Genomic DNA, 57,509 nt, shown 5'->3' on the forward strand with positions numbered 1-57,509 from the left:
GCAATGACTTCACCCTTGACGGTGCGCTGCATGTCCGTGACTTCTTCGGGCCGTTCGTCAACCAGCACCATCATGAGGTGGACCTCAGGGTTGTTGGTGGTGATCGCGTTGGCGATGGACTGCAGGATGAGCGTCTTGCCGGCCTTGGGCGGGGAGACGATCAGGCCACGCTGGCCCTTGCCGATCGGGGCGACGAGGTCGATGACGCGGGGGCCGATCTTCTTGGGATCGGTCTCGAGGCGCAGGCGCTCCGACGGGTACAGCGGAACCAGCTTGGCGAATTCGACGCGGTCCTTGAGTTCTTCCGGCGTCTTGCCGTTGACGGACGTGACGCGGACCAGGGCGTTGAACTTCTGGCGGTTGGACTGCTGGCTGCGGTCTTCGCCTTCGCGCGGTGCACGGATTGCGCCTACCACGGCGTCACCCTTGCGCAGGTTGTACTTCTTGACCTGGGCCAGGGAGACGTAGACGTCGTTGGGGCCCGGCAGGTAGCCGGAGGTGCGGATGAACGCGTAGTTCTCCAGGACGTCGAGGATGCCGGCGACCGGCAGCAGCACGTCGTCGTCGGTGACCTCGACGTCGTCTACGTCCGGGCCCTGGTTGCGGCCGCGGCGGCGGTCGTTGCGGTCGCGGAAGCGGTCATTGCGCGAGTTGTCCCGGTCCTGGCCGCCGGAACGGTCGTTGCGGTCATTCCGGTCGCGGCGGTTACGGCGGTTGCGGCGGCTTCCGCCGTCGGCGTCGTCGTTGTCGCGGTTGTCCCGGCCGCCATCGCGCTGGCCGGCTTCGCGGCTGCCGGCATTGTCGCGGCCGCCATCGGAATCGCGGGTGTTGTCACGGCCGCGGGTGCGGCCGCCGTCACGGCGTTCGGTGCGCTGGCCGGCGTCCCCTGCTTCTGCGGGGGTTTCGGTGCGCTGTTCACCTGCCCGCTGTTCGCCTGCACGCTGTTCCGCGGCCGGCTGCTCTGCCAGGGTTTCCACCGGGGCTTCCTGGACGGAGGCGGCAGCGGCTTCGCCGCGGCGGCGGTTGCGGGTGCGCGGCTGGCGGCGCTCGGGGGCGCCTTCCGTTGCCTCGGTGGTTTCCGCGGGGGCGGCCGACGGCGCCTCGACGGCTGCAGCGGCAGGTGCGGCAGCGGTTTCCACGACGGGAGCTTCGGTTGCCGGGGCAACCACGCCGTCACTGACAGCGCGGCGGCTGCGGCCGCGTCCGCGGGCACGGGTGCCCTCAGCGGCAGGAGCTTCCGCGGCAGCGGCCTCCGGAGCGGCTGCGCCAGGAGCCACGCTGCTTTCCGGAGCCTTTTCCGTTGCCTTCGCAGGAGTCTTGACGGTCAGGGTCCCTGCGCGGTGGGCGGAGATGGCCGAAACCAGGTCCCCCTTGCGCATGCGGGAGCCGCCGGAGATGCCGAGCTGGCTGGCGAGGGCCTGCAGCTGGGCGAGCTTCAGGCCGGCGAGGCCACTGCTCTTGGCGGGTGCGGCCGATGATTCGGCAGCAGAAGTTGTGTGTTCCACAGCTGGCGACAGCTCAGTGGTTTCGGTCACGAAGGATCCTTCCCCCTCGACGGCGTCCAGACTGGGAGCTGGACGCGATGATTTGATCTGGGCTGCAGTTCAGATCTGCAGCCGGATTTCAGCCTTGCCGGTTGGATTTCGGCCAGCAGGGCCGGATACTGATTCACCTTGCGCTGCGCCCACGGCGCAACGCCTGACTGACGCTTCAGGGGCAGTTGGATGCTGCAGATTCCTGCGACAGACCAAGCAGGTGGCACCGGAATACATTCACAGTGGTAGATCAAACAGCAACTGAATGCAGGAGCAGATCAGATAGGCGGAATTACCGCCGGTGCACGTCCACCTTAGCACCTTCAACGTCCACTGCGAGCTTCAGAACGCGCCAGCCAATGTCCGGCGTGTTCTCCGATGTAAAGGCCTCAATGAAGGCCAGTGCATCACTGGCCTGCGCTTCGCCGTTGGCCAGCACCAGGACGGTTGGCCCGGCGCCGGAAACCACTGCTGCGTAGCCTGCTTTACGGAGGGCGCCGATGAGCGCCGCACTGGGCCGCATGGCTTCCGCCCGGTAGCTCTGGTGCAGGTAGTCCTCGGTGCCCGGCAGGAGAAACTCAGGCTTTTGCGTCAATGCATGGATCAGCAGCGCCGCACGGCCCGAATTCATGGCCGCCGCATGGTGTCCCACTGATGCGGGCAGCAGGGCGCGGGCGGCTTCGGTGGACAGTTCGAAGTCGGGTACCGCCACGATGGGGATGATCGAACCGGTCACGGTGGCAGTGGTGCTGCTGTACTGCTCACTGTCCTGCCATGACAGCGCCAGTCCGCCGAAAATCGCGGGTGCGACGTTGTCCGGGTGGCCTTCCATTTCGCTGGTGAGCTGCAGGATCCAGTCGCGGCCGCGCTGGTTTTCCCCTGGAACCATGGCATTGGCGGCAGACACAGCCGCCACGACCGCCGAGGCGGACGAGCCCAGTCCCCTGCCGTGCGGGTTGACGTTTTCGGCAGTCACCTTCAGGCCGCCGTGGCGGAATCCCAGCCGTTCAAAGGCCGCATCCATGGCCCGGATCACCAGGTGGCTGGCATCCCGGGGAAGGGTTTCCGCCCCTTCGCCGCGCAGGTCAAAGACGAGTTCGTCCGTGTCCAGGCTTTCCACGGTCAGGGTGTCGTGCAGGGCCAGGGCAAGCCCCAGGCTGTCGTAGCCGGGACCAAGGTTGGCCGTGGTGGCGGGGACGCGGACGGTGACACGCTGGCCCGGCTCAATCAGTTGCAGTCCGACGGCGGCCTGCGAGGTGGTGTCCAAGGTTATTTTTCTTCCAGTCCCAGCTCAGCGGCTACGGTGACGACGTCGTTGGGGACCTTGACCGGCTGGACATCGCTGCCGTCCTCGGTGCGCAGGGCCCACTGGGGATCCTTGAGTCCGTGGCCTGTGACGGTGATGACGATGGTTTTTCCGCTGGGGACCTCGCCGGCGGCGTGCTTCTTGAGCAGTCCGGCCACGCCTGCGGCGGAACCGGGCTCCACGAAGACGCCTTCCTTGGACGACAGCCAGCGGTGGGCGTTCAGGATCTCCTCATCGGTGACGGCCTCGATGAGCCCGCCGGATTCGTCACGGGCGCCGACGGCACCGTCCCAGGACGCCGGGTTTCCAATGCGGATGGCGGTGGCGATGGTGTCCGGTTCCGTGATGGGGTGGCCTGCGACGAAGGGGGCGGCACCGGCGGCCTGGAAGCCCCACATGGCAGGTGTCCTGGTGGATACGGCGGGAAGGGTGCCGGCCGTCTCCGATTCGAAGGGAGCGGAGTACTCTTTGTAGCCCTTCCAGTAGGCCGTGATGTTGCCGGCGTTGCCCACGGGCAGAACGTGGATGTCCGGTGCGTCGCCCAGGGAATCGACCACTTCGAAGGCGCCGGTCTTCTGGCCCTGGATGCGGGCGGGATTTACCGAGTTCACCAGGAAGACGGGGTAGGACTCCCCCAGCTTGCGGGCGATGTCCAGGCAGTTGTCGAAGTTGCCGTCGACCTGGAGCAGGGTGGCCCCGTGGGCGATCGCCTGGCTGAGCTTGCCCATGGAGATCTTGCCTTCGGGCACCAGCACCGCGCACTTGAGGCCGGCGGCCGTGGCGTAGGCAGCAGCAGAGGCGGACGTGTTGCCGGTGGAAGCGCACACAACGGCCTTCGCGCCGGAGGCAACTGCTGCCGTCATCGCCATGGTCATGCCACGGTCCTTGAAGGAGCCGGTGGGGTTCATGCCTTCCACCTTGAGGTAGACCTCGGAACCGGTGAGTTCGGAGAGCTTCTGTGCGTGCACCAGCGGGGTGCCGCCCTCGCCCAGGGTGATGACCCTGGTGGACTCCGTCACGGGCAGACGGTCAGCGTATTCGCGGATGACACCGCGCCATTGGTGAGCCACTTAGACTCCTTCTACCCGCAAAACGGATGTAACTGAATTGATGACGTCCAGGCTCTTCACGGCCTCGACGGTGGCTGCAAGGGCAGCCTCTGACGCACGGTGGGTGACGATCCGCAGTTCGGCCGACTCCACGTTGGAAGCTGAATCGCGGTGGATGGTCTGCCGCATGATTTCGATGGAGACGCCGTGCTCGGCGAAGAGCTGGGCGATCTTTGCCAGGACGCCGGGCTGGTCGGCGACGTCCAGGCCAATGTAGTAACTCGTGGTGGCCGCGTCGATGGGCAGCGCGGGAACGTGGCCCGTGGTGGTTTCGGTGCGGCCGGGACCGCCCAGGACCAGGCGCCTGGCTGCTGACACGAGGTCGCCCAGGACAGCGGATGCCGTCGGGGTGCCCCCGGCGCCCTGGCCGTAGAACATCAGCTCACCGGCGTTTTCGGCCTCGATGAATACCGCGTTGAAGGCACCGCGGACGGCGGCCAGCGGGTGTTCGCGCGGCAGCAGGGTGGGGTGCACGCGGACGGACACGCCTTCCTTGCCGTCGGCGTCGGTCAGTTTCTCCGCGATGGCCAGCAGCTTGATGACGAAGCCGGCGTCCTTTGCGGCGGCGATGTCCGAAGCACTGACGGACGTGATTCCCTCGCAGTGGACATCGTCCAGCGCAAAGCGGGTGTGGAAGGACAGTGACGCGAGGATGGCGGCTTTCGCCGCGGCGTCGTGGCCTTCGACGTCGGCGGTGGGGTCCGCTTCGGCGTAGCCAAGGCGCTGGGCTTCGGCGAGGGCGTCGGCGAACTGGGCGCCGGTGGTGTCCATCTGGTCAAGGATGAAGTTGGTGGTGCCGTTGACGATGCCCAGCACCCGGGTGATGCGGTCGCCCGAGAGGCTGTCGCGGATGGGGCGCAGGATCGGGATGGCGCCGGCCACCGCGGCCTCGTAGGAGAGCTGGACGCCGGCTTTGTCCGCTTCTTCGTAGAGCGTTGGGCCGTCCTGGGCCAGGAGTGCCTTGTTGCCGGTGACAACGCAGGCGCCGTTGCGCAGCGCGGAGAGGATCAGGGTGCGGGCAGGCTCGATGCCGCCCATCAGTTCGATCACCAGGTCCGCGTCCTTGACGAGGGTTTCGGCGTCGGTGGTGAAGAGCTCCTGCGGCAGGTCCACGTCGCGGGCGGCGTTGACGTTGCGCACGGCGATGCCGCTGAGCTGCAGGCGGGCACCGGTGCGGGCAGCGAGGGCGTCGGCGTCCTCAATGAGGATCCGCGCAACCTGGGCTCCAACGTTGCCACAGCCCAGCAGGGCTACTTTCAGCGTTCGCATTTCCGTCATTCAGGCTCCCATGTCGCGGTTCAGCAGATCTTCTTCGGTTTCCCCGCGGACAATCAGCCGGGAAGATCCGTCGCGCACCGCGACAACGCCCGGCCGGGCCAGATAGTTGTAGTTGCTCGAGAGGGCCCAGCAGTAGGCGCCGGTTCCCGGTACAGCAAGCAGATCACCGGCTGCCACGTCCTCGGGCAGATATACATCTCTAACAACTATGTCGCCGCTCTCGCAATGTTTGCCCACTACGCGGGACAGCTGCGGGGCGGCGCTGGAGGTGCGGGAGGCCAGGACTGCCGAATAATCCGCGTCGTACAGCACCGGGCGGGCGTTGTCGCTCATGCCGCCGTCCACCGAAACATACCGGCGGGGATACGTAACGTTGTTGCCCGCGTCACCGTCACCGGACGTACCGGGTGCGTCCACGCGGACCGTCTTCAGCGTGCCCACTTCATACAGGGTGAAGGTAGTGCTGCCAACGATCGCGCGTCCCGGTTCAATGGAGATGCGCGGCGCGTCGATGCCCAGTTCGGCGCAGGTGGAACGCACAACGGCGGCCATCGCGTTGGCGATCTCCGCGGCAGGGCGCGGGGTGTCCACCGGCGTGTAGGCGATCCCGTAGCCGCCGCCAAGGTCCAGTTCCGGCAGGATGATGGAGTACTTTTCCTGCATGGCGGCCAGGAAGCGCAGCAGCTTCTCGGCGGCCAGCGCAAAGCCGTCCGGCTCGAAGATCTGGGAGCCAATGTGGCAGTGCAGGCCGAGCAACTCGATACCGGGATGCGCTGATGCAGCGGCCACCGCTTCCTCGGCAGCGGAGATCCCCGCTTCATCGGTGGTGTCGGCGGCCATGGACAGGCCGAACTTCTGGTCCTCGTGGGCGGTGGCAATGAATTCGTGCGTGTGGGCATGCACGCCGGGGGTGAGCCGCAGCATGACCTTCGCCTGCTCCCCGCGCCCCTGCGCGATCGCACCGACGCGCACGAGCTCATCGAGGCTGTCCACCACGATCCGCCCCAGGCCCATGTCAAGCGCCCTGTGGATCTCGCCGTCGGACTTGTTGTTGCCGTGCAGGGCGACGTCCGCCCCGGGAATTCCGGCCCGGTAGGCCACGGCGAGTTCCCCGCCCGAGGCCGTGTCCAGCCGCAGCCCCTCTTCCTCCACCCAGCGGACCACTGCGGTGCAGAGGAACGACTTGCCGGCGTAGTAGACGTCCACTCCCCCGCAGATATCCGCGAAGGCGTTGTTGAACGCGTCGCTGAATGCCCTGGCCCGGGCACGGAAGTCGTTCTCGCTCATCACGAAAAGCGGGGTCCCGTATTGCCGCTGCAACTCGCTGACGGGGATGCCGCCAATGGCGAGTTCACCGTCGGCGTTGCGCGCTGCGTCGCCGGCCCACATTGGTTCGTGGAGGGCATTGAGGTCATCCGGAACGGCAAGCCACTCCGGGGCAAGCGGAGAGCCCTGTGCTGCTGTGTGCGTCATGGGTCCTACATCCGTTCCGGCGCGGAAACGCCCAGCAGGTCAAGGCCGTTCGCCAGCACCTGGCTGGTGGCGTCATTAAGCCAGAGCCGGGTGCGGTTGAGGTCCGTGACGGGTTCTTCACCCATGGGGGCAATACGGCAGGCGTCGTACCAGCGGTGGTACGCCCCTGCGATGGCCTCCAGGTGGCGCGCCACGCGGTGCGGTTCGCGCAGTTCGGCAGCCTTGGCCACGATGGACGGGTAGCTGCCCAGGTAGGACAGCAGCTCGTTTTCCGTGGCGTGGTCCAGGAGCGACGCATCGAAGCTGTCCTGGCCGTCCACCTGGCGTTCGACGCCGGCCGCCACGGCGTTGCGCGCGGCGCCCCGGGAGCGGGCGTGGGCGTACTGGACGTAGAACACCGGGTTCTCGTTGCTGTGCTTCTTCAGCAGTTCCGGATCAAGGGTCAGCGGCGAGTCGGCGGGGAACCGTGCCAGGGAGTAGCGGACTGCGTCCTTGCCCAGCCAGTCGATCAGGTCCTTGAGTTCGATGATGTTGCCGGCGCGCTTGGACAGCTTGGCGCCGTTGACGGACACCAGCTGGCCGATCAGGACTTCGATGTTCACCTCGGGATCGTCACCGGCAGCGGCGGCGATCGCCTTGAGCCGGTTGATGTAGCCGTGGTGGTCGGCGCCCAGGAGGTAGATCTTCTCCGTGAAGCCGCGGTCCTTCTTGGACAGGTAGTAGGCAGCGTCCGCGGCGAAGTACGTGGGCTCGCCGTTGGCGCGGATCATGACGCGGTCCTTGTCGTCGCCAAAGTCCGTGGTCCGCAGCCACACCGCACCACCGTCGTCGAACACGTGGCCCTGCTCGCGAAGGCGCGCCACGGCACTCTCAATGGCGCCGGCGTCGTGCAGCTCCTGCTCGGAGAAGAAGACGTCGAACTCGACGCCGAAGTCCGCCAGGGTGGCCTTGATGTCCTTCATCTGGGCCTCGTAGGCGGCGGCCCGGATGACCGGCAGGGCGGCCACTTCGGTGAGCTCACGGATGTCCGGGTGCGCGGTGAGGACTTCATGGCCAAGCTCGGCGATGTACTGCCCGGGGTAGCCGCCGTCCGGCACCGGAAGGCCGTGCAGGCGGGAGTAGACGGAGTTGGCGAAGGTGTTCATCTGCGAGCCGGCGTCGTTGATGTAGTACTCCGCGGTGACATCAGCGCCCGAAGCGCGCAGCACGCGGGCGATCGAGTCGCCCAGGGCGGCCCAGCGGGTGTGCCCGATGTGCAGCGGCCCGGTGGGGTTGGCGGAGACGAACTCCATGTTGACGGTGCGCCCGGCGAGCGCAGTGTTGGTGCCGTAGTCCTTGCCGGCCTCGACGATGGCCTTGGCCAGGGCACCGGCGGCTGCGGCGTCCACGGTGATGTTCAGGAATCCGGGCCCGGCGATATCCACGGCGGAGACGCCGTCGATGGACTTGAGCCGGCTGCTGAGGACGGCGGCGAATTCGCGCGGATTGGTGCCCGCCTGCTTGGCGAGCTGGAGGGCGATGTTGGTGGCCCAGTCGCCGTGGTCCCGGTTCTTGGGTCGCTCCACGCGCACCTCAGCCGGAATGGCTGATGCCGCAAGGTCGATATCGCCGGCGGCGACGGCGTCCTTGAGGCAGGCGGATATGGCGAGGGAAAGTTCTTCGGGAGTCACCCCTCTAGCGTACCGGGGGCCAGAGACAGCAAAGAATTTGGGCTGTGCGTGCCCCCGGCGGAGTGCAAAAGAAATCTTCCGGGCCGGTTCCGTGAACCATTCGGGCGGATCCGGCGTTGACTAAACCGTAGCCACTGCCGCACGGCGCCGCCCCACAGCAGGTGGCAGCTCCACGGAAGTGAACAGCCCACAGAGAAACGAGCGCGTTCATGAGACCCTCCATCCCTAAAAGCCCCGTCACTCCCGGGAGTACTTTTGCCTTAAAGGGCCCTTCTGTTTCCACAGTCCTGCTCCGGAGAAGCCTCTTCGCCGGTATCGCAGGGCTGTCCCTGGCGGGAACCGTGGCGGGCTGCGCGCCGTCCACCGCCGACAGCACCCCCGGCACTGCCGCGGCCCCGGGCGCCCCCACTGCCGGATCCTCCGCCCTGGCCGGCAGCGGCGGCACCTACAAAGACGGCACCTACAGTGCGGACGGCAACTACGTCTCGCCCAACGGCACGGAAACGGTGGGTGTGCAGCTGACGCTGGCAGCGGGAAAAGTCACGGACGTCCAGATCACCCAGCACCCGTCCAATCCCAACACCCGCAAATTCCAGGGCCAGTTCGCCGGGGGCATCTCAGCCCAGGTGGTGGGCAGGAACATCGATGAACTCAACGTTTCCAAGGTGTCCGGGTCCTCACTGACCAGCGGAGGGTTCAACCAGGCGTTGGAGAAGATCAAGGCGGAGGCGCACTAGGCGGTGTCCGCGACGGACCGGGAGGACTTTTCGTTCCAGGGGATCGGCACCGGCTGGCACATCACCACTCACCTGCCCTTGCCCGCAGCCGTGCGGACACGGGTCCTGGGCAGGGTGGAAAAGTTCGACGGCGAGTGGTCCCGTTTCCGTGCCGACTCCCGCGTTGCAGCCATGGCCCGACGGCCCGGACGCTACTCCTTCCCGGAGGAGGCCGCGCCACTGGGTGAGCTGTACCGGCAGCTTTACGACCTGACGAACGGCGCCATGACACCCCTCATAGGCGGGAGCCTGGAGCGCCTGGGGTATGACGCAGCGTACTCCCTCCGGGCAGCGGGGCCGCCGCTCCCGGCACCGGACTGGGAATCGGTCCTCACGTGGTCCGGAACGGTCCTGACTGCCGGCGCCCCGGTGGTCCTGGACATTGGCGCCGCCGGCAAGGGCCTGCTGGTGGACCTGCTGGCGCAGGAGCTGGCGGCCGCCGGTGTGGGCGGGTTCGTCATTGATGCCGGCGGGGACCTGCTGGCCCGCGGAACCGTACCCGTCAGCGTGGCGCTTGAACACCCCTACAACCCGGCACAGGCGATTGGCGTGGTGGACCTGGAGGGCCGGGCCCTGTGCGCGTCGGCCGCCAACCGGCGCGCCTGGGGCGACGGACTGCACCACGTCCTGGACGGAACCACCGGGCAGCCGGTCCGGACCGCCGTCGCCACCTGGGCACTGGCGGAGACGGCCATGGTTGCCGATGCCCTCGCCACCGCCCTCTTCTTCGTTCCGGGCGCACTGCTCCAGGAGGCGTTCGACTTTTCCTGGCTGACGGTCTTTTCCGACGGCAGCGCAGCCTATTCCGCCGAATTCGAAGGGAAGCTGTTCGCATGAGCCCCGTGGACACACCACAAACCGGCCCGGCCCCCTCCCTGACGGGCCGGATAAGCACCGCCGTGGGCAGGTTCACCATGTACCGGCTCATCCTTGTGGTCCTGGCAGTACTCGCCGCCTACAGCCTGCTGCTGAATGTGCTGGGCTGGCTGACGTTCGGAGTCCCGGAAATGCTGGCACACCTGGCGCTGTGCCTGGGCTTGACCTACGCCGCCAACCGGGCGCTGGCGGCACTCTTCCGGGTCAACCCCCATTCCGAGTCCTCGCTGATCACCGGGCTGCTGCTCTATTTCCTGTTCTGGCCGTCCCTGCAACCGAGGGACCTGGCGGGGGTGGCTCTGGCGTGCGTGCTGGCGTCGGCGTCCAAATACGCACTGGCGTGGCGCGGACGGCACATATTCAATCCCGCCGCGGCCGGCGCGTTTGCCACCGGACTCACCGGGCTGAACATCGCCACGTGGTGGGCCGCGACGCCGGCCATGCTCTGGGTGCTGGTCCCGGGCGTGCTGGTGGTCCTGCACCGGACACGCAAGGTGCTGATGGCATCCGTGTTCACGGGGGCAGCCACCGCGATCATTACCCTTGAACTGCTTCGCTCGGGGATGACGGCCGGGATGGGCGTCTGGCAGGCCCTCGCCCAGCGTCCTGTGCTCTTCTTTGTGGGCTTCATGCTGACCGAGCCCCTGACATTGCCGCCGCGGCGGCCCCAGCAGTTGGCACTTGCAGCTGTGGTTGGGGTGCTCTTCGCGGTGCCGTGGAACCTGGGCATTGTGGCCAACTCCCCGGAGGCGGCGCTGCTGGCGGGCAACCTGCTGGCTTTCCTGGCGGGCCAGCGCGGGGCCGTAAAGCTCCGGTTCGCAGGGAGCCGCCGGCTGACGCCCACCACCGCCGAGTTCTCGTTCGAGCCCGCCCGCCCGGTACGTTTCCTCCCCGGACAGTACATGGAGCTGGACCTGCCGCAGGCCAGGCCGGATGGAAAAGGCCGGCGCCGGGTGTTCAGCCTGACCGGCTCCCCCGGCGAGCGCCTGGTGAAATTTGGCGTCCGGACGGCGGGCCCTCTGTCTGCGGCAAAGGCGGCGCTCCTGGCGCTGCAGCCGGGGGACGAAGTGACAGCCACGGCGGTGGGCGGCGACTTCGTCCTGGCGCGGGATCCCCGCCGGCCGGTTCTGCTCATCGCGGCGGGCATCGGCATCACGCCGTTTGTGTCCCACCTGTCTTCCGGGGCCCTGCGGGAGCGGGACGCTGTGCTCCTGCTCCTGGCCAGGAGCGCTGATGAGGTGGCCTACGCGGAAGAACTCGGGACGTCCGGCATGCGTGTACTGGTGCGGCTGGCGGATGGCTCCGACCCGCCTGCCGGCCTGGCCTCCGCGTCCGCCGGCGCGTCCGGCCGGCTGGATGGAACGGCGCTTGCAGCGCTTGTCCCGGATATCGACCGCCGGGAGGTTTACGTTTCCGGCTCGCCCGCAAGCGTCGCATCCCTCCGCCGCGCGGCCAGGCGGGCCGGGGCGCGGCGGGTCCGGACGGACTCTTTCTCGGGCTACTGAGGCTGCTTCGGCAACCACCCTGGACTGGTCCGGGCGGCGGTTTTCCCTTGCGGGCCACCTTCCTGCTAAGCTCTAGGACGTCCCGCCGGAAACGGCAGGATATCCGGAAATTGCCCTCGTAGCTCAGGGGATAGAGCGTCTGCCTCCGGAGCAGAAGGCCGTAGGTTCGAATCCTACCGAGGGCACATGGAAACCCCCGCCGCTTCTTTAAGCGGCGGGGGTTTTTCGTTCCCGTGCGTCCTGCCCCCTGCCGGTCCGGGCCGCCGGAAGGCGCCGGCTCAGAAACGCAGGGCTGCCTCGTCAAGGGTTGCCAGGGTCAGGACGGCTTCCTCTACCGTTTCGTGGTCCTCCAGCTCACGCTCAATCCGGCGCAGGGCCACCGCCACCTCGTGCTCCGGGTGGTCCCCCTCCAGATCCACCGCCGCCACCAGGTACAGCTTGCGCGGGCCGACGAATTCCAGGTGCAGGTAGGTGAGCCGGGCGATGTCGCGGTGCTCCAGCACCCGCCGGGCCATGGAGCGCTCGATGTCCGGGGTGACGCCCTGGCCCACCAGGAAGCGCCTGTTGCGGTCGATCAGGACAACCGCGACGACGGCGAGCAACACGCCGACGACGATCGAACCGATTGCGTCCGGCAGCGGCGAGCCGGTGACCTGGTGCAGGAATACGCCCACGAACGCCACCACGAGGCCGATCAGCGCGGCGGCATCCTCGGCGAACACGGCGCGCAGGGTGGGATCGGAGCTGATCAGGACCTGTTCAAGGGTGTGCCGTTCCAGCTCGTGGGCCGCCTTCCGGGTCTGGCGGAACGCCTGGACGAAGGAGACTCCCTCGAAGACGAAGGCCACGGCAAGGACGATGTACGCCACGGTGAAGTCCGCCGCCGGTTCAGGGGCAATGATCTCCTGGATGCCGTGCATGATGGACACCACTGCCCCGGCGGTAAAAAGGCCGAACGCGGCGAACATCGACCAGACATAGGCTTCCCGGCCGTATCCCATGGGGTGGCTCTTGTCCCGGGGCCGGGCAGAGCGGCGCTCCGCCAAGAACAGGAACACCTGGTTTCCGGTATCCGCCCAGGAATGCGCTGCCTCCGCGGCCATCGAGGCCGAGCCGGAAAGGACAGCGGCCACTGACTTTGCCGCCGCCACGAGCACATTCGCCACGAAGGCGATGATGACAGTCAGCAGGGTGGAGCTGGATTTTGTTCGCTTTTCGGTTTCAGCCATGCGCCTACCGTACCCAGCCCTGCCCGCTCCAGCGCCCGGCGGCTGCTGAATTCGTGCCGGTGGCGTCCCTGTCATTGTCGGTGGCTCCTCTTAGGCTGATTTCACCTAGTTGAGGGGGTACGCCATGCACGTTCCATTCTGTTCAATCATTCCGCCGTACATGCTGCGGCGGCTGGCGCAGCAGGATGCGCCGGAGTTCTCGTCCGCGGCAAGCGCCGCCAGGAAGGCGCTGGGCCACGTCGAATCGTTCCAGGCTGCGCGTTCGCAGGCTGTTCCGGCCCTTCCGCCGGGCCTGCGGTCGGAAAAGCCAGGACCCGTCAACCGCGCCGTCTACGACGCCGGCGGGGACGAAACCCTCCCGGGCAGGCCTGCCCGCGAAGAAGGCGGACCCGCCACCGGCGATGCCGCTACGGACGAGGCCTATGACGGGCTGGGGAACACGCACAGGCTGTATGCCGACGCCTTCGGGCGGGATTCGGTGGACGGCCGAGGGCTGAAGCTGGACGCCACGGTGCACTTCGGCAAGCTGTACGATAATGCCTTCTGGAACGGCAGCCAGATGGTCTTCGGCGATGGCGACGGCGACGTCTTCGAGCGCTTCACCAAATCCGTCAGCGTCATCGGTCACGAGCTGGCACACGGGGTCACCCAGTACTCGGCGGGGCTTGTGTACCGCAACCAGGCGGGTGCCCTGAACGAATCCATGTCCGACGTCTTCGGCGCGCTCGTTGAGCAGTACGTCAAGAACCAGACCACCGCGCAGGCCAGCTGGCTGATCGGGGAAGGGCTCTTCACGTCCAAGGTCCAGGGGCGGGCCCTGCGGTCCATGAAGGCGCCGGGGACCGCGTACGACGACGACGTGCTGGGCAAGGACCCGCAGCCTGACTCCATGGACTCCTACGTCCGGACCAGCGCGGACAATGGCGGCGTACATATCAACTCCGGCATCCCCAACCGCGCCTTCTACCTGGTGGCGGAGGCACTGGGCGGCTGCGCGTGGGAGGCTCCGGGCCGGATCTGGTACGAGACCCTGACCAACGGTTCCCTGCCGCCCGCCGCCACGTTCACCGTCTTTGCCCGTGCCACGGTCCGCGCTGCCGCCGACCTTTTTGGTCCGGAGTCCCCGGAGCATGACGCCGTGGGGGCGGCGTGGGAAACTGTGAAGGTCAAGGTTTAACCACTGCCCGGCGGCCCACTCACTGGCCCCGGGCCGTATGGAAGCCCAGGGGCCAGGCCATGAAGATCAAGGTGGAGCGCACCGGCGGGATCGCGGCAATCACTCGCGTGTGGACGGTGGACGCCCGGACGGACAGCGACCTCAGCCAGTGGCAGCCCATTGTCGAGGCCTGCCCGTGGGATGCGGTTCCCAGCACTCCACGGGCAGCCGCGGCGGCCTTCGAGGCGCCCCGGCCGGACCGCTTCATCTACTCCATCACGGCCGGGCAGCGCAGGGCTGCCCTGCCCGAGCATGCCCTCACCGGTCCATGGCGCATCCTGGTTGATACCGCGCGGGCCGCCGCGGAGGAAGCCGGCGGACCACTTCCCGGCGCGGACACCGACGGGCCCGGCTGAGGGCGGGCGGCGGCCGGGAAACGACGAAGGGGCGGTTCCCTACGGCAGTAGACTGTCTGCAGCCATGACTTTTCATATCTCCTATCCCGCCGAGCTGCCGGTTTCCGAGCGCCGCGAGGACCTGATGGCCGCCATCGCCGCCAACCAGGTGACCATCATCGCCGGCGAGACCGGCTCCGGAAAGACCACCCAGATCCCCAAAATGTGCCTGGAACTGGGACTGGGCGAGAAAGGCCTCATCGGGCACACCCAGCCCCGCCGGCTGGCAGCGCGGACCGTGGCGGAGCGCATCGCGGAGGAGCTCGGTGTCGAGATCGGGCAGGAAGTAGGCTTCCAGGTCCGGTTCACGGGTGAGGTCAGCAAGGCGACCAAGGTCAAACTCATGACCGACGGCATCCTGCTCGCCGAGATCCAGCGGGACAAACTGCTGCGGAAATACAGCACCATCATCATTGACGAGGCGCACGAACGCAGCCTCAACATCGACTTCATCCTGGGCTACCTCAAGCGGGTCCTCCCCCAGCGGCCGGACCTGAAGGTCATCATCACCTCGGCCACCATTGATCCCGAACGGTTCGCCAAGCACTTCGGCACCCCGGACGACCCTGCCCCCATTGTTGAGGTGTCCGGCCGGACCTACCCGGTGGAAATCCGCTACCGCCCCCTCTCGCAGCCGAAAGCGGACGAAGAAGACGCCTCTGACGACGAACTTGAGGAAGACCGCGATCCGCTGGACGCCGTCTGCGATGCCGTGGACGAACTTGCCGCCGAAGCCCCGGGGGACATCCTGGTGTTCTTCTCCGGCGAGCGCGAAATCCGGGACGCCGCGGAAGCATTGCAGGCCCGCATCCAGTCCAACCGCAGGCTGGCCAACACCGAGATCCTTCCCCTGTTTGCGCGCCTGAGCCTGCAGGAGCAGCACAAGGTGTTCCATCCGGGCAGCAAGCGACGCATCGTGCTGGCCACCAACGTGGCGGAAACGTCACTGACAGTTCCGGGCATCAAATACGTCATCGATACCGGCACCGCCCGCATTTCCCGGTACTCGCACCGCACCAAGGTCCAGCGCCTGCCCATCGAGCGCGTCTCGCAGGCGTCGGCCAACCAGCGCTCGGGCCGCTGCGGCCGCGTGTCCGACGGCATCGCCATCCGGCTGTACTCCGAGGAAGACTTCGAATCCCGGCCCCGGTTCACCGATCCTGAGATCCTGCGGACCAACCTCGCCGCCGTCATCCTCCAGATGACCGCCATGGGCGTGGCAAGGGGGCCCAAGGACGTGGAGGACTTCCCCTTCGTCGAACCGCCGGAAACCCGGGCCATCAACGACGGCGTCACCCTCCTTCGCGAGCTCGGCGCCCTGGCTCCCCCGCGCTCCCAAGGTACCGGGACCAAGGCTGAAGCAGCCGGCGGCAGGGGCGGGCCGCAGGGCGGCGGCCTCACCGCCGTCGGGCAGAAACTTGCCCAGCTGCCCGTGGATCCGCGCCTGGGCCGCATGATCGTGGAAGCGGGAAAGCGCGGCTGCGTCCGCGAGGTCATGGTGCTGGCTGCCGCGCTTACCATCCAGGACCCGCGCGAACGGCCCACCGACAAGCAGCAACTTGCCGCGGAAAAGCACAACCGCTTCCGGGACGAAAACTCTGACTTCACCGGCTACCTCAACCTCTGGAACTACCTGCAGGAGAAGCAGCAGGAGCTCTCGTCATCGGCCTTCCGGCGGCTGTGCCGCGCCGAGTTCATCAACTACCTGCGGGTGCGGGAGTGGCAGGACCTCTTCACCCAGCTGCGCCAGCTTGCCCGTCCGCTGGGGATCACGCTGGACAACAAGCGCCTGGCGGATCCCGTGGGCAACCACGACGGCATCCATATCAGCCTGCTCTCCGGACTCCTTAGCCACATCGGCATCCTGGACGAGCGCAAGCGCGAATACGCCGGCGCCCGGGGCAGCCGCTTCGCGATCTTCCCCGGATCGGCGCTGTTCAAGAAGTCCCCCACGTTTGTCATGGCGGCCGAGCTGGTGGAGACCAGCCGGCTTTGGGCCAGGGTGGCCGCCAAATTCGATCCGGTATGGGCTGAGCAGGTGGCCCCGGACCTGGTGAAGCGCAGCTACAGCGAACCCCATTGGTCCACCAGGCAGGGCGCGGTCATGGCCTACGAAAAGGTCACCCTCTACGGCGTTCCGATCATCGCCCAGCGGCGGATCAACTACGGCCGGGTGGATCCGGTGGTTGCCCGTGAGCTGTTCATCCGGCATGCCCTGGTGGAAGGCGACTGGCGTACCCACCACAAGTTCTTCCACCGCAACCGGGCGCTCCTGCACGAGGTGGAGGAACTCGAGGCCCGCATGCGCCGCCGCGACCTGCTGGTGGATGACGAAACGCTGTTCGAGTTCTACGACGCCAGGATCGGCCCCGACGTGGTGTCCGAGCGGCACTTCGACAAGTGGTGGAAGGATGCCCGCCGGGAGAACCCGGACCTCCTGGATTACGACAAGTCACTGCTCCTCAGCGATGACGCCGACGACCTGGACGTCTCCGCCTACCCGAAGACCTGGCTGCACAAGGGCTTCGAGCTTCCGCTGACGTACGAATTCCATCCGGTGGCACCGGGCTCAGCCCCCGACCCGTCCGACGGCGTCACTGCCGAAGTGCCGGTCCTGTTCCTGAACCAGCTCGACGACGCCCCGTTCCGGTGGCTGATCCCCGGCCAGCGGGTGGAGCTGGTGACCGCCCTGATCAAGTCGTTGCCCAAGCAGATCCGGAAGAACTTCGTCCCCGCCCCCGATGTCGCCCGGCAGGCAGTTGCCGTCCTCGAGTCCGACTTCGATCCCGCCACAGACGATCTGGAGCCCTCGCTGGAGCTTGCGCTGCGGCGGATCCGCGGCGCGGTCATCCCGCCCGGCTCCTGGAACTGGGACGCGGTCCCCCCGCACCTGCGCGTCAGTTTCAAGGTGGTGGACAGCAAGGGCAAAGTCCTGGGCGAGGGCAAGGACCTCGCCGGGCTTCAGGAGCAGCTTGCCCCCGCCACCCGGCGTGCCATCGCCGAATCGCTTGGCGCCACCCCGGCCTCCACTGCGCCCGGAGCCGCCCCTAACGGGCAGCGCCGGAAGGGAAAGGCGTCCGACGGCGGCCCACCGGCCCGTCAGCAGGGCGCCGGGGTGCCGGGAGCCCCGGCCACGGCAGGGTTCGTGGAGCAGGAAGGCCTGACCGAATGGACCTTCGGCACCATCAAACGCCAGGTGAGCAGCATGGTCAAGGGCCACACAGTTACCGGTTATCCGGCGCTGGTGGACCAGGGCAAGACGGTAGCCTTGCGCGTGTTCCAGACGTCAGAAGAACAGCTCGACGCCATGCGCGGCGGGGTGATCCGGCTGCTGGCACTGCGCGTTCCGGCGCCGGACCGCTACGTCCTGGAGCACCTGAGCAACACCGAGAAACTCACGTTCAGCCAGAACCCGCACGGCTCGGTGTCGGCCCTGATCGCGGACTGTGCGCTGGCGGCCATCGACAAGCTCACGCCACCGGAACTGCCCTGGGACCGCCAGGCCTTTGACGCCCTGTATGAGCTGGTGCGCGCTGAACTGATTGACACCGTCTTCACGGTCACGGCCGTCGTCGAGCGCATCCTGGCCAGCACCCGGCGGATCGAAAAGCAGCTCAAGGGCACCACCAGCCTGGCCCTGATCAGTGCGCTGAACGACGTCAGGAGCCAGCTGGAGCAACTGGTGTACCCGGGTTTTGTGGCACGCACGGGCTACGCCCAGCTCAGCCAGCTTCCGCGGTACCTTGCGGCCATCGAGAAGCGGCTGGAGCGCCTGCCCGGGAACGTGCAGCGGGATGCCCTGAACATGGCAGTGGTGCAACGGCTGGAAGACGACTACGACGACGCCGTGTCGGCGCTGCTGCCGGGGCGGCGTGCCGGACGGGAGTTAACCCAGGTGCGCTGGATGATCGAGGAACTCCGGGTGAGCCTGTTCGCCGTCGAGCTCGGAACTGCCTACTCCGTGTCCGAGAAGCGCATCCGAACAGTGCTGAACAAGGCCCTCGCGCCGGCCTGAACACCTTCTGCTGCTCAGCGCGTCCTGCGTGCCCGGCCGGCAAAAGCCGGGCACGCAGGACGATGACGGGACGTCAGGCCGCAGGTACGAAGTCCCCGTAGCCGGCCGTCCGGAGGCCCTCGCGGAGCTTTTCGGCGTTGGCATCCAGTACTGCGGGATCGGGATTCTGGTCCGCTGAGCCGAAGTCGAAGTCGGCCATGCTTTGCGACGGCCACACGTGCACATGCAGGTGGTTGACCTCGTAGCCGGCCACGATCAGCCCGGCCCGCCGGGCGCGGAAGATGTCCACCTGGACCGCACCGATCCGCCGTGCCACTTCCATGACCCTGGCCAGGGTCTCCGGCGTGGCGTCAGTCCACCGGTCCACTTCTTCGGTGGGGACCACCAGTGTGTGGCCGTCGGCAAGCGGTCCGGTGGTAAGGAACGCCGCGACGTCGTCCTCGCGCCAGACGAACCGGCCGGGAATCTCGCCCTTCAGGATCTTTGTGAACAGGGTGCTCATGCGTCTGCCTCCTCGGCTGCTGCCTGCAGCGTGCTGGTGTCCAGCACGAACCGGTACTTTACGTCTCCAGCGACCATCCGGTCGTAGGCTTCATTCAGCTGTCCGGCGGCCACCATCTCGATATCGGCAACCACGCCGTGCTCGGCGCAGAAGTCGAGCATCTCCTGCGTTTCGGCAATGCCGCCGATCAGTGAGCCTGCATAGGCGATCCTGCGACGGATCAGGGCACCCGGATTGACCGGCGGCATGGCTTCGGAGGGCAGCCCCAGCTGGAAGAGCGCGCCGTCCACGCGCAGGGTGCGGAAAAAGGGGTTCAGGTCGTGGGGGGCCGCCACAGTATCGATGATGAGGTCGATGCTGCGGTTCGCGGCGGCCATCGCGGCCTCATCGCGGGACAGGACAACCTCATCCGCGCCCAGTTCCAGGGCGGCCGCAACCTTGGATTCGGATGTAGTGAACACCACCACCTTCGCGCCCATGGCCTTGGCCAGCTTGACCGCCATGTGGCCCAGCCCGCCAAGCCCCACGACGCCCACCACGTCGCCTTCCTCCACGTCGAAGTGGCGCAGCGGCGAAAATGTGGTGACGCCGGCACACAACAGTGGCGCGGCGGCTGCCGGATCCAGCGATTCCGGTACGCGCAGGACGTAGCGGCGGTCCACCACGATGGACGACGCATAACCGCCCTGGGTGATGGCGTCCCCGTTCCGCCGGTCCTTTGCGCCGTAGGTGCCGGTCATCCCCTTTTCGCAGTATTGCTCAAGGCCGTCCAGGCAGCTTTCGCATTCGCGGCAGGAGTCCACCATGCAGCCAACGCCCACGCGGTCGCCCACTGCGAAATCGGTGACGTTCGAACCGGTCCTGCTGACCGTTCCCACGATTTCGTGGCCGGGGACCAGGGGGTATGTCTGGCCGCCCCATTCTCCGCGGGTGGCGTGCACGTCGGAGTGGCAGAGCCCGCAGAACTCGATGGCGATTTCCACATCGTCCGGTTTTGGGGCGCGTCTGGCGACCGTCAGCGGCACCAGCCCGCTGGCTCCGGACACGGCGCCGTACGCTGCGGCGCGCACGCCGGAGTCCGGGGCTGCGACTGCTGGGGTTCCGGCGGCTGCGGGCGCGGCTCCGGCCACGGGCGGAATGGGATGGGCAAGGGGCGGTGGTACGGGACGTCCTGGTGTCATAGTGCGACGCTACCCCCGGCTCCGCCGGAGATTCCACCCGGAGCCGCGCCGTCCCCAGGTTCCGCGCCGGTGGCGACCGGCAGGTCCGGGCGGTTGGACCACTCCGAGAAGGAGCCCGGGTAGAGCGCAGCGGAAAACCCGGCCAGTTCCAGTGCGGCCACCTCATGCGCTGCGGTGACGCCGGAGCCGCAGTAGACGGCCACCGGCCGGCCGTCCTGCACGCCCAGGGATTCGAACCTCCGCCGCAGCTCGGCCGGGGCAAGGAACCGCCCGGCCTGGTCCAGGTTCGCAGCGGTGGGGGCGCTGACTGCTCCGGGAATGTGGCCGGCACGTGGATCCACCGGTTCAATCTCGCCCCGGTACCGCTCCCCCGCCCTCGCGTCGAGCAACAGGCCGCTCTGCGGCCAGGTGGCGGCAGCACCGGCGTCGGCCACGGGCATCTGCCCGGTGCCCAGCTCAACATCGCCGGGGACGGGATGGACCGGGCCCGCCTCACGCGGCAGGCCGGCAGCACGCCAGGCGCCCAAACCGCCGTCGAGCAGGTAGACCTCGCTGACACCGGCGTCGCGCAGCATCCACCACAGCCTGGCCGCCGCCATGTTCCCGCTGTCATCGTAGGCAACCACCACGTCACCGTTCCGCAGGCCCCACCGGCGGGCCGACTCCTGGAAACGGTCGCGGGACGGCAGCGGATGCCGGCCCCGGTCCGGCACGGCCGGATCAGCAAGCTCCGTGGCCAGGTCAACGAACACCGCGCCCGGCAGGTGCTCCGCCAGGTAGTGGTCCTGGCCATGCGGATCGCCCAGCACCCACCGCACGTCCAGCAGTACCGTCCGGGGCCCGGAAGCAAGCCTGGCTTCAAGGCCCGGGACGTCAATCAATGGCTTCATGGTGCTCCTTCTGCGGAATCCGGGCCATGTGCTGGCGCCGGCAACGGTCCAACTGTAGACGGGCAGTCCGGCTGCCGCGGGTAGGCTGGTGCGGTGAAGATCGAGGGCAGCACCGGCACGGGCAGCGGCGGAACGGACCGGGACTGGGCGGACCAGGCCATCCGCACCATCACGGCGGAGAACAACCGTTCGGCAGACACCCACCTCTACTCGGTGGCCCTGCCGGAGCACTGGGGCATCCAGCTGTACCTCAAGGACGAGTCCACCCACCGGTCCGGCAGCCTCAAGCACCGGCTGGCCAGGTCGCTGTTCCTGTTCGGCCTGGTCAACGGCTGGATCCGGGAGGACACCACCATCGTCGAGGCCTCCAGCGGAAGCACCGCTGTTTCGGAGGCGTACTTCGCCCAGCTGCTGGGTCTGCCCTTCGTCGCCGTCATGGCACGCACCACCAGCCCGGAGAAGATCGCGCTGATCGAGAAGTTCGGCGGTTCATGCCTGCTGGTGGAAAACGCCTCTGACGTCTACGCGGCGGCGGAAGAGGTGGCCGCCACCTGCAACGGGCACTATATGGACCAGTTCACCTATGCGGAACGGGCCACGGACTGGCGCGGCAACAACAACATCGCCGAATCGATCTTTGGCCAGCTCAGCCTGGAGCCGCACCCGGTGCCGGACTGGATCGTGGTGGGCGCCGGCACCGGCGGAACCAGCGCCACGATCGGCCGGTACCTGCGGTACCACAGCCATCCCACCAGGCTGCTGGTGGTGGACCCGGAAAACTCCGCGTTCTACCCCGGCTGGCTGGGGGAATCAGCCGCACAGCCCACGGGCCTGCCTTCGCGGATCGAAGGCATTGGCCGGGCGCGGATGGAGCCCAGCTTCATTCCCACGGTGATCGACAGGATGGTCCAGGTCCCCGACGCCGCGTCCGTTGCTGCGATGCGCCACCTGCACTCCTTCGCGGGCCTGCACGCCGGCCCGTCCACCGGCACCAACCTGTGGGGCGTCTGGCAGACAATTGCCGGCATGCTGGCGGAGGGACGCCGGGGCAGCATCGTGTCCTTGATGTGCGACGGCGGCGAACGCTATGCGGGCAACTACTGGAACCAGGACTGGCTGGCCGGCCAGGGACTGGACCCGGCGCCATACGAAGCGGTGATTGCGCGCTTCCTGGACACCGGGGAGTGGACCAACTAGACCTCCACCGACTCGCGCGGTGCCAGATGCCGGTACTCCGTGCCGTACTTGGCCCCGATCCGCTGGACGTGCCCTTCAACGATTCCCAGGCCGTTGTCGTTGAGCAGCCCGTCGTGGATCTGGAACGCACGCGGCGCCCGCACCCCGATCACAAAGTCCACTACCTCGGCGGACTTGCTCCAGGGGGCGTGCAGCGGAACCAGGAGTGTCTGGACCGTGATGCCATCCGGAATGATGAAGGAATCCCCAGGGTGGTACACGTTCTGGTCCACCAGGAAGCCGATGTTGGCCACCATGGGAATCTGGGGGTGGATCAGGGCATGCTGGCCGCCAAAGCTGCGGATGTCGAAGCCCGCCGCCTGGAACGAGGACCCCGGATCCACCGCGTGGATGCGGTCCGCGGCACCCGGAGCCTCCTGGCGCAGCTGCTCCGCCACGCCCGCGGGAGCGTGGAGCTCAAGGTGCTGGCTGCCCTGGAGGGCCTCCACCACGGCCTTGGTGTCCAAATGGTCAGCGTGTTCGTGCGTCACCAGGACGGCGTGGGCCCCGGACAGCGCCTCCGCTGATTCGGAAAAGGATCCGGGATCCAGGACCAGGACCCCGCCTTCCTTCTCGAGCCGGACACAGGCATGGGTGTATTTGGTCAGCTTCATAAGCGCCAGCCTAGGGTCCGTTCCGGAACGCTGTCCACGAACGCCGTCCAGGAAGATCCGGCTGGTAATCTTGATGTTTGCCCCCCACGGAAGCGAGTTCGTCCATGCCTACCGGCGTCAAGGCTGATTCCGCCGCCCCGTCCCCGGCTGGAGGCGGCAAGGAACAGCGCGTTACCAAGCAGCGCAAAGCCGTCAGTGCTGCCCTTGACCGGCTGGACGACTTCGTCAGCACCCAGGAGCTCTACCGGATCCTGCAAAACCAGGGTGTGTCGGTGTCGCTTGCCACCGCCTACCGCATCCTGCAGTCACTCGCCGATGAGGGCCTGGTTGACGTGCTGCGCAACGGCGATGGCGAGGCGGTGTACCGGCGGTGCGCGGTGACCGGCCACCATCACCACCTGTTGTGCAGGAACTGCGGGAAGGCCGTGGAGGTGGAAGCCCCCGCCGTGGAGACGTGGGCCGTGCGCACCGCGTCCGAGCATGGGTTCACCGAGGTGGACCACACGGTGGAAATCTTCGGGCTGTGCCCGGACTGCACCGCCCTTAAGGCTGCCGGGAAGCTGTAAGGACCCGCCCATTGAGGCCACGGGCCTCCCGTACCGAGCCGATGGTACGGCACACCACGTAGATCAGGAACGACAACGTGGTGACATAGGGGCTGATGGGGATCCGGCCGCCCAGGGCCAGCAGTATCCCGCCCACCGTGGCCGTCACGGCGAAGACCACGCTGAGCACCACCGCCGCCACCGGCGATGAGGTAACCCGCAACGCCGCGGCAGCGGGGGTGATCAGCAGGGCGAGGACCAGCAGGGCGCCCACCACCTGGATGGACAGGGCCACGCTGACGCCCAGGACAATCATGAACACGATGCCCAGGCTGCGGACGGGCACTCCCCGCGCCTCAGCGAGTTCCGGATCAACGCTGGCGAAGTTGAGCGGCCGCCAGATGGCCAGCAGCACGAGCATCACGACGACGGCGGTCCCGGCGAGTGCCTGGAGCTGGACTGTGTCCACGGAAACGATCTGCCCGGTCAGCAGCCCGAACTTGTTCGCCGCGCGGCCTTGGTAAAGCGACAGGAACAGGATGCCCAGTCCCAGCCCGAACGGCATGATGACCCCGATGATCGAGTTCTTGTCCCGCGCGCGGACTCCCATCAGGCCCAGCAGCAGTGCGGCCGCCACCGATCCAACCAGCGAGCCGAAGACCACATCCGCCCCGACCAGGAGTGCGAAAGCGGCTCCCGCGAAGGACAGCTCGGAAATACCGTGGACTGCGAAGGCAAGGTCGCGCTTCATGACGAAAGTGCCCACCAGGCCGCCAAGCAGCCCCAGGATGGCACCCGCCCAGATAGAGTTCTGGACCAGGACCAGCAGCTCGCCGTAGTTGTCGAAATTGAAGATGGCGCCCAGGATGCTGTCGGCGTCCATTACAGCACCTCCCCCGCCATCGTGTCCGCGCCGGCGTGGTGGTGGGTGGTGGCGTCGGGAAGGCCTACCACCACGAGCCGGCCGTTGGCGCGGATCACCTCCACATGGCTGCCGTAAAGGTCGGACAGCACGTCGGTGGTCATGACCTCATCGGGCGCTCCGACGCGGAAACGTCCCCCGGCCAGGTAGAGGACCCGGTCCACGTACTCGATGATCGGGTTGATTTCGTGGGTCACAAAGACCACGGCGCTGTTGTGCTCGCGGCTCTGCTTGCTGATCAGGGCGCTCACCGCCTGCTGGTGGTGCAGGTCCAGGGACAACAGAGGCTCGTCGCAGAGCAGGACCTGGGGATCGGTCGCCAGGGCCTGGGCCACCCGAAGCCGCTGCTGTTCGCCGCCGGAGAGCTGCCCCACCGGGACGTTGGCGTAGTCGGATGCACCCACGAGTTCCAGGAGCTGGTCAACCTTCCGGTTTGTCCTGCCCTGCGAGAGCCGGATTCCCCAGCGGTGTCCGTCCACTCCCAGCCCCACCAGGTCGCGGGCACGCATGGGCGTGTCCGGTGCAAAGGACTTCTGCTGGGGTATGTACCCGATCAGGTTGCTGCCGCGTTCCACGGGGCGCCCGCCAAGCATCGCTTCTCCGGCGTGCAGTTTCTGCAGGCCCAGCAGGACCTTCAGGAAACTGGTCTTGCCACTGCCGTTGGGACCCAGCACGGCGAAGAACTCGCCGGGCCTGATGTCCAGGTCAAGGCCGTCCCAGAGCGTGCGCTGGCCGAACCTGAGGCACGCCCCTTTGAGGCTGACGACGGAATTCACCTGTTTGTCTCCAGAACCTTGCTGATGTTGTTCACATTGTCCGTCATCCACTGCAGGTAGGTCTTGCCTTCGGGCAGTGTCTCGGTGAAGTCCACAACGGGCACTCCGGCGGTTTCCGCCGCCTTCTTCAGTGCCTCGGTCTGGGGTCCTTCCGTCTGGGCGTTGTAGCCCAGCAGGCGGACTGCCTTGGAGCCGACCAGGTCCGTGGCTTCCTTCAGGACGGCGGGAGGAACGTCAGCGCCCTCTTCGATGGCGGCCGTGTACTGCTCAGGCGTCGCGTTCGCCAGCCCGGCATCTTCCAGCATGTAGAGCGGGACCGGCTCCGTGACTGCCACCCGGCCCCCTCCCCCGGCGGCTTTCATGGCATCCAGGTGGCCGTGGAGGGAGGACAGGGAGGACTTGAAGGAATCAGCGTTGGCGGAGAAGGTAGCCGCAGCGCCGGGGTCCAGCGCGGCGAGCTTGTCCGCTATGCCGTCAGCCATCCGCTCCATGGCAGGCAGGCTGTACCAGACGTGCTCGTTAAGGCCGCCGTGGTCGTGACCGTCATGGCCAGCTGCTGCCTCGGGGGTGGTGGATGGCGCTGCACTGGCAGCTTCGTCCGGGTGGGCCAGGCCGGAAACCTCGACGGCGGTCAGCACGGAGGCGCTGTCGAGCTTGCTGCTCTCCACCAGGGTGTGGATGAAGTCGTCGTAGCCGCCCCCGTTTTCGATGACGAGCCGGGCCTTGGACACAGCCAGCCGGTCTTGCGCGGTCGCCTCGTAGGAGTGCGGATCCTGCCCGGCACTGTTGATGATGGCCGTCACGTTGACCTTGTCCCCGCCGATGGTGCGGGCGATGTCACCGTAGACGTTTGTTGAGGCCACAACGTTGATCCCCTGCGCCTGGTCCGCGGTCTGCGACGGCTGGGGGCTGCAGGCGCTGAGCAGGAGGCCGGCACCGGCGAGGGCGGCAAGGAAAGAGCTGGCAGCGGCTGGACGGCGCACGGAAAACCTCAGTTCACACAGGATGGGGAGGACAACAGTGCCCAGCCTATACCTAAATGCGAATGATTCCTATTTAGGTGGACGCGCCGCTTTCCAAGGCCCACCCCGGACGCGTCCCTGCGGACAGCCAGGGGCGCGTCCGGGGTCTCAGCTGCCGTTCGGCTGGCCCAGCCTGCGGATTCCTGTGGCCTGGGTTGCGTCCCTGATTTCGCCGACCAGCTGTTCGATGACGTCCTCGAGGAAGAGCACCCCGCGCGTAGTGCCGTCCGGGCCAATCACGCGCGCCAGGTGGGATCCGGTGCGCTGCATGACGGACATGGCCTTTTCGATCTCGTCACCCAGGGCCAGGTTTGCCAGTGACCGGACCCGGCTTTCGGCGATGGGCAGTTCATAGGCGGACTCCGGTATGGACAGCACGTCCTTTACATGGAGGTAGCCGTAGAGCATGTCCTCGTCGTCCAGCATGGGGAACCGGGAGAAACCAGTGCGGCTGACGGCTTTCTCGAACTCCACGGGGGTGGTGGATGCCCCCAGCATGACCAGGTTTCCGATCGGGACCATGATGTCCTCAGCCGTGTGCTCCGAAAACTCCAGCGCACCCGTAATGAGCCCGGCGTCGTCATCCACCAAGCCGTGGCGCGTGGACTCCTGCACAATCGACTGCACCTCCTCCAGGGTGAAGGAGGACGTGACCTCGTCCTTGGGCTCGATCCGCATCAGCTTGAGGATGTGGTTGGCGGACCAGTTGAGGACTGAGATCACCGGATGGACCAGCCGCGAGATGAACAGCAGCGGCGGGGCCAGGAACAGTGCTGCCTTGTCCGCCACGGACACCGAGATGTTCTTGGGCACCATCTCGCCGAATGTCACGTGCAGGAAGGTCACCAGCATCAGGGCCACAGCGAAGGCTGCCACGTCAGCCACTTCCGCCGGGAGGCCCACCGTCTCGATGGGGACCGCGAGCAGGTGGTGGATTGCCGGCTCGGCCACCAGCAGGATCAACAGCGAACAGACCGTGATGCCCAGCTGCGCACATGCCAGCATCAGGGAGACGTTTTCCATGGCGCGCAGGGTGGTGTGGGCGCGCTTTGAGCCGGCGTCCGCCAGGGGTTCAATCTGGCTGCGGCGCGCGGACATGATGGCGAACTCAGCGGCCACGAAGAAGGCGTTGCCCAGCAGGAGGACGCCCAGCCACAGTATTCCGGCCCAGTCACTCATGGCTTGCTCCTGTGGTTGGCGTCCTGCGCAGCCGGCTCCGCCGCGGGGTGGAAGCAGATACGGTCGATCCTGCGGCCGTCCATCCGGGTCACGCTGAGTGTCCCGCCGTAGACCGGAACGGTGTCGCCCACGGCCGCGATCCTGCCGAGCTTGCTCATGACATAGCCGCCCACGGTTTCATAGGCCGCTTCATCCGGAACGCTCAGGCCGGGAATCTGCTCGGACAGCTCATCGGGACGGAGGAGCCCAGGGAAGTACCAGTCGCCGGAGGCGCTTTGCAGCAGCCCCGGCCGGACCTTGTCGTGCTCATCCGCCACCTCGCCCACGATTTCCTCCACCAGGTCTTCCAGGGTGGCAATGCCGGCGGTTCCGCCGTATTCATCCAGCACGACGGCCAGCTGAAGGTTTCCCTCCCGGAGCTCGGCCAGCAGCGCATCCAGGTGGATGGTTTCGGGCACGCGCAGCACCTCGGTCATGATGGCGCCCGCTTCGAGGTTCTGCCGGCGTTCCCACGGAACGGCAACGGCCTTCTTGACGTGCACCAGGCCACGGATGTCATCGGCCGAATCACCGATGACCGGGAAGCGTGAGTAGCCGGTCCGGCGCGCCGCATCCACGACGTCGGAAACCGGCTGGTCTGCGTCGATCGTCTCCAGCCTGATGCGCGGTGTCATCACGTCCGCCGCTGTCCTGGTGGAGAAGTTCAGGGTGCGGGCAATGAAGTTGGCAGTCCCGGCGTCAAGGGTTCCCATCGCAGCAGACCTGCGGACCAGCGAGGCGAGCTCCGCCGGCGTCCGGGCTCCCGAAATCTCCTCCTTGGCTTCCAGCCCAAAGACATGCAGGACCTTGTTGGAAAATCCGTTGAGGACCAGGATGGCCGGCTTGAAGATGGTGGTGAAGACGAGCTGGGGGCCGGCCAGGGCGCGGCCCACGGGAAAAGCGAGTGCGATGGCCATGTTTTTCGGCACCAGCTCACCCAGGAGCATGGACAGCAGGGTCGCCACCACCATCGCCAGGACCAGGGACACGGACTCCACCGCCACGTCGGGAAGTCCGACGGCGCCCAGCGGCGCCTTGAGGAGGCGGCCCACCGAGGGTTCCATAACGTAACCGGTGAGCAAGGTGGTCAGCGTGATGCCGAGCTGGCAGCTGGACAGCTGCGTTGACAACGACTTGAGGCAGGTGAGCAAGGGCACCGCGCCCGTGTCGCCGTCGTCGATTGCGCGCTGGACGGTGGCCTGGTCCAGGGCGATGAGGGAGAACTCGACGGCCACGAAGAACCCGGTGCCGGCGATCAGCAGCAAGCCTGCTGCGAGGAGGAACCACTCCATTCAGCATCCCGCCCGGAGCGCGGGCTGTGCCGGAAGGGGAAGCGGCCGTGGTGTGGAAAAGCTGTTTCGTCCCGGCGGAGGATGATCGGCGGATACCGACGCCTGGTCCGTGCGGGTTGCGGCAAGCTGGGCCGTGGGCTGGTGATGGGCGCGTTGTCGGGGTTTGCCGGCTCTGGGGGCGGACTGCGCGGCGCTGCTCTTCGAGCTCCGCTGACAGCGCCCAGGCCGGCACCTAGATTTACTGTCCATAAGAATTTCAGTCTACAGGAGCAGCCCCGCGCCGGACGCTCGGCCGGGCGGCCGGAAGTGGCCTGCTGGCCCGCCTTCGCGCCTGCCGCGCTGGGCTGATGACGGCCCCCGGCGGCAGGCCGGTGGCCGCCATATTCGGGCCCGGGTTCGTCACTTCATGATTTGAGTCACCCTTATTGGCAGTTAACACAGGATGCTCACTAGACTTGCAAAGGTCCGGGTTCAGAGGACGCAGAGACTGGTTCGAACGTAGTGCTGAAGCACCGGGGGGCCAAAGAGAAATCAAACTCATGGAAGAGGCGTATTTCAAGTGCCAGAGCAGCCAAGCCACCGTCTACCAGAGGAATTTGGCGGAAACGAGTGGCTCGTTGACGAACTGTACGAGCAGTACCAGCAGGACAAGAACGCCGTGGATGCCAAGTGGTGGCCCCTGTTCGAATCCTTCGACTCGGGCAACGGTTCTTCTTCCAACGGAAATTCCGCACAGGCCGCCAACCCTCCCACCCGGGAACTCCCCATCGTGAAGCAGGCTTCCGCAGCACCGGCACCGTCGCCGACTGCCGCCCCCGCTGCGCCGGCCGCCGCCGCTGCCCCGGCGCCTGCCGCACCGGCAGCCCCCGCACCCGTCAAGAAGGCCCCGGCCACGGAAGCCCGCGACGGCGGCAAGAAGACCGAGGCCGGCACCGGCTCGCAGCCCATCCCGGCGCAGCTGCCCAAGAACGTCAAGGCACCCACCGCACCCGAGGAAGACGTCGTCTCCGTCCTCCGCGGACCGGCGAAGGCCATCGCCACCAACATGGTCACCAGCCTCCAGGTGCCCACTGCCACCAGCGTCCGTGCCATTCCGGCCAAGCTGCTCATCGACAACCGTGTGGTCATCAACTCAAACCTGGCCCGCGCACGCGGCGGCAAGGTTTCCTTCACGCACCTCATCGGCTACGCCGTCATCCGCGCCCTGTCCCAGTTCCCCTCCATGAACGTGTACTACGACGAGGTAGACGGCAAGCCCGTTGCCGTCCAGCCTGCGCACGTCAACTTCGGCATCGCCATCGACATGCCCAAGCCCGACGGCACCCGGCTGCTCATGGTCCCGAACATCAAGAAGGCCGAGACCCTCAACTTCGCCGAGTTCTGGCACACGTACGAGGACCTGATCAAGCGGGCCCGCAACGGCAAGCTAACCGCCGAGGACCACCAGGGCACCACCGTGTCCCTGACCAACCCCGGCGGCATTGGCACCGTCCACTCGGTGCCCCGCCTTTCCAAGGGCCAGGCCGCCATCATCGGCGTCGGCGCCCTTGACTACCCCGCAGAGTTCCAGGGCGCCAGCGAGAAGATCATCGCCCAGAACGCCATCAGCAAGGTCCTCACCCTGACCTCGACGTACGACCACCGCGTCATCCAGGGCGCCGGCAGCGGCGAGTTCCTCAAGCTGGTCCACCAGCTGCTGCTGGGCGCGCAGAATTTCTACGACGAGATCTTCGAAGCCCTGCGCATCCCGTACGAGCCCGTCCGCTGGAGCCCGGACCTGCAGGTGGACCCGGCCGACGAGATCAACAAGGTGGCCCGGATCCAGCAGTTGATCCACTCCTTCCGCGTCCGCGGCCACCTCATGGCGGACACCGACCCGCTGGAGTACGTCCAGCGCAAGCACCCGGACCTCGACGTCCTCACCTACGGCCTGACCCTTTGGGACCTGGACCGCGAATGGCCCACCGGCGGCTTCGGCGGCAAGCCGATGCTGAAGTTCCGCGACATCCTCGGCGTCCTGCGCGATGCCTACTGCCGCACCACGGGCATCGAGTACATGCACATCCAGGAGCCTGCCGAGCGCAAGTGGTTCCAGGACCAGCTGGAGCACGCCTACTCCAAGCCCAGCCGCGAGGAACAGCTGCGGATTGTCTCCAAGCTGAACGCCGCCGAGGCCTTTGAGACGTTCCTGCAGACTAAGTTCGTGGGCCAGAAGCGCTTCTCGCTGGAAGGCGGCGAGTCCCTGATCCCGCTGCTTGACGCCATCATGTCCGATGCCGCCGACGACGGCCTGGACGAGGTTGCGATCGGCATGGCCCACCGTGGCCGCCTCAACGTGCTGACGAACATCGCCGGCAAGACCTATGCCCAGGTGTTCCGTGAGTTTGAGGGCACCCAGGATCCGCGCTCCGTGCAGGGCTCCGGTGACGTCAAGTACCACCTGGGCACCGAAGGCACCTTCACCTCGGACAACGGCAAGGAGACCAAGGTCTACCTCGCCGCCAACCCGTCGCATCTGGAAGCCGTGGACTCCGTCCTCGAAGGCATCGTCCGGGCCAAGCAGGACCGGCTGGACCAGGGCGAGTCGTTCCCTGTCCTGCCCATCATGGTCCACGGCGACGCGGCCTTCGCCGGCCAGGGCGTGGTGGCTGAAACGCTGAACCTGTCCCAGCTCCGGGGTTACCGCACCGGTGGAACCATCCACATCGTGGTCAACAACCAGGTGGGCTTCACCACCGCACCGTCGTCGTCGCGCTCGTCCACCTACTCCACGGACGTTGCCAAGATGATCCAGGCGCCGGTGTTCCACGTGAACGGCGACGACCCCGAGGCTGTTGTCCGCATCGGCCAGCTGGCCTACGAGTTCCGGCAGCGTTTCCACAAGGACGTTGTGATCGACATGGTGTGCTACCGCCGCCGGGGCCACAACGAGGGCGATGACCCCTCGATGACCCAGCCGCTGATGTACAACCTCATCGAAGCCAAGCGCTCCGTCCGCAAGCTGTACACCGAGTCACTCATCGGCCGCGGCGACATCACCGAGGAAGAAGCCGAGCAGCTGCTCCGCGACTACCAGGAACGGCTGGAACGGGTCTTTGCCGAGACCCACGCCGCCCAGACCTCGCCTATCCCGATCGTGACCGCCGACTCCGCTGCCGTGTCCGACATCGAACGGCCCAAGGCACAGCAGTCCGATTCCAGCGTCAGCGCACCGGCCTCCACGGCCATCAGCGCCGAAACCCTGGCCCGGATCGGCAAGGCACACGTCGAGATCCCCGACGGCTTCACGGTCCACCCCAAGCTGAAGCAGCTTCTGGAGAAGCGCGAACAGATGTCCCGCGAGGGTGGTATCGACTGGGGCTTCGGCGAGATTGCGGCCTTCGGCTCGCTGATCATGGAGGGCGTCCCCGTACGCCTGGCCGGCCAGGACTCGCGCCGCGGCACCTTCGTGCAGCGCCACGCCGTCTTCCACGACCGTGCCAACGGCAAGGAATGGCTGCCCCTGGGCAACCTCTCCGATGACCAGGCCAAGCTGTGGATCTACGACTCCCTGCTGTCCGAATACGCCGCCATGGGCTTCGAGTACGGCTACTCCGTGGAACGCCCGGATGCCCTGGTCCTGTGGGAGGCCCAGTTCGGTGACTTCGTCAACGGCGCGCAGACCATCATCGACGAATTCATCTCGTCCGCCGAGCAGAAGTGGGGCCAGCGCTCCTCGCTGGTCCTGATGCTTCCGCACGGCTACGAGGGACAGGGCCCGGACCACTCCTCCGCCAGGATCGAGCGGTTCCTGCAGCTGTGTGCCGAGGACAACATGATCGTGGCCAACCCGACCACGGCGGCCTCGCACTTCCACCTGCTGCGCCGCCAGGCGTACAGCCGCCCGCGCAAGCCGCTGATCATCTTCACGCCCAAGCAGCTCCTGCGCCTGAAGGCTGCCGCGTCGTCGGTCGAGGACTTCACCAACGGCACGTTCCGCCCCGTCATCGGTGACCACGAGCAGCTGCCGGCCACCGCCGTCGAACGCGTGCTCCTGGTGTCCGGCCGCCTGTACTACGATCTCCTGTCCACCCGGCAGAAGACCGGTGACAAGACCACCGCCATCATCCGCGTGGAGCAGCTTTACCCGCTGCCGCACGCCGAGATCGAGGCGGAACTTGCCAAGTACCCCAACGCCGAAGTGGTGTGGGCCCAGGACGAACCTGCCAACCAGGGGCCGTGGCCGTTTATGGGCCTGCACCTGCCGGAGGCCCTCGACCGCCGCGTCCGCCTGGTGTCCCGCCCGGCATCGGCCTCCACGGCCGCCGGTTCCATGAAACGGCACGCTGCGGAGCAGGATGTCCTGCTGAAGCAGGCATTTGCACGGAAGTAAGCAGTAAGGCTGCCCGGCCGGAGTCGAAATACCCGACTCCGGCCGGGCAGTTCTGTTTAATGGATTGACAGCGCCTCCCCGCGCCGCCGCAGCTGCGGCGGCAACGATGGCAGCGGCCGTATCGAAGTAACCCGTACCGAAGTAAAGAGGAACGCGTGGAAGACAGGAAGCTGCGGATCGCGGCTGTAGGAGACGAACTGCTGGCCGGACTGGGCGATCCCCGGGCACTTGGCTGGCTGGGCCGCGTCCTGGCCCGCACTCCCCAGGACGGCATGCTGCTCGAAAGCTATGCCCTCCCCTGCCCGCAGGAAGGTACGGAAGGCCTCGCTGCGCGCTGGCTGGATGAAGCCGGCAGGCGATTCAGCCCCCAGGCGGAGAACCGGCTGGTCATCGGCCTTTCGGGCCGCGACATCGAGTTCGGCCTCTCCACTGCACGGAGCCGGCTGAACCTGGCCAATATCCTGGACTCGGCTTCCCAGAACCGGATCGAAGTATTCGTCGTGGGGCCACCCCCCACCCTGGACCCCGCCCAGAACCGCCGGCTGGACGAACTCAATACCGCTTTCGCGGATGTGACCACCCGCCGCAAGCACCTCTACGTTGACACGTTCTCGCCCCTGCTGAACCACGAACAGTGGCGCCAGGACCTCGCCGCAAACGGCGGAACCCCAGGCCAGGCCGGGTATGGCCTCATGGCATGGCTGGTGCTGCACCGCGGCTGGTTCCAGTGGCTGGGCATGGACGCGCCCCAGTAGCGCCGTTCGAGATATATCTTGACCCCGCCACCGGGCGGCGATACCTTGGAGCGATAACGCGATATATCGCCTTTGGAGGGGACCATGGCCGGAGAAAACTGGACAGTCGCCAGCCCGCAGACCATCGACGTGGACGCCGTGACGTCCGTGAAACTAGGCATGGTCGGGGGCAGGTTTCAAATCATCGAGCACGACGCACCCGCAGTTCGCCTGGAATTCTCCGAGGTCCACGGCGACCCCGTGGCGGTGTCCCTGAACGGCGGCAGGCTGGAAGTCCGGCATCAACTGCACGGTGCGCAGGGCTGGTTCAAGAACCTCATGGAGACCGTCAACCACACCAGCGACAACTCCGCCGTCATCACCGTCGCCGTTCCCCGCGGAGTGGAGGTGGAAGCCGGAACCGTGAGGGGGGATGGAACCGTCTCAGGTATTGCCGCCCATGTCCGGCTCAACACCGTGGCGGGTTCCGTCACTGCGGACAGCACCTCCGGCGAACTGCAGGTCAACACGGTCAGCGGCAGCGTGGCCGTCAGGAACCACCGGGGTGTCCTTACCGCCAAAAGCATCTCCGGTGAAGTCACTGCGTCCGGCCACTTCAGCCATGTACGCACCAACACCGTCAGCGGACACCTCAGCTTCGAGCTGCTCGATTTCACGCAGGATTTTGGCTCCAACTCCGTCTCGGGAGACCTCACCATCCGCCTGCCCGCTGACGTGGGCGTCGACATCGTCGCCAAGTCCGCCGGCGGGGCGGTGATCCTGGACGGCCACCAGTGCCTCCTTACGAACGGCAAGGTGGAGACGATTGCCGGGCCCGATGGGCAGCTGATGCTTGTCCGGACCAACTCGGTGTCCGGCAAAACCTCGATCTCGCACGAACCGGCACCGGCGCCCGTCGACTCCCTTGGGGAAGCTGAACGCTGATGCCTCCCGTCTTCGCACACGGTGCGTTGCGCCTCTATCTCCTCTCCCTGCTCGAAAGCGGCCCCAAGCACGGCTACGAGCTCATCAAGGCGCTCAAGGACCGGTTCGGCGGGACTTATTCACCGAGTGCGGGAACCGTCTACCCCAGGCTGGGCAAGCTCGAAGAGGACGGACTGGTGTCCACCGAGCCGGCGGGACGGCGCACCAACTACCGCATCACCGCCGCCGGCCTTGCTGAACTGAACCGGCGCCGCGAGGACCTGGCGGGCGTTGAGAATGACATCGCAGCCTCGGTGCAACGGCTTTCCGGAACCCTCAGGGAGGACATCCGCAGCAGCATGCGGGGGTTCCGGAGCGACCTTGCGGCAGCGGCGGAGGCAGCCCGTGCCGCGGCTGCCTCGGCCACCACTCCGCCGGGAAGCGGCCAGTCGCAGGCGCGCAGGGGGCAGCCGCTCAGGGAGGCAGAACTGCTGCTGCAGGATTTCCGCGACGAGCTCCGCGCGGACCTGCGGCGCCAGGCCATGCACCGGCCCATCAGCCCCATGACGCTGGAGACGGTCAGGACGGCCCTGGACGACGCCCGTGCGGCCATCCGCGGCACCCTCCAGCCCTAGCACCCCGCCACGCAGCCCTGCCGCAGGTCATCCGCCGTTTCCCGGTTCGCGGGGCGCCAGATCATGTGGGAGACTTGAGGGCAGCTCTTTTGAGTACCAACAGTAAGGAGGCCAGCTATGAGCAAGCGTGCACGCAAGCGTCGTGACCGTAAGCGTGGCGGCGCGAACCACGGGAAGCGCCCCAACACCTAGGCAAATGCCAGGGACTACGGTTCAAGTGAAGGACCCCGCAAGCCACTCGGCTTACGGGGTCCTTTGCTGTCTTCGGCCCTGATGGGCGTTACCGCGTCCGGTACCTACGCCTCCACGGGACGGATCGCGTGGATCCGGTCCAGGATGGCGTTCTTGAGGTTGTCCGGTGCGGATTCGGTGCAGGACCGCTTGACCATGTTGCGGATGACGCATTCGAGGTCATACTGCTCCGTGCATTCGGGGCAGTCATCAAGGTGGTTCTTGATTTCCGTAATATCCTCGCGGGTCAGTGCCCCGTCAAGGTACTCGTAGATGCGTTGCATCCGGGTATCGTCGCAGTCGCCCAATCCCTGGCAGTCGCTCATTTCCTGTTCTCCTGTGCTTTGCTTCCTGCCGCATCCGACGCATCCGCGGCCGTTTTGAATCCCCGCTCGGCGGCGTATTCCGCGAGCATGTCCCGCAACATTCGCCGGCCGCGGTGGAGCCGGGACATCACGGTGCCGATGGGCGTGTTCATGATGTCTGAAATTTCCTTGTAGGCGAAGCCCTCCACGTCCGCGAAGTAGACCGCCAGGCGGAACTCTTCCGGAATGTCCTGCAGCGCCCTCTTGACGTCGGAATCCGGAAGGTGGTCCAGGGCTTCAGCCTCGGCCGAACGCAGTCCGCTTGACGTGTGCGATTCCGCCCGGGCCAGCTGCCAGTCCTCGATGCTGTCCGAGTTGGACTGCAGGGGCTCACGCTGCCGTTTGCGGTACAGGTTGATGTACGTGTTGGTCAGGATCCGGTAGAGCCACGCCTTGAGGTTGGTGCCGGGCTTGTACTGGTGGAATGCCGAGAAAGCCTTGGTGTAGGCCTCCTGGACCAGGTCCTCCGCGTCCGACGGGTTCCGGGCCATACGCATCGCCGCGGAGTACAGCTGGTCGACATACTGCATGGCGTCCCGCTCAAAGCGAAGGCGGCGTTGTTCCACGCTTTCCGTGGCAACGTCCACGGTGCTGTCTTCGGCGTCCGCGTCAACGGCCGGCGGACCGGCATCCGCCGGCCCTGCGGCCAGGGGTGACGTTCCTTCCCTGCCGTTCGCTTCGCCGGGAGAAGCCTCATACATGGCCGCGACGGCCGGATCCAGGGTGCTCATCGCCTTCAAGTCTACTGTCAGCCGCCCTGCCTGGGGCATGCCGTACCCGGGCGGCTCGGTGGCCAGCTTGTCCACTGCCACCGGTCCCGCCTGTCTGGTCCCGTCCAACACCTTCCGCAAGGCCCAACTCCGCTCTGTATCGGGTGATTGATCGCCGGGCCCATCCTGCAGACCCGAAAGCCATAACCGTCTCCCGCGGGCAAATATTCCCCAAAAGTGCAAGACTAGAACCGACTCCGCCGCTCGCCGCGGCTCGTCCATCCAGGAGGAAATCCATGTCCTTTGTCCGCACGCTCGCCAGGCCCATGCTCGCCTCCAGTTTCGTTCTTGCCGGACTGGACAAGCTCAAGAACTCCGACGACACTGCACAGCAGCTCTCACCCCTGCTGCGCAAGGCTGCGGCCTCGCTTCCCTTCCAGACGAACGAGAAGACCCTGGCCCGCGTCATCGGCGGAACCCAGGTGGGAGCCGGCGTCCTGTTCGGCCTTGGCAAGTTCTCCCGGCTCTCGGCCGGCCTGCTCACCGTGGTTTCCCTCCTGAACACCTTCGTTGAGTGGCGCAGCGCGGACATCAGCAGCAAGGAAGGGCGCGAAGGCCGCAGGAACCAACTGCTCAAGAACCTCTCCCTCAGTGGCGGCGCCCTGCTCGCCTCCGTGGACACTGCAGGCAAGCCCGGCCTCGCCTGGCGCGCCGAACACCTGGCCGCCGACGCCCGCCGGAACGCTTCGCACCTGGCCGCCGACGCCCGCCGGACCACCACCAAGAAGCTGAACAAGGCGGACAAGGCCGTACGCCGCGCCGTCGAGCACGCCGCGGGAGCCTAAGCACGAATGACCGCAGCAGCTGCCACCCGGGACACCTCCGGAACACCCGTCCAGCACTGGGACGCACCTTTCGCATCCCGGCCCGTCAACGCCACCGTGACCGTCCCCGGATCGAAGTCCCTGACCAACAGGTACCTGGTCCTCGCGGCCCTCGCGGACAGCCCGTCCCGGCTCCGGGCACCCCTGCACTCCAGGGACTCCGCACTCATGATCGAAGCGCTCAGGCAACTCGGCGCCACCATCACCGAAGTGCCGGGGGACGGATCCTTTGGGCCTGACCTGGAGGTTGTTCCGCTCCCGGCGGCAGCCGCGCCGTCCGCCGCCAGGATCGACTGCGGCCTTGCCGGCACCGTCATGCGGTTCGTCCCGCCGCTCGCAGCGCTCCGCAACGGCGCCAGTGTTTTCGACGGCGACCCCCATGCCCGGAAGCGTCCCATGGGGACCATCATCGAAGCCCTCAAAGCCCTGGGCGTGGCCGTTTCCGCCGAAGACGGCACCGCGCCGTCGTCGCTCCCGTTCGTGGTGGAAGGCACCGGCGCCGTCCGGGGCGGCCACCTGGTTATCGATGCCAGCGCCTCCTCGCAGTTCGTCTCCGCCCTCCTGCTGGTGGGAGCAAGGTTCGACGAGGGCCTGCACCTTGAGCACGTGGGGAAGCCGGTGCCGAGCCTGGACCACATCAACATGACGGTGGCCGTCCTGCGCGGCGCCGGCGTGTCAGTGGACGATTCCGTCCCCAACCACTGGGTGGTGGCACCGGGACCCATCCGCGCCTTCGACCAAAGGATTGAACAGGACCTCTCCAACGCCGGGCCCTTCCTGGCGGCGGCCCTGGCCTCACGGGGTACGGTCCGCATCCCCAACTGGCCCTTGGAAACGCAGCAGGTGGGCGACCTCTGGCGCGGCATCCTGGCCCGGATGGGAGCCACCGTCACCCTGGCTGACGGCGTCCTGACCGTCACCGGCGGCCCGGAGATCAAGGGCGGTGAGTTCGCTGACACCAGTGAGCTGGCTCCTACGGTCGCGGCCCTGTGCGCCCTTGCCACGGGGCCTTCCCGGCTCAGCGGGATCGCACACCTCAGGGGACATGAGACCGACCGGCTGGCGGCCCTGGTCGCGGAAATCAACCGGCTCGGCGGCGACGCCGAGGAAACCAGCGACGGCCTGGTCATCCGGCCCGCCCGGCTGCACGCCGGCGTCGTCCACAGCTACGCCGACCACCGCATGGCCACTGCCGGGGCAATCCTGGGCCTCGCGGTGGACGGCGTCCAGGTGGAGGACATCGCCACCACAGCCAAGACCATGCCCGACTTTCCGCAACTGTGGGGGAACATGCTGGCCCAGGATGCCGCCGGGACCCCGGGGCCGGAAGGGCGCGGCAGTGGCGCGGAGCACTGACTCCTGGGACGAATCGGACGTCCGGATCCGCCCCAGCAAGAAAGGCTCCCGGCCCCGCACCAAGGACCGGCCCAGCCATGACGATGCCGTCACCGGACGGATCATCACGGTGGACCGCGGCCGATACACGGCAGTAGTAAGCGAAGACTCGGACAACGAGCGCGTTGTCATCGCGGCGCGGGCCCGCGAACTGCGCCGCTCGCCCGTGGTTGCCGGCGACTTCGTCTCGCTCGTGGGGGACGTGTCCGGGGCACCGGACACACTTGCCCGCCTGGTGAAAATCCAGGACCGCCACACCCTCCTGCGCCGCAGCGCCGACGACACCGACCCCGTCGAGCGGGCCGTGGTGGCCAACGCCGACCAACTGGTGATTGTGGTGGCGGCCGCCAAGCCGGAACCACGCACCGGGTTCATCGACCGCGCCCTGGTGGCTGCCTATGACGCCGGGATCGAGCCGATCCTGCTGGTCACCAAGGCCGACGTGAAAGACCCCGCGGAGCTGCTGTCCAACTACACCCACCTGGACTTCCCTGTGATCATCAGCCGGACCGCCGATGCACAGGCCTCCGGGATCGATGCACGGTCGGACGACGGCCTCTCCGCCCGGCTGGACAGCGCGGCGGTGGCCGACCTCCGCGCCCATCTCGACGGCAAGGTCACCGTGATGCTGGGGCACTCCGGCGTGGGCAAGTCCACCATGGTGAATGCGCTGACCGGCGCCGAGCGGGCCACGGGCGGAGTGAACGCGGTCACGGGGCGCGGCCGCCACACGTCGTCGTCGGCCCTGGCCCTGCGCCTGGCGGACGCGCCGGCCGGCAGCTGGATCATTGACACCCCCGGTATCCGTTCCTTCGGGCTGGCACACGTGGACCCGGACCGGATCCTGCGCTCCTTCCCCGACCTGTCCCCCGGCATCGAAAACTGTGAACGCGGGTGCAAGCACACTGCAAACGCGGTGAACTGCGGCCTCGACGACTGGGTGGCAGGCGGACACGCAGGTCCCACCGGCCCGGCACGCCTGGCATCGCTCCGGCGGCTGCTCGGCACGGACCCGCGCATGGACGCACAGGAAACCAAAGAGCTCGGCAGCGTCAACTGACGCGTTCTCCCGGCAGAAGCGTCCACAGACGGTAGTTTGTAACCATGATCCAACCCGCTTCGAGCTACAACGATGACCTGCGCCTGGCCCATGTCCTGGCCGACTCCGTGGATGACCAGACCATGAGCCGCTTCAAGGCCCTGGACCTCCACGTTGAGACCAAGCCGGACCTGACGCCCGTCACCGACGCCGACAAGGCAGCGGAGGAAGCCATCCGCGGCCAGCTCTCCCGCTCCCGGCCCCGCGATGCCGTCCTGGGTGAGGAGTTCGGCAGCACCGGGCACGGTTCACGGCGCTGGATCATCGATCCCATTGACGGGACCAAGAACTTTGTCCGGGGCGTCCCGGTCTGGGCCACGCTGATCGCCCTGGTGGATGAAGGCGAGCCCGTGGTGGGCGTGGTCAGCGCCCCGGCCCTCGGCAAGCGCTGGTGGGCGGCAAAGGGCATGGGCGCGTACATGGGCCGGTCCCTGGCAGCTGCCACCCGGCTGCGCGTCTCCGACGTGTCCAGCCTCTCCGACGCCTCCCTCTCCTACTCCAGCCTGAGCGGCTGGAAGGAACGGGGCAACCTCGACGAGTTCCTCGGGCTGACCGAGGACGTCTGGCGGACCCGGGCCTACGGCGATTTCTGGTCGTACTGCATGGTGGCAGAGGGCTCGGTGGACATCGCCTGCGAACCGGAGCTCAACCTCTACGACATGGCTGCGCTGGTGCCGATCGTGGTTGAGGCGGGCGGCCGGTTCACCTCCCTCGAGGGCGAGGACGGACCGTTCGGGGGGAACGCGCTGGCCACCAACTCGATCCTGCACTCAGAGGTGCTGCACCGCCTCAACCCGTACCTGGATGACCTGTTGTAACTGCCACGGTTTGGCCCCCTCAAACGAATATTGCGACGCCGGACACCTCCAGACGGGGGTGTCCGGCGTCGTTTATTCGATATTGCGTAACAAAGCCCTTAACAATTGCCGCGGCTTCAATCCTGGCCGCCCCATGTCCTACGCTTTTATGCAGGTCACGAGTGCCAGCGCAAAACCCCGGTTTGCTGGCCGGCAACCCTCCATTCGCGGCGGGGTGCCCCGGGTGACGACCAGGCCGGTCCGGAGTGGATGCGGCAAGCGCGGATTCCCTATGCCGGAGTCCTGTATTCAAGTGAGGTCTCTGTGACAACTGCCACCGTCTCCCCCCAGCCCGCCATTGCCGAATCCGGCGCTCCCGGAGATCGCCACGCCGTTGCCGGCCGTCCCCTTGCTGCCGTCACCGGCGCGGAAATCCAGGCACCACTGATTTCCGGCGGCCACATCCGGTACGCGAACCTTGACTACGGCGCATCCGCTCCGGCGCTCTCCGTGGTCTCCGCCTACCTGAACGAGATCCTGCCGTACTACGCGAGCGTCCACCGCGGGGCCGGCTACGCGTCCCAGATCAGCACGTCCGTTTACGAGAACGCCCGCAGCATCGTCCGGGACTTCGTGGGCGGTCGGCCGGATGATTCGGTCATCTTCACCCGCAACACCACCGATTCGCTGAACCTCCTGGCCGGCTGCCTGCCTGCTACCGACGGCCGGCATGACGGCGAGGTCCTCTACCTGGACATCGAACACCATGCCAACCTCCTGCCGTGGCAGGGCGTTCCGCACCGCAGCATCGTTGCCGCCGACACCATCACCGGCACCCTGGACGCCGTCCGGACCGAGCTGGAGCAGGGCGGCGTCAGCCTGCTGGCCGTCACCGGCGCCTCCAACGTCACCGGCGAGATTCTTCCCATCCGGGCCCTGGCCGCGCTGGCCCACCAGCACGGCGCCCGGATCGTGGTGGACGCGGCCCAGCTCGCGCCGCACCGCAGGGTGGACATCAGCGCGGACGACGTCGACTACCTCGCCTTTTCCGGCCATAAGCTGTACGCGCCGTTCGGCGCGGGTGTCCTGGTGGGACGTCCCGACTGGCTGGACACCGGTGTCCCGCACCTCGCCGGCGGCGGGGCGGTCAAGGAAGCACGGCTCGACGGCGTCAGCTGGGCCACGGGCCCGGCCCGCCACGAGGGGGGCTCGCCGAACGTCCTCGGCGCCGCCACCCTGGCCCGCGCCACCCAGGTCATCGCCGAACTCGACCAGGACCGGTGGCACGCCCACGAATCCGCCATCCGTTCCTTCCTGGTGGAGGGCCTGCAGGACATCGACGGCGTCACCGTCCACCAGATCTTCAAGGACACCAACCCGGAAACGGACACCATCGGCGTGGTCAACTTCTCGGTCGAGGGCTACGACGCAGGGCTGGTGGCCGCCTACCTTTCCGCAGAGCACGGGGTGGGCCTGCGCGACGGCCGCTTCTGCGCCCATCCCCTGCTGAAGCGCCTGGGCCTGCCGTCCGGCTCCCTCCGGGCAAGTTTCGGCGTGGGTTCGCGGCTGGAAGACGCCGAACGCCTCCTCACCGGCATCCGGACGCTGCGCAGCAACGGACTGGGATGGGATTACGTGGTGGATGCGGGCCGCTGGGTGCCCGCCAATGATTTCCGCACCTACCCGCACTGGGCGCCCAATACCCCCGGGACGGCCGGAGCAGCCCCCTGCCTGGACGACTAGGCGGCGGGGCGGCGGCCGCCTGCTGATGCCGGGCATGCGGTAAATTCGAAGGACATCCGCAGGCAGCACCAGAAGGAGGCCACGCGTGGTTCGGGGTGGCCCCAGGCTTGATCACGGCCGGCGCACGGAGCTCGGGCAGAGCTTCCAGGACGGCGGCCGCCACTACCAGCGGGTCCGTCCCGGCTATCCTGCGGAATCTGCACGGTGGCTGGTACCGGCCGGAGCCCATGACGCCCTGGACGTCGGCGCGGGTACGGGAAAGTTCACCGCGTTGCTGCTGGCCATGGGACTGGACGTCACCGCCGTCGACCCCTCTGCGGACATGCTCGCCCAGCTGAAGGCCCACTGCCCCGCCGCCACGGCTGCGCCGGGGACTGCCGAGGCGACAGGCCTTCCCGACGCTGCCTTCGACGTCGTGACCGTTGCCCAGGCGTGGCACTGGTGCGACCCCCTGCTGGCAAGCACCGAGCTGGCGCGCGTCCTGCGCCCGCACGGAACACTTGGCCTGGTCTGGAACCAGCTGGACACCTCCGTCCCCTGGGTGCACCGGCTCTCCCGGATCATGCACGCCGGCGATGTATACCGGCCCGGCCACAAGCCCGTCGTCGGGCCAGAATTCCACGGGCTCGAAGGTCACGTCACCCACTGGCAGGACAGGGTGACCACCGGGGACTTGATGGAGCTCACCAAGTCGCGCAGCTACTACCTGCGGGCCGGTGAGGCGACGCGGGCAAAAGTTTTGGCCAACCTGGACTGGTACCTGCACGAGCACCTGGCCCATGCCCCCGGCCAGGAACTTGACCTTCCCTACCTCACCCTGGTCTGGCGCGCCACCAAGGCATGACGCACCCGGTCCGCGGCGGGGTGGCCGAAGCAGCGCACGCTGCCGCACCGGCCAAACCGGTAGGCTTGGGCACGTGAAGACCAGCGCGCCCTCCTCCTCGATCGAGGACTACGTCAAGGTCATCTACTCATTCACCGAATGGCAGGACAAGCCCATCACGTCCTCCCAGCTGGCACAGCGGCTGGGAGTGGCAAATTCCTCGGTATCGGAAATGGTCCGGAAGCTGAAGGACCAGGGCCTGGTGGACCACAAGCCCTACAGCGCCGTCACGCTGACCGAGGCCGGCCTGCGCCTGGCCCTGTCCATGGTCCGGCGCCACCGGCTCATCGAGACCTACCTCGTCCAGCGGCTCGGCTACAGCTGGGACGAGGTCCACGATGAAGCTGAACAGCTGGAGCACGCGGTGTCGGATACGTTCATCGAACGCGTTGCCGCCAAGCTCGGGGACCCTAAGCGGGACCCGCACGGCGACCCCATCCCCACCGCGGACGGCCAGGTCCTGATGCCGCGCGCCCACCTGCTCGCCGCGCTGGACCAGGGACACAGCGGCAAGATCACCAGGATCAGCGATGACAACCCCGAGCTCCTGCGGTACCTCGCCGCCCAGGACATCGACCTCGACGCCGAAGTCGAGGTGATGGGACGGCGGCCGTTTGGCGGCGCGCTGATGGTCCGGATCGCCGGTTCGGGCGGCACCCGCGACTACGACCTTGCTGATGAAATCGCCTCAGCGTTGTGGGTCTCCAGCGACACCCCGCACCCGGGCTGCGTCCTCGGCGGTTAAGCGGGCTGTCCTCTGCCGATTTGGCCGGCTCCCGTATGGTGGAAGGTGATGATCAGCAGACGCGACGCAGCAATAACCCTTGATGTTCCCCTTGAGATGGCACAGCGCCACGGCCTGCCGAAATGGATGTCGGAGGACGAGCTCCGCGGCATCATGGACAATCCCCCGCCCTGGCTGGTGCAGTCACGGGCCAACCGCACCGGCAAACGGCCCGTCTGGGTACACCTGGAATGCGCCGTCTGCGGGTACGAGGAAGCCGCCCGGCCCAAGAAGTGGTGGCCGGACTTCACTTACGTGGTGTGCGGGCACCACGCCCCTTCGGACGTTCCCGCCGTGCGCCCCGGCTGCGTCCGCAGCGAGTACGACGGCGTGGGGACGCGTTTCGTGGGCATCGCTGACGTGGAAGCGCCTCCGGTCAGCCAGTAGCCTTTCATACTTCGCCTGCCGAACTTCGCCTTCCGGACGTGCCCGCCCGCGGTGCCGGGCCGCCGTCGACCCTTATCCAGCGCCGTTGGCCGTCATTTCCTCCGGAACAGCCGTCAGGTGAAGCTCGGCGCCGTCCCGCAGCACGGCCAGGTCGAGGGGGCGGCCGATGGCATCGGCGAACAGCAGGCGCTGCAGGCTCTCGGCGTTGCTGACGGGACGGCCGCCGGCTGTGACGATGACGTCCCCTGCCGACAGGCCTGCCTTGCCTGCGGGCGAACCGGGCAGCACCTCAACCACCCGGAGCCCCTGCCGCCGCCCGGTGCGGATCACGGCGCTCGAGCCGAGCTGCATGGGGGTGCTTACCAGGCCCAGGTACGCGCGGCGCACCCTCCCGTCTGACAGGAGAGCGGAGATGATCCTGCGTGTGGTGGCGTTGATCGGGATCGCCAGCCCCAGGCCGGCTCCGGCCACGGCAGTGTTGATGCCCACGATCCTGGCGTGGGTGTCCGCCAGCGCACCGCCGGAGTTTCCGGGGTTCAGGGCCGCGTCCGTCTGGATGACGTCCTCGATGACCCGCCGGTTACCGCCCGACCAAACCGGAATGGCCCTGCCCAGGCCGCTGACCACCCCCGCGGTCACCGAACCGGCCAGTCCCAGCGGGTTTCCCACTGCGACCACCAGTTGGCCCACCCGGAGCGATTCCGCCGCGCCGAACTCTGCAGGCCGGATTCCGGGCCGCGAACCTTTCACCACGGCAAGGTCTGACAACGGGTCCGCGCCCACCAGTTCCAGCTCCATCCTGCTGCCGTCGCCAAAGACCGCGAAGCCTTGCCGGGTGCCGGCCACCACGTGGGAGTTTGTGAGCAGGTAGCCGTCCTCGGTGAAGAGGACCGCGGAGCCTGCGCCCACCCTGACCCGTCCGTTGCGGCGCTGCGCCGTCATTTCAATGGCTGCGACGTGGGGCGTGACTGCTGCCGCGACGCGCATCACCGTCTGCGAGTAGGAGTCCAGGACGTCGCCTGTGTCCGCTGGCATGGGTTCCTGCGCCTGTTCCATGGCGCACCTCCGGATTCAGTTCCGCTCTCGGCGGTCGGGTGCCCTCACGGGCCTTACGGAAGTCAACGATGCAGGGCCCGAATCCAGTCCCGCGCCGGCTACGCCTTCGGTGAACGGTGCCGGGGCAGCGCTGCACTTTGTGAGGGTACCCTCAACGCCCTCAATATTCCATCAAGTAGAGAAATACCTGCTGCCGCGCTGTTAGCTTGGGGCAATGTCACGGGGGAATCACGGACCAGCCGTTGCGGAGCAGCCGGCAAAGGTCCGCGTCGAATGGATTGATGCGGCACGGGGCCTGTGCGTCGTCGCGGTGGTGCTCTTCCACGTTGGGTTGTGGCACTTCCTCCGCTTCGAGCACGAGGCCAGCGTAGCGTTCACCTTCTGGGACATGGTGGCCACCGGACTTGGCTCGGTCCGCATGCCGCTGCTCCTTGCCGTCTCCGGAATCCTTGCCGCCTCCAAGGTCCGCAACGGGTTCGGGAACGGCAGGGCGTGGAAGTACAGCCTGAACAACTACTACCTGTACGCCGTATGGCTGCTTCTCTATGCACTGCTCAGCGTCGTCCTGGCGGGTTCGCCGCGGCCGCAGCGGGTTGGCTCTGCCGGCGATTTCTTCCTGCAGCTCATCGCCCCGGACACTCCCCTCTGGTTCATTTACGCCCTGGCCGTCTACGTCCCGCTGCTGGCCCTCTGCAGGAAACTCCCGTCGTCGGTGGTCCTGGCCGCTCTTGCAGCCTTGAGCATCATCACCGCCGTGCTGGTAGACAGCACCGCCGGCCAGTGGGGCAAAGTCCCGGAGCTTGCGGTCTTCTTCGCCGCCGGTGTCTACGGAAAGAACATCTTCCTGCACATCGCGGGCGCCCGCAGGCTGCGCTGTCTCGCGGTGTCACTCCCGGCCTTCGTTGCCCTGATGGCGCTGCCGGAGATCCACCCCGGCCTCGATCAGGCCGTCTTCATAGTTCAAGGACTGGCCGCTGTCATTGCACTGGTAGCGATGATCAGTGCGGTCACCAGGTACCGGCCCATTGCGGTGGCAGGGTCGTGGATTGGGCGGCGCACGCTTGGCATCTACCTCCTGCACACGCCCATCATGGATTTCCTTGTGCTGGCTTTCCACGGCCCTTTGTCGCCGGTTGGGCCGGCCATCTCGAAGTCATTGCCCATCGCGCTGGTCTACCCGCTTGCCTTGACCGCGGCCGTCATCGCCGCCTGCGTGGGGGTCGAATCCCTCTTCAGGAGATGCGGGTTGACGTTCCTGTTCCAACGTCCGGGCGCCATGCCGGGTCCTGTGCCCACCCGTGCGCGGCTGCTGTCCAGGCTCTAGGATCGGTAGCATGACTGATTCGCCTGCCGGGTCCCGGACCGAACTGTTGAATCCCGACGAATGCTGGCGGTATCTTCGGTCCTCCTACATCGGCCGGCTGGCAGTCATCAACGGTGACGTGCCCGAGATCTTTCCGGTGAACTTTTCCGTTGCCGGGGAAACGCTGGTGTTCCGCACGGCACCGGGCACCAAGCTGCGAGCCCTGCTCAGTGGCGCAGTTGCAGCCCTGGAAGTGGACGGGCTCAATCCGTACGCCACGGAGGTCTGGAGCGTGGTGGCCAAAGGCAGGCCGGAACCCTTCGATGAGGAACGGATGGCTTTGCCGGACGCCGATGCCGACCGGGAACCGTGGGAGCCGGGTATCAAGGACCATCTGGTGGCCATTACCCCCACGGACATCACCGGGCGGCGTTTTGCCGTGCGGTCGCGCACGCGGTGGTGGCCGCCGGTCGACTTCTCCGCGGACTGGCTCTAGGTCCCGGCAGCCCCTCCGCAGTTCCCGCCAGGCCTGTGCAGTTCCAGCCAGGACGTCACGATGTGAGGATCACCTTGAGCGCCTTGGTCTCGGCAGCCCGGGAGAACGTGTCGTAGGCGTCGAGGAACTGGTCGAAGCCGAAGTGGTGCGTGGCGAATTTCTCCGCCTTGATCTTCCCCTGCGCCACGAGCCTGAGCAGCATGGGCGTGGTGTTGGTATTCACCAAACCCATGCTGATGTTGATGTTCTGGATCCATAGATTCTCCAGATGCAGTTCCACTGGTTTTCCATGCACCCCGACGTTGGCCACAGATCCGCCGGGCCGCACTATCCCGGTGCACATGGAAAAGGTTGCAGGGACGCCCACGGCCTCGATGGCGACGTCGACGCCGCGCCCTCCGGTCAGGGCCATGACCTGGTCCTTCCAGTCAGCTCTGCCCGAGAGAACTGTGTCCGTGGCGCCGAACTCCGTGGCCTTGAGGAGGCGGTTGGCGTCCAGGTCGATGGCTACGACCGTGGCCGCCCCATAGAGCCCGGCCGTGGTGATCGCCGCCAGTCCCACGGGCCCGGCACCGACCACCGCCACAGTGTCGCCTGGCTTCACCCGACCGTACTGGACGCCGATTTCAAACCCGGTGGGAAGAATATCGGACAGCATCACCGCCTGCTCGTCGCTGACGCCCCCGGGCAGCAGGTGCAGCGAGTTTTCGGCGTAGGGGACCCGGACATATTCCGCCTGGGTCCCGTCGATCAGGTGGCCGAAAATCCAGCCGGTGCCTTCCTGGCCCTCGGCTCCCAGGCAGTGCGAATAAAGTCCCGTCCTGCAGTTCGCACAGTGGCCGCAGGATTTGATGCAGGAGATGATGACGCGGTCGTTCAGCTTCAGTCCGGTGACGGACGGACCGGTTTCCACAACGGTTCCCACGCCCTCATGGCCCAGGATGCGCCCCTGTTCGACGGCGGGAACGTCACCTTTGAGGATGTGCAAATCCGTGCCGCAGATGGTGGTGGTGTCGACTTTGACAATGGCGTCACCAGGTTGCTGGATTCTGGGGTCCGGGACGTCGGTCCAGGACTTCTCCCCGGGTCCGCCGTAGACGAGGGCTTTCATGGGATTCTCCTTAGGCTGAAGGCCGGCCCTGTGGCATGCCGGGCGGCTTGCGCGGACTGTGCAGCCCCAGCAGGCATCCCACAGCGTCCCACCGGGCCGGGCGGGTCCCAAGTGCCATAGGTCCTCCCTTTTTCGCCGGGCCTTTATGCCCTTTCCGGATGCCGGAGAGTTGCCTACGCTGTGGCCTATGACTGACAACACGAACGTACCTGTCCCGGAAATCCTCGATGCGGAAGAGTGCTGGACCCTCCTCGGCCAAACCGGGGTGGGGCGGCTGGCCGTCATCGCCGACGGCCATCCCGACGTCTTTCCCGTCAACTACAAGGTGGACCGCCAAACGCTGGTTTTCCGCACCGGTGCCGGCACCAAGCAGCAGGCCATCGAGTCGGACGCCACCGTGGCGCTGGAAGCAGATGCTGTCAGCGCACAGTTCGGCCTTGCGTGGAGCGTCGTAGTCAAGGGCAAGGCCGTTGAAACAGTGCCGACAGGGCCTGACCTTGATGACATCCGGCGGGCCCTGTTTCCTTGGCAGGGCGTGGGGCAGGAGCATTTCATCCGCATCACGCCGGAGTCGGTAACGGGACGGCGCTTCACCATGAACGCCCCACTTTTGTGGCAGAGCCCCCTGGACGACGCGACCCGGGCCGGCTTCGAGTAAGCGGGCCGCCGCGAGCCACGGGCCTGCAGGCTCCGGGCAGGAGAAACAATGCGCGCATGGTGGGTTAATGAGCCCGGCGCCATATCCACCCATCCACTGGTACAGGGGATCCGCGCCGCGCCCCGGCCAGCAGCCGGTGAAATCCTGGTGGAAGTGAGCGTCTGCGGCGTTTGCCGCACCGACCTCCACCTCGCCGAGGGAGACCTGCCTCCGCGGCACCCGCAGGTGGTGCCCGGGCACGAAGCAGTCGGCGTCGTCATTGAAACGGGGCCGGACTGCTCCCGCTTCAGGCCCGGTGACAGGGTCGGGGTAGCATGGCTGGGCGGTGTCTGCGGCCGCTGCGACTACTGCCGCCGCGGCGACGAGAATCTGTGCGTAGCACCGGTGTTCACCGGATGGGACCGGGACGGCGGCTATGCCGAGCAGATGACCGTCTCAGAGGACTTTGCCTACCCGGTACCCGCGGTCTTCACCGACGAACAGGCCGCGCCGCTGCTCTGTTCCGGGATCATCGGATACCGGGCCCTGAAGCGCGCCGCCCTGCCCGTTGGCGGGCGCCTGGGCATCTACGGCTTCGGCAGCTCTGCGCACATCACGGCCCAGCTCGCGCTCAAGCAGGGCGCCTCCGTGTTCGTGATGACGCGTTCCGAAAATGCCCGGGCGCTCGCAATGGAGTTGGGTGCTGAGTATGCGGGAGACGCTTACGACAGCCCGCCGGTACCGCTCGATGCTGCCATTCTCTTCGCCCCGGTGGGCGGTCTGGTCCCGGTCGCGCTGCGTGCCCTGGACCGTGGCGGGACCCTGGCCATCGCCGGGATCCACCTGAGCGGCATCCCTTCCCTGGATTACGGCAGGGAGCTCTTCTTCGAACGCCAGGTGCGCAGCGTGACAGCCAATACCCGGGCCGACGGGCGTGAGTTCCTGGCCCTCGCGGCGCGGCTTTCCCTGTCCATCACCACTACGGCCTACCCTTTCGATGCTGCGGACAGAGCTTTGGAAGACCTGGCAGCCGACAGGATTACGGGATCCGCCGTTTTGCGGATCCGGCCGGAGGACAGTCAGCCGAACAGGACAGCGGCCTCCTGGTAGCGCGCCTCCGGCACCACCTTCAGTGCCCCCAGCGCTTCCTCGAGGCCAACGTTGACGATGTCGGTGCCCCGAAGCGACACCATGGTGCCCCACCTTCCTGCCGCAGCGGACTCGACGGCGGCCAGCCCCAGCCGGGTGGCAAGGACACGGTCGAAGGCCGTGGGTTCGCCACCGCGCTGGATGTGGCCCAGGACCGTGGCCCGGGTTTCGATGCCTGTCCTCATCTGCAGTTCCCCCTCCAGCAGCAGTCCGATGCCTCCCAGGCGCGGCCGTCCGAAGGTATCCAGGCCACGGGGAGAGTAGGGGGCCGGGTGGCCCTCGGGCGCGAAGGCCTCGGCCACGACGACAAGGGGCGCCCTGCCACGGTCACGGGCGGAAAGTACCCACGAGCAAATTTGGTCCAGGGACACGGGGTGCTCAGGCACCAGGATGGCGTGCGCACCGGAGGCCATTCCCGAATGCAGTGCTATCCAGCCCGCATTGCGGCCCATGACTTCGGCAACCATGCACCGGTGATGGGATTCGCCTGTAGTCCGCAAGCGGTCGATGGCCTCGGTGGCAGTCTGGACCGCCGTATCAAAGCCGAACGTGTAGTCCGTGGCGCCGAGGTCATTGTCGATGGTCTTGGGCACCCCCACCACATTGATGCCCTGTCCGCACAGCTCGCGGGCTGCCGCCAAGGTGCCCTCTCCCCCGATGGCAATCAGTCCGTCGAGGCCGTTGCGCTGGACGCAGGCGCGGACGCCGTCGATCCCCTTCTCCACCAGCGGATTGGTCCTGGACGTGCCCAGGATGGTTCCGCCCAGGCGCGAAATACCCCGGACGCTCGTCCGGGGTAACGGAACAACGTCCTGTTCCAGGACACCACGCCACCCATCCCGGAATCCCAGGAATTCGTACCCATGCGCAACATCACCGCCCAGCACGGCTCCCCGGATAACCGCGTTGACTCCCGGGCAGTCACCCCCGCTGGTGAGGATCCCCAGCCTCTTCATGACGCCGCCACCCCCGGATCCTTTACAGGTATGGGGAACTGCCGGGTCTGGCCGGGTGGAAGGACCACATCATTGCCGGACACGTGCACAGTGATGGGGCCGGCGTCACCGGGTGCGGAAGCGATGCTCATGTGCCCGTCCTTAAGGTTGACCCGGAGGCGGTGGCCCCGGTACAGGACCTCAAAGGCTACCGCACGGAGCCCCGTCGGCAGGTTGGGAGCGAACAGGATGGTGTCGCCGCTGAACCGCAGCCCCGCAAAGCTGCGCTGGACCACGTCGATGGTTCCGGCCATCGCACCTAAATGGATACCCGTGCGGGTGGTGCCGTGTTGGGTGTCGTCGAGGTCGGCGTCGAGCGCTTCCCGGAAGCTGTCCCATGCCCGGTCCGCATCCAGGCCTGCCAGGACAGAGGCGTGTGCCACCCGGCTCAGCGTGGACCCGTGGGCCGTCCGGGCCAGGTAGTACTCGATGGTCCGGTTGAGTTGCTCCTGCGTAAAGCCGTAGTGCAGCCGCTGGAGGATGGCGATCAACCCTTCATGGCCCAGGAGGTACGGGAGCATCAGGACATCCGCCTGCTTTGCCAGTTTGTAGCCGTTGGTTGCGTCGTCTTCAGCTTCGAGGATCAGGTCCAGCCGTTCAATGTCGCCGTACCGGTCCCGGTAGTGTTCCCAGTCGAGTTCCTGCAAGTTCCCGTAGCCTTCGAACTGGCTGATCACGCCGTCACTGTGAAAGGGCACGTACATGGCGGTTCCCATGTGCGCCCACCCGGCTGTTTCCTCCTCGCTGACTCCAAGGCGTTCCATGAGTCCGGCACGCTCGCTGCCGTGCAGGAAGGACATGATGCCTGCTGCCTGCGAGCAGACCCAGGCCGCCATGACATTGGTGTACGCATTGTCATCCAGCCCGGGTTTGTCGCGGCCGGGATAGCCCGTGTGGTACTCGTCCGGACCCACCACGTCCCGCAGGTGGTACCTGCCGCCGTGGTCGTCGTAGGCCGCCAGGGAGTGGAAGAACCGGGCAACCTCGATGACCAGCTCAGCCCCCTTCTGGAGGAGCCAGATCTTGTTTCCCGTGGCCTGGAAGTACTGCCAGGCATTGAAGGCCACGGCCAGGCCGGAGTGGACCTGCAGGTGCGAGTGGTCCCGCACCCACCTGCCGGACCTGTCGTTGTACAGCCATTTTGGGGTTTCTTCGGTCCCGTCACTTCCGCTTTGCCACGGGAACTTCGCGCCTGCGAGTCCCTCCGTGGCAGCCGCGTGCCGGGCCGCCGGAAGCCGGCGCCACCGGTAATCGAGCACTGAGCGGGCAATATCGGGAGTCCTTGAGGTGAGTACCGGGAGGACGAACAGCTCATCCCAGAAGACATGGCCTCGGTAGCCCTCGCCGTGCAGGCCGCGGGCGGTAACGCCGGCGTCCAGTTCAGCCGTGTGGTGTGTCAATGTCTGCAGGAGATGGAAGATGTGCAGGTTGAGGACCAGCCGCACCTGGACCGGCGCGTCAATCTCCACCAGGAACGGACGGAGCTCGCGCCGCCATGCCTCCTCGTGCGCCGCCAGCAATGCATCGAAGTTTCCGCCGGTACGCTCAAGGACCGCACGGGCCCCCGTTTCCGGCGAGGCGATGGCCCGGTCGCGGGACGTCACCACCGCCACCGTCTTGGTGATCTGGACCGGGATACCGGCCTCGAGGGAGAGCCGCAGGGTCCGGAAGTGGAAAGCCCCTTTCCTGCCCACCTCGGTTCCGGCCGCCCCAGGAGAAACATGGGTCCGGTAGGCTGCGGCGATGCGGATCAGGCTTTGGGTGGTTTCAACTTCGACGACGGAGGCGGCGTCCGGGGGCAGGTCCTGGTCCGGGCACGGCGGGGCTGTCCTGTCTGCCAGGTGGACATCGGATCCTTGGGCGCGTTCGGGCAGGTTGGCATTGCGGACACCGGCATTGATTCCGCTGCGGACCTCAACTGCTCCGCTCCAGCCCAGTGCCGTAATAACCGTTTGAAGGGCCAGCAGGTGGGGTTCGGCCATGGACGCAAAGCGGGTCTGTACCACTTCCAGGCGCCGCCGGTCCGGCCCCTCCAGTAACAGCCTTCGCTCCAGCACCGCCCTCTTGAGGTCCAGGACCCTCCGTTCGCGCACCACGGCCATGCCGCCTTCCGACCACCATTGCCGGCCGGGCAGGCGAAGATCAAGGGGAAGGCAGTCGGGTGCGTTGACCATGTGTTCTTCCAGCAGCATCTCGTCGGCGGACTTTGCCCTGACACGGTTGTAGACGCCGGCGAGGTACATTCCTGCGTAGCTGAACGGACCACCCTCCGGCGCCGCCCCACGGACGCCCATGTAACCGTTGCCAAGGGTGGTCAGGGCTTCCCGGTGTCCCTCGTGGGCGGCGTCGAAACCTTCGAACACGAGGTGCCAGGCATTGCCGATGACCTGGCCCAGGTCCAGCTCTCCCACGTCGTTGAGGACTGTTCCGGCGCCCGCGGCTTCGAGCTGCCTGCGGTTGCCGGTGCGGTCGATCCCCACCACGAGGCCAAAACCGCCCCGCCGCCCTGCCTCAACGCCTGCAGCGGAGTCCTCAATCACCACGGCATGCGATGGAGCGACTCCCAGCCTGGCTGCCGCCTCAAGGAAAGCGTCAGGTGCCGGCTTTCCCTGCAGCCCAAGACGTGCCGCCGCCGCTCCGTCCAACACCACGGTGAAGAAGCCCTGTATGCCCGCTGCCGCCAGAACCGACGCGGCGTTCCGGCTTGACGTGACGACGGCCGTTGGCACCTCCGCGCGTGCGAGCCGTTGCAGCAGTTGCAGCGTTCCGGGGTAGCTTTGGACGCCATCCCGCTGGAGGTGTTCCAGGAACAGGGCGTTCTTCCACCGGCCCAGGCCGAATCCGGTCCAGGTTCCGGCCTCATCTGTCTCCTGGCCTATTTCAAGATGCACTCCCCTGCTTGCCAGGAACCGCACCACGCCTTCCTCGCGGGGCATGCCATCGATGAAGGTGAGGTAGTCCGACCTGCTGAGCGGGGCACGGTTGGTACCGGATGGAATCCTCGGGTCCTGCAGGATCCGGTCGAAGGCGTCCTTCCATGCGGCATGGTGGACCAGGGCCGTGTTGGTGACCACCCCGTCCAAGTCGAAAATGACGGCGTCGAACGGAGGCTTGGCAGCGGCGGCGGTGGGGGACGCGATCATAGGTCAGTGCTACCAGCAAGGAGTCGTTCAGCAAAGGGCCGATGGGCCCGCCGCCGGCTACGCAGAGTCCCTGCCCGCACGTTGCCCCACGTGGTTCCACCAGGTCAGCGGGGACGTGATGGTGAAGCGCCTGCCGCTGACGGAAGTGGGGACGATTCGGACAAAGTGGTCCTTTTCTCCGGCCTGCCAGGGAAACAACGTGAGGCCCGCCCCGGACAGGAGCTCCTCTGACGGCTCCAGGATGACGGCCTTGCCTTTGACCAGCACGCTCCACGCCTGGACGTCGTCATGGCCGTCTGCTTCAAGCGCGACGGCGAGTGGTCCCCCGGCGGCCCGCAGCTTGGTTCCTTCCCCGGTGCGGAAGATCACCGACTGTTGATCCACCTTGTAGTTGACGGGGAAGACTTCCGGATATCCGTCCACCAGCACGGCCAGATGGCCGACGGACACTCCATGCAGGAGGTCCCAGCATGTTCCGGCGTCCAGTACTTCAGTGGGCGGTTGCGGCGGGTCGTTGTGCATGGACTGGACGGTACCGGCCTGCCGGGCCACCCCGCTAGAGCATTTTGGCCCGGACGTGGATCATGGGCAAAGAAAAACACCCCGGTCCGAAGACCGGGGTGTTTTACGAAGCAGGCCGGACATCCTGTGGATGTCCGGCCCGCCGGGGTGGAGATGGGGGGAATTGAACCCCCGTCCGATGTCGTGTTGTCAGGGCTTCTCCGGGCGCAGTTTGCGTCGGATTTTCTCGGCCCCAGCCATGCCGCAAACAGCTGGCTGATCCGGGCCCAGTCATCTAAAAGTCCCGTTTACTCCGATGACGGGAGCAAACAGCAGTGGCTATCTAAATGACGCCAGGATCCGGGGCGATAGCAACCCCGGGCTGACGGACTGTCTTACTGCTTAGGCAGCAAGAGCGAAGTCAGTGCGCTTAGATTCGGCACTTATTGGTTTGCAGAAAGCGTTTACGAGATAATTCTGCATCCTCGGCCCGCTTCACCTGTCGCGACTAACACCGTCGAAACCGATCATCCCCGTATTTTGTTACCAAACCGGCTGGCAAGCCTGCCGGACTATTCATACTAACGCACGCCCTGCCGAAATAATTCCTAGCGGCGGCGGTTGCGCTCGCGCATCTCGCGCTGGGCCTCACGGTTGTCCTGCTGTTCCCGCAGCGTCTGCCGCTTGTCATACTCACGCTTACCGCGGGCCACCGCGATTTCCACCTTGGCCCGGCCGTCCACAAAGTACAGCTGGAGCGGCACGATGGTGTAACCGGCTTCCTGGACCTTGCGGGAAATCTTGATGAGCTCCTCGCGGTGCAGCAGCAGCTTACGGCGGCGGCGCGCAGCGTGGTTGGTCCAGCTGCCCTGGTTGTACTCGGGAATGTGGATCGCTTCCATCCACAGTTCGTCGTTGTAGAACGTGCAGAATCCGTCCACCATCGAGGCGTGGCCCTCGCGCAGGGACTTCACCTCGGTGCCCATCAGTGCGATGCCGGCCTCGTAAGTGTCCAGCACGTGATAGTCGTGCCGGGCCTTGCGGTTGGTGGCCACCACCTTACGGCCACTTTCTTTAGGCACGGGAAAACTCCTCGGGTTCAGGTCGGATGCCTCCGGGCCTTCGGCCCGGAGCTATACAAGTCTACGGCAGCGGCGCTTGTCCCCTAGAGCAGGCCCATGGGGTCCACAGCCCTGCCGTTGAGCCAGGTTTCGAAGTGGGCGTGGCAGCCGGTGGAGTTGCCGGTGCTGCCCGAGTACGCGATCAGCTGGCCCTGCGAGACCCGCTGCCCGTTTGAAACCACGATGCTCGAGTTGTGGTAGTAGATGGTGGTCAGGGTGTTGCCCTGCATCACGCCATGATCGATCTTGACGCGCCACCCGCCACCATCGGCGGAGTTCCACCCGGAGCTGAAGACCTCCCCGGCAGCCGCCGCATACACGGGGGTGCCGCAGGCGGCACCGAAGTCGATGCCGGTATGCATGTAGCCGCCGGTGCCGTAGAAGTCGATCGTTCCCGGCGGAGTGGTGCGGTATCCAAAGCCGGAGGTGATGGGAATGCTGCCGTCAAAGGGATGGCGGAGGCCAAAGGCCGACGGCGAGCCGGCCGCCGGCGGTACGTACGGCTGGACGGGCGGGGCGGGGCGGTTCGCTGCCGCGGCTGCGGCGGCAGCGGCTGCAGCTGCGGCCTCAGCCTGCCGGCGCTGTTCTGCTTCCCACGCCTCGCGGGCCTTGCGGTCACGTTCAGCAATTTCGTTGGCCACCTGGTTCTGGTTGGCCTGGACACCGGCCAGCTGCGCCTGGATCCCGGGCTTGGCCGCCTGGAGCTCGGCATCGAGCCGGGTGGTATCGGCAATCAGCTGGTCAACCTGGGCCTTCTTGGCCGCAGCCTCATCGCGGGCCGCCTTCTCCCGCTCCAGCGCGGCGTCTGCTTTGGCCTTAAGGTCCTTGATCTCCGCTTCGACGGCCTGAAGCCGTGCTTCGGAGTTGACGTTGGTGGCATTCTGCTGGCTGAGCTTGTCCATGGCAGCGTTTTGGCTGCGCATGGCCTGGTCCGCGAGGTCCATGGTTTCGGTCAGGCTGCTGCCGCTGTTGGAACCGAAGAAGAGCGACAAGTTGGAGGGAACGCCGCCGGACTTGTAGGCCTGGGTGGCGATCTGCCCGATCAGTTTTTTCGTGTCCGCGATCTTTTGCTTGTCTGTTTCCAGTTGCTGGGTGATCTTGGCTTTGTTCTGCTGGGCCATGTCCACGCGGGCCGACAGGGCTTCGACTTCCTTGACCGCGCCGGCGACCCGCCCCTGGGCTTCAAGCAGCGCCTGCTGGGCACCCGGCAACTGGCCCTGGTAGATCACCAGGTCACCGGCGGCCTTGGCAATCCGGGAATCGACGAACTCCAAGGACGCCTGGACACGGGCAGCCTCAGCCTCGAGCGCAGCCTTGCGGTCTTCGAGGTCGTCTGCGAAAGCGACAGGGGTGGCAACGGCCATCCCGGCGGAAAGGATGATGGTGAGCACGCCGCTGACGATCCCCAAACGGCGGGCAGCGGTCCGCCCGCGGCTGTGCCGGGGGCGGTGCAAGGTCTGATCAGTTACGTTC

General features: G+C 66.8%; 49 protein-coding genes, 1 tRNA gene, 1 other RNA gene and 1 riboswitch (2 of these 52 only partly in view). Of the genes, 25 read left to right on the forward strand and 26 right to left on the reverse strand.

What is annotated here, in order from left to right:
* From rho to argS, 6 genes are all read right to left on the reverse strand, one after another.
* A protein-coding gene (rho, locus tag LDO22_RS06175; RefSeq protein ID WP_224026469.1) for a transcription termination factor Rho crosses the window boundary here: on the reverse strand, positions 1-1,535 show its 5' portion. The gene continues 604 nt to the left of window position 1, outside the view; 1,535 of the gene's 2,139 nt are visible here — the first part of the coding sequence; its start codon is at positions 1,533-1,535; its stop codon lies beyond the left edge, outside the window.
* A gap of 292 nt (positions 1,536-1,827) precedes the next feature.
* Positions 1,828-2,802 (reverse strand): homoserine kinase, encoded by a 975-nt coding sequence (gene thrB, locus LDO22_RS06180; protein WP_224026470.1) that lies wholly within the window; start codon positions 2,800-2,802, stop codon positions 1,828-1,830.
* Positions 2,803-2,804: 2 nt separating this feature from the next.
* Positions 2,805-3,911: a threonine synthase gene (thrC, locus tag LDO22_RS06185; RefSeq protein WP_224026471.1), complete on the reverse strand. Its 1,107-nt coding sequence runs from the start codon at positions 3,909-3,911 to the stop codon at positions 2,805-2,807.
* Positions 3,912-5,228 (reverse strand): homoserine dehydrogenase, encoded by a 1,317-nt coding sequence (locus tag LDO22_RS06190; protein WP_224026472.1) that lies wholly within the window; start codon positions 5,226-5,228, stop codon positions 3,912-3,914.
* Positions 5,229-6,701 (reverse strand): diaminopimelate decarboxylase, encoded by a 1,473-nt coding sequence (lysA, locus tag LDO22_RS06195; protein ID WP_224026473.1) that lies wholly within the window; start codon positions 6,699-6,701, stop codon positions 5,229-5,231.
* A gap of 5 nt (positions 6,702-6,706) precedes the next feature.
* Entirely contained in the window at positions 6,707-8,371 is a 1,665-nt protein-coding gene (gene argS / locus LDO22_RS06200) for an arginine--tRNA ligase (RefSeq protein WP_159631632.1), read from the reverse strand.
* A 323-nt stretch (positions 8,372-8,694) separates the two neighbouring features.
* On the opposite strand from argS, the gene LDO22_RS06205 reads away from it, so the two are divergent.
* From LDO22_RS06205 to LDO22_RS06220, 4 genes are all read left to right on the forward strand, one after another.
* Positions 8,695-9,108 carry an FMN-binding protein gene (locus tag LDO22_RS06205; protein ID WP_224027173.1) on the forward strand — a complete coding sequence of 138 codons (414 nt, stop codon included), beginning with the start codon at positions 8,695-8,697 and terminating at the stop codon, positions 9,106-9,108.
* 3 nt (positions 9,109-9,111) lie between these two features.
* Positions 9,112-9,984 (forward strand): FAD:protein FMN transferase, encoded by an 873-nt coding sequence (locus tag LDO22_RS06210; protein WP_224026474.1) that lies wholly within the window; start codon positions 9,112-9,114, stop codon positions 9,982-9,984.
* Positions 9,981-11,528 carry an oxidoreductase gene (locus LDO22_RS06215; protein ID WP_224026475.1) on the forward strand — a complete coding sequence of 516 codons (1,548 nt, stop codon included), beginning with the start codon at positions 9,981-9,983 and terminating at the stop codon, positions 11,526-11,528. Before LDO22_RS06210 ends, LDO22_RS06215 begins: the two co-directional genes overlap by 4 nt.
* Before the next feature lie 112 nt (positions 11,529-11,640).
* Positions 11,641-11,713: transfer RNA gene (locus LDO22_RS06220), tRNA-Arg, on the forward strand.
* 93 nt (positions 11,714-11,806) lie between these two features.
* Here LDO22_RS06220 and LDO22_RS06225 read toward each other — a convergent pair.
* Positions 11,807-12,757, reverse strand: coding sequence for a cation transporter (locus tag LDO22_RS06225; RefSeq protein WP_224026476.1), 951 nt, complete (start codon positions 12,755-12,757; stop codon positions 11,807-11,809).
* A 124-nt stretch (positions 12,758-12,881) separates the two neighbouring features.
* On the opposite strand from LDO22_RS06225, the gene LDO22_RS06230 reads away from it, so the two are divergent.
* From LDO22_RS06230 to hrpA, 3 genes are all read left to right on the forward strand, one after another.
* Complete coding sequence (locus tag LDO22_RS06230; RefSeq protein ID WP_224026477.1) at positions 12,882-13,934, forward strand: M4 family metallopeptidase; 1,053 nt, start codon at positions 12,882-12,884, stop codon at positions 13,932-13,934.
* Between the two features lie 59 nt (positions 13,935-13,993).
* Complete coding sequence (locus LDO22_RS06235; RefSeq protein ID WP_224026478.1) at positions 13,994-14,329, forward strand: protealysin inhibitor emfourin; 336 nt, start codon at positions 13,994-13,996, stop codon at positions 14,327-14,329.
* A gap of 64 nt (positions 14,330-14,393) precedes the next feature.
* A complete protein-coding gene (gene hrpA / locus LDO22_RS06240) occupies positions 14,394-18,383 on the forward strand; it encodes an ATP-dependent RNA helicase HrpA (protein ID WP_224026479.1) in 3,990 nt (1,329 codons plus the stop codon).
* A gap of 73 nt (positions 18,384-18,456) precedes the next feature.
* Here the strand turns inward: hrpA and LDO22_RS06245 are convergent, their stop codons facing one another.
* From LDO22_RS06245 to LDO22_RS06255, 3 genes are read right to left on the reverse strand one after another with little or no spacing between them, the layout of a single operon-like run.
* Positions 18,457-18,885 (reverse strand): HIT family protein, encoded by a 429-nt coding sequence (locus LDO22_RS06245; RefSeq protein WP_159631625.1) that lies wholly within the window; start codon positions 18,883-18,885, stop codon positions 18,457-18,459.
* Positions 18,882-20,066, reverse strand: a complete 1,185-nt coding sequence (locus LDO22_RS06250; RefSeq protein WP_224026480.1) for an NAD(P)-dependent alcohol dehydrogenase — start codon at positions 20,064-20,066, stop codon at positions 18,882-18,884. Before LDO22_RS06250 ends, LDO22_RS06245 begins: the two co-directional genes overlap by 4 nt.
* Complete coding sequence (locus LDO22_RS06255) at positions 20,063-20,956, reverse strand: sulfurtransferase (protein WP_224026481.1); 894 nt, start codon at positions 20,954-20,956, stop codon at positions 20,063-20,065. Before LDO22_RS06255 ends, LDO22_RS06250 begins: the two co-directional genes overlap by 4 nt.
* 93 nt (positions 20,957-21,049) lie before the next feature.
* Here LDO22_RS06255 and LDO22_RS06260 point away from each other — a divergent pair, with 93 nt between their 5' ends.
* Complete coding sequence (locus tag LDO22_RS06260; protein WP_275181251.1) at positions 21,050-22,153, forward strand: PLP-dependent cysteine synthase family protein; 1,104 nt, start codon at positions 21,050-21,052, stop codon at positions 22,151-22,153.
* On the opposite strand, the gene LDO22_RS06265 is transcribed toward LDO22_RS06260, so the two are convergent.
* Entirely contained in the window at positions 22,150-22,806 is a 657-nt protein-coding gene (locus LDO22_RS06265; protein ID WP_224026482.1) for an MBL fold metallo-hydrolase, read from the reverse strand. The genes LDO22_RS06260 and LDO22_RS06265 overlap by 4 nt on opposite strands.
* Positions 22,807-22,910: 104 nt before the next feature.
* On the opposite strand from LDO22_RS06265, the gene LDO22_RS06270 reads away from it, so the two are divergent.
* Entirely contained in the window at positions 22,911-23,372 is a 462-nt protein-coding gene (locus LDO22_RS06270; RefSeq protein WP_159631620.1) for a Fur family transcriptional regulator, read from the forward strand.
* On the opposite strand, the gene LDO22_RS06275 is transcribed toward LDO22_RS06270, so the two are convergent.
* The 5 genes from LDO22_RS06275 to LDO22_RS06295 all read right to left on the reverse strand — a co-directional run bounded on the left by LDO22_RS06275 (position 23,350) and on the right by LDO22_RS06295 (position 28,581).
* Positions 23,350-24,234, reverse strand: a complete 885-nt coding sequence (locus LDO22_RS06275) for a metal ABC transporter permease (RefSeq protein ID WP_159631619.1) — start codon at positions 24,232-24,234, stop codon at positions 23,350-23,352. The genes LDO22_RS06270 and LDO22_RS06275 overlap by 23 nt on opposite strands.
* On the reverse strand, positions 24,234-25,049 hold the full coding sequence (locus LDO22_RS06280; protein WP_224026483.1) for a metal ABC transporter ATP-binding protein: 816 nt from the start codon (positions 25,047-25,049) through the stop codon (positions 24,234-24,236). The genes LDO22_RS06275 and LDO22_RS06280 overlap by 1 nt, the downstream gene beginning before the upstream one ends.
* Positions 25,046-26,032: a zinc ABC transporter substrate-binding protein gene (locus tag LDO22_RS06285; protein ID WP_224026484.1), complete on the reverse strand. Its 987-nt coding sequence runs from the start codon at positions 26,030-26,032 to the stop codon at positions 25,046-25,048. The genes LDO22_RS06280 and LDO22_RS06285 overlap by 4 nt, the downstream gene beginning before the upstream one ends.
* A 147-nt stretch (positions 26,033-26,179) precedes the next feature.
* Positions 26,180-27,250 (reverse strand): hemolysin family protein, encoded by a 1,071-nt coding sequence (locus LDO22_RS06290; protein ID WP_159631616.1) that lies wholly within the window; start codon positions 27,248-27,250, stop codon positions 26,180-26,182.
* Positions 27,247-28,581, reverse strand: coding sequence for a hemolysin family protein (locus tag LDO22_RS06295; protein WP_224026485.1), 1,335 nt, complete (start codon positions 28,579-28,581; stop codon positions 27,247-27,249). Before LDO22_RS06295 ends, LDO22_RS06290 begins: the two co-directional genes overlap by 4 nt.
* Positions 28,582-29,140: 559 nt before the next feature.
* On the opposite strand from LDO22_RS06295, the gene LDO22_RS06300 reads away from it, so the two are divergent.
* The 4 genes from LDO22_RS06300 (at position 29,141) to LDO22_RS06315 (ending at position 35,246) form a co-directional block, all read left to right on the forward strand.
* The gene (locus LDO22_RS06300; protein ID WP_224026486.1) at positions 29,141-32,953 is read left to right on the forward strand and encodes a multifunctional oxoglutarate decarboxylase/oxoglutarate dehydrogenase thiamine pyrophosphate-binding subunit/dihydrolipoyllysine-residue succinyltransferase subunit; all 3,813 of its coding nucleotides are present in this window, start codon (positions 29,141-29,143) and stop codon (positions 32,951-32,953) included.
* Between the two features lie 155 nt (positions 32,954-33,108).
* A complete protein-coding gene (locus LDO22_RS06305) occupies positions 33,109-33,708 on the forward strand; it encodes a GDSL-type esterase/lipase family protein (RefSeq protein ID WP_141160025.1) in 600 nt (199 codons plus the stop codon).
* 84 nt (positions 33,709-33,792) lie between these two features.
* Positions 33,793-34,632, forward strand: coding sequence for a DUF4097 family beta strand repeat-containing protein (locus LDO22_RS06310; RefSeq protein ID WP_224026487.1), 840 nt, complete (start codon positions 33,793-33,795; stop codon positions 34,630-34,632).
* Positions 34,632-35,246, forward strand: a complete 615-nt coding sequence (locus LDO22_RS06315) for a PadR family transcriptional regulator (RefSeq protein WP_224026488.1) — start codon at positions 34,632-34,634, stop codon at positions 35,244-35,246. Before LDO22_RS06310 ends, LDO22_RS06315 begins: the two co-directional genes overlap by 1 nt.
* A gap of 296 nt (positions 35,247-35,542) precedes the next feature.
* On the opposite strand, the gene rsrA is transcribed toward LDO22_RS06315, so the two are convergent.
* Positions 35,543-35,803, reverse strand: coding sequence for a mycothiol system anti-sigma-R factor (rsrA, locus tag LDO22_RS06320; protein WP_056334975.1), 261 nt, complete (start codon positions 35,801-35,803; stop codon positions 35,543-35,545).
* Positions 35,800-36,612, reverse strand: coding sequence for a sigma-70 family RNA polymerase sigma factor (locus tag LDO22_RS06325; RefSeq protein WP_275967217.1), 813 nt, complete (start codon positions 36,610-36,612; stop codon positions 35,800-35,802). Before LDO22_RS06325 ends, rsrA begins: the two co-directional genes overlap by 4 nt.
* A 236-nt stretch (positions 36,613-36,848) precedes the next feature.
* Here LDO22_RS06325 and LDO22_RS06330 point away from each other — a divergent pair, with 236 nt between their 5' ends.
* From LDO22_RS06330 to LDO22_RS06365, 8 genes are all read left to right on the forward strand, one after another.
* Positions 36,849-37,397, forward strand: coding sequence for a DoxX family protein (locus LDO22_RS06330; RefSeq protein WP_159631612.1), 549 nt, complete (start codon positions 36,849-36,851; stop codon positions 37,395-37,397).
* Between the two features lie 6 nt (positions 37,398-37,403).
* Positions 37,404-38,792, forward strand: coding sequence for a 3-phosphoshikimate 1-carboxyvinyltransferase (gene aroA / locus LDO22_RS06335; RefSeq protein WP_224026489.1), 1,389 nt, complete (start codon positions 37,404-37,406; stop codon positions 38,790-38,792).
* On the forward strand, positions 38,776-39,891 hold the full coding sequence (locus LDO22_RS06340) for a ribosome small subunit-dependent GTPase A (protein WP_224026490.1): 1,116 nt from the start codon (positions 38,776-38,778) through the stop codon (positions 39,889-39,891). Before aroA ends, LDO22_RS06340 begins: the two co-directional genes overlap by 17 nt.
* 44 nt (positions 39,892-39,935) lie before the next feature.
* The gene (hisN, locus tag LDO22_RS06345; RefSeq protein WP_159631609.1) at positions 39,936-40,748 is read left to right on the forward strand and encodes a histidinol-phosphatase; all 813 of its coding nucleotides are present in this window, start codon (positions 39,936-39,938) and stop codon (positions 40,746-40,748) included.
* Positions 40,749-40,901: 153 nt separating this feature from the next.
* Positions 40,902-41,015: riboswitch (SAM riboswitch) on the forward strand.
* A gap of 36 nt (positions 41,016-41,051) precedes the next feature.
* The gene (locus tag LDO22_RS06350) at positions 41,052-42,470 is read left to right on the forward strand and encodes an aminotransferase class V-fold PLP-dependent enzyme (protein ID WP_224026491.1); all 1,419 of its coding nucleotides are present in this window, start codon (positions 41,052-41,054) and stop codon (positions 42,468-42,470) included.
* A gap of 85 nt (positions 42,471-42,555) precedes the next feature.
* Positions 42,556-43,314: a class I SAM-dependent methyltransferase gene (locus tag LDO22_RS06355; protein ID WP_224026492.1), complete on the forward strand. Its 759-nt coding sequence runs from the start codon at positions 42,556-42,558 to the stop codon at positions 43,312-43,314.
* Between the two features lie 73 nt (positions 43,315-43,387).
* On the forward strand, positions 43,388-44,098 hold the full coding sequence (locus tag LDO22_RS06360) for a metal-dependent transcriptional regulator (RefSeq protein ID WP_159631606.1): 711 nt from the start codon (positions 43,388-43,390) through the stop codon (positions 44,096-44,098).
* Between the two features lie 48 nt (positions 44,099-44,146).
* Positions 44,147-44,524: a hypothetical protein gene (locus LDO22_RS06365; RefSeq protein WP_159631605.1), complete on the forward strand. Its 378-nt coding sequence runs from the start codon at positions 44,147-44,149 to the stop codon at positions 44,522-44,524.
* Positions 44,525-44,596: 72 nt separating this feature from the next.
* On the opposite strand, the gene LDO22_RS06370 is transcribed toward LDO22_RS06365, so the two are convergent.
* Complete coding sequence (locus LDO22_RS06370) at positions 44,597-45,580, reverse strand: trypsin-like peptidase domain-containing protein (RefSeq protein WP_224026493.1); 984 nt, start codon at positions 45,578-45,580, stop codon at positions 44,597-44,599.
* A gap of 214 nt (positions 45,581-45,794) precedes the next feature.
* Here LDO22_RS06370 and LDO22_RS06375 point away from each other — a divergent pair, with 214 nt between their 5' ends.
* Both LDO22_RS06375 and LDO22_RS06380 read left to right on the forward strand, forming a co-directional pair.
* Positions 45,795-46,904: an acyltransferase gene (locus LDO22_RS06375; protein ID WP_224026494.1), complete on the forward strand. Its 1,110-nt coding sequence runs from the start codon at positions 45,795-45,797 to the stop codon at positions 46,902-46,904.
* A 10-nt stretch (positions 46,905-46,914) separates the two neighbouring features.
* Complete coding sequence (locus LDO22_RS06380) at positions 46,915-47,379, forward strand: pyridoxamine 5'-phosphate oxidase family protein (RefSeq protein WP_224026495.1); 465 nt, start codon at positions 46,915-46,917, stop codon at positions 47,377-47,379.
* 55 nt (positions 47,380-47,434) lie between these two features.
* Here LDO22_RS06380 and LDO22_RS06385 read toward each other — a convergent pair whose 3' ends face one another.
* Entirely contained in the window at positions 47,435-48,490 is a 1,056-nt protein-coding gene (locus LDO22_RS06385; protein ID WP_224026496.1) for a zinc-dependent alcohol dehydrogenase family protein, read from the reverse strand.
* Positions 48,491-48,677: 187 nt separating this feature from the next.
* Between LDO22_RS06385 and LDO22_RS06390 the strand changes: the two genes are divergently transcribed.
* The gene (locus LDO22_RS06390) at positions 48,678-49,148 is read left to right on the forward strand and encodes a pyridoxamine 5'-phosphate oxidase family protein (RefSeq protein WP_224026497.1); all 471 of its coding nucleotides are present in this window, start codon (positions 48,678-48,680) and stop codon (positions 49,146-49,148) included.
* Between the two features lie 48 nt (positions 49,149-49,196).
* Entirely contained in the window at positions 49,197-50,237 is a 1,041-nt protein-coding gene (locus LDO22_RS06395; RefSeq protein WP_224026498.1) for a zinc-dependent alcohol dehydrogenase family protein, read from the forward strand.
* On the opposite strand, the gene LDO22_RS06400 is transcribed toward LDO22_RS06395, so the two are convergent.
* From LDO22_RS06400 to LDO22_RS06425, 6 genes are all read right to left on the reverse strand, one after another.
* A complete protein-coding gene (locus LDO22_RS06400) occupies positions 50,207-51,232 on the reverse strand; it encodes an ATP-dependent 6-phosphofructokinase (protein WP_224026499.1) in 1,026 nt (341 codons plus the stop codon). The two genes, LDO22_RS06395 and LDO22_RS06400, sit on opposite strands and share 31 nt — an antisense overlap.
* Positions 51,229-54,414 carry an HAD-IA family hydrolase gene (locus tag LDO22_RS06405; RefSeq protein ID WP_224026500.1) on the reverse strand — a complete coding sequence of 1,062 codons (3,186 nt, stop codon included), beginning with the start codon at positions 54,412-54,414 and terminating at the stop codon, positions 51,229-51,231. Before LDO22_RS06405 ends, LDO22_RS06400 begins: the two co-directional genes overlap by 4 nt.
* Positions 54,415-54,471: 57 nt before the next feature.
* Positions 54,472-54,936 carry a pyridoxamine 5'-phosphate oxidase family protein gene (locus LDO22_RS06410; RefSeq protein WP_224026501.1) on the reverse strand — a complete coding sequence of 155 codons (465 nt, stop codon included), beginning with the start codon at positions 54,934-54,936 and terminating at the stop codon, positions 54,472-54,474.
* Between the two features lie 145 nt (positions 54,937-55,081).
* Positions 55,082-55,450: a transfer-messenger RNA gene (gene ssrA, locus LDO22_RS06415) on the reverse strand.
* Between the two features lie 73 nt (positions 55,451-55,523).
* Complete coding sequence (gene smpB, locus LDO22_RS06420; RefSeq protein ID WP_043453530.1) at positions 55,524-55,997, reverse strand: SsrA-binding protein SmpB; 474 nt, start codon at positions 55,995-55,997, stop codon at positions 55,524-55,526.
* A gap of 83 nt (positions 55,998-56,080) precedes the next feature.
* Positions 56,081-57,509, reverse strand: partial view of a M23 family metallopeptidase gene (locus tag LDO22_RS06425; protein WP_159631595.1) — the 3' portion only. The gene runs 2 nt beyond the window's last position; only the last 1,429 of its 1,431 coding nucleotides appear in the window; its start codon straddles the right edge of the window (only 1 of its three bases is visible, at position 57,509); the stop codon is at positions 56,081-56,083.

The sequence above is a fragment of the Arthrobacter sp. NicSoilC5 genome, from assembly GCF_019977395.1.
Classification (GTDB): Bacteria; Actinomycetota; Actinomycetes; order Actinomycetales; family Micrococcaceae; genus Arthrobacter.

What these genes read in the sequence shown, in the direction of transcription:
- LDO22_RS06215 (WP_224026475.1), top strand. Translation starts at nt 9,981, where the DNA reads ATGAGCCCCGTGGACACACCACAAACCGGCCCGGCCCCCTCCCTGACG.
- LDO22_RS06275 (WP_159631619.1), bottom strand. Translation starts at nt 24,234, where the DNA reads ATGGACGCCGACAGCATCCTGGGCGCCATCTTCAATTTCGACAACTAC.
- LDO22_RS06370 (WP_224026493.1), bottom strand. Translation starts at nt 45,580, where the DNA reads ATGGAACAGGCGCAGGAACCCATGCCAGCGGACACAGGCGACGTCCTG.
- LDO22_RS06290 (WP_159631616.1), bottom strand. Translation starts at nt 27,250, where the DNA reads ATGAGTGACTGGGCCGGAATACTGTGGCTGGGCGTCCTCCTGCTGGGC.
- hisN (WP_159631609.1), top strand. Translation starts at nt 39,936, where the DNA reads ATGATCCAACCCGCTTCGAGCTACAACGATGACCTGCGCCTGGCCCAT.
- LDO22_RS06315 (WP_224026488.1), top strand. Translation starts at nt 34,632, where the DNA reads ATGCCTCCCGTCTTCGCACACGGTGCGTTGCGCCTCTATCTCCTCTCC.
- LDO22_RS06265 (WP_224026482.1), bottom strand. Translation starts at nt 22,806, where the DNA reads ATGAAGCTGACCAAATACACCCATGCCTGTGTCCGGCTCGAGAAGGAA.
- LDO22_RS06395 (WP_224026498.1), top strand. Translation starts at nt 49,197, where the DNA reads ATGCGCGCATGGTGGGTTAATGAGCCCGGCGCCATATCCACCCATCCA.
- LDO22_RS06235 (WP_224026478.1), top strand. Translation starts at nt 13,994, where the DNA reads ATGAAGATCAAGGTGGAGCGCACCGGCGGGATCGCGGCAATCACTCGC.
- LDO22_RS06295 (WP_224026485.1), bottom strand. Translation starts at nt 28,581, where the DNA reads ATGGAGTGGTTCCTCCTCGCAGCAGGCTTGCTGCTGATCGCCGGCACC.
- hrpA (WP_224026479.1), top strand. Translation starts at nt 14,394, where the DNA reads ATGACTTTTCATATCTCCTATCCCGCCGAGCTGCCGGTTTCCGAGCGC.
- LDO22_RS06375 (WP_224026494.1), top strand. Translation starts at nt 45,795, where the DNA reads ATGTCACGGGGGAATCACGGACCAGCCGTTGCGGAGCAGCCGGCAAAG.
- aroA (WP_224026489.1), top strand. Translation starts at nt 37,404, where the DNA reads ATGACCGCAGCAGCTGCCACCCGGGACACCTCCGGAACACCCGTCCAG.
- LDO22_RS06380 (WP_224026495.1), top strand. Translation starts at nt 46,915, where the DNA reads ATGACTGATTCGCCTGCCGGGTCCCGGACCGAACTGTTGAATCCCGAC.
- LDO22_RS06410 (WP_224026501.1), bottom strand. Translation starts at nt 54,936, where the DNA reads ATGCACAACGACCCGCCGCAACCGCCCACTGAAGTACTGGACGCCGGA.
- LDO22_RS06385 (WP_224026496.1), bottom strand. Translation starts at nt 48,490, where the DNA reads ATGAAAGCCCTCGTCTACGGCGGACCCGGGGAGAAGTCCTGGACCGAC.
- LDO22_RS06400 (WP_224026499.1), bottom strand. Translation starts at nt 51,232, where the DNA reads ATGAAGAGGCTGGGGATCCTCACCAGCGGGGGTGACTGCCCGGGAGTC.
- LDO22_RS06405 (WP_224026500.1), bottom strand. Translation starts at nt 54,414, where the DNA reads ATGATCGCGTCCCCCACCGCCGCCGCTGCCAAGCCTCCGTTCGACGCC.
- rsrA (WP_056334975.1), bottom strand. Translation starts at nt 35,803, where the DNA reads ATGAGCGACTGCCAGGGATTGGGCGACTGCGACGATACCCGGATGCAA.
- LDO22_RS06225 (WP_224026476.1), bottom strand. Translation starts at nt 12,757, where the DNA reads ATGGCTGAAACCGAAAAGCGAACAAAATCCAGCTCCACCCTGCTGACT.
- LDO22_RS06325 (WP_275967217.1), bottom strand. Translation starts at nt 36,612, where the DNA reads ATGCCCCAGGCAGGGCGGCTGACAGTAGACTTGAAGGCGATGAGCACC.
- LDO22_RS06390 (WP_224026497.1), top strand. Translation starts at nt 48,678, where the DNA reads ATGACTGACAACACGAACGTACCTGTCCCGGAAATCCTCGATGCGGAA.
- LDO22_RS06270 (WP_159631620.1), top strand. Translation starts at nt 22,911, where the DNA reads ATGCCTACCGGCGTCAAGGCTGATTCCGCCGCCCCGTCCCCGGCTGGA.
- LDO22_RS06230 (WP_224026477.1), top strand. Translation starts at nt 12,882, where the DNA reads ATGCACGTTCCATTCTGTTCAATCATTCCGCCGTACATGCTGCGGCGG.
- LDO22_RS06250 (WP_224026480.1), bottom strand. Translation starts at nt 20,066, where the DNA reads ATGACACCAGGACGTCCCGTACCACCGCCCCTTGCCCATCCCATTCCG.
- LDO22_RS06245 (WP_159631625.1), bottom strand. Translation starts at nt 18,885, where the DNA reads ATGAGCACCCTGTTCACAAAGATCCTGAAGGGCGAGATTCCCGGCCGG.
- LDO22_RS06365 (WP_159631605.1), top strand. Translation starts at nt 44,147, where the DNA reads ATGATCAGCAGACGCGACGCAGCAATAACCCTTGATGTTCCCCTTGAG.
- LDO22_RS06190 (WP_224026472.1), bottom strand. Translation starts at nt 5,228, where the DNA reads ATGACGGAAATGCGAACGCTGAAAGTAGCCCTGCTGGGCTGTGGCAAC.
- LDO22_RS06330 (WP_159631612.1), top strand. Translation starts at nt 36,849, where the DNA reads ATGTCCTTTGTCCGCACGCTCGCCAGGCCCATGCTCGCCTCCAGTTTC.
- LDO22_RS06310 (WP_224026487.1), top strand. Translation starts at nt 33,793, where the DNA reads ATGGCCGGAGAAAACTGGACAGTCGCCAGCCCGCAGACCATCGACGTG.
- lysA (WP_224026473.1), bottom strand. Translation starts at nt 6,701, where the DNA reads ATGACGCACACAGCAGCACAGGGCTCTCCGCTTGCCCCGGAGTGGCTT.
- LDO22_RS06255 (WP_224026481.1), bottom strand. Translation starts at nt 20,956, where the DNA reads ATGAAGCCATTGATTGACGTCCCGGGCCTTGAAGCCAGGCTTGCTTCC.